The organism is Acidovorax sp. (genome assembly GCF_046294525.1).
Classification (GTDB): Bacteria; Pseudomonadota; Gammaproteobacteria; order Burkholderiales; family Burkholderiaceae_C; genus Acidovorax.
The window spans coordinates 55,605-112,124 of sequence record NZ_JBKBKQ010000004.1; the positions used below are offsets into that span (position 1 = coordinate 55,605).

The window sequence follows — 56,520 nt, forward strand, 5'->3', positions numbered from 1 at the left end:
CTTCCTGGATGCGCAGGCCCTCGGGGCTGTTCTCCAGCTCGGTGTAGCGCTTTTGCACCGTGCTGGTGTCGGCCGTGGTGGCGGCCACCACGTCCTTGAAGTAGTTCTGCAGGTCGTCCCCTTCGGACTGCACGATGGAGAACACGCGCGTGGAATTGACGGCAATGTTGCTGCGCCAGCGCAGGGCCAACTGCAGCCGCTCGACCTGCTCGGTGGCCAGCCGGTCCACCGTGGTACCCAGGTGCTGCACGCGCACCAGGCTCAGCGCCAAAACCACCACCAGGGCCAGCACGGCCACGCCCACGATGAGGCCGATCTGCTGGGCCACCGTGAGAACAGAGCCCCGCGGGCTGGGCGTCGGAGCAGGAAGCGTGGCGGGTGCAGGGACGGTCATGGAAGCTCCTTCACGTGGCTGCTGCAGCTCCCAACATGATCTGCCTGCATGGCCCGCTTGGCAACGGCCCTCGTAGCCGCACAAACCCTGATGGCGCGCCCCGATCAACAGCGCTTAGCCCATGCGGCCAAAACACCCGCCAGAACCCCGCCAAGGCCGCAGCCACGTGTCCTACAGGTGCAGGCCGCAGGTGCCTACACCCCCTGCGCAGGGTGCGCGCGATAGTTCATTCACAGGTCGCGCAGCAGGGTCTGCAGTCAAGAACTCCGATGCGCCAAGGCCTGATTCCTCAACCACCAAGGATCAAAGGACTCTTGCCATGAAAATTCGTCACATTCTTCTTGCGACCACCTGCACCGCAGCCCTTGCAATGGGTGGTTGCGCATCCAACCCCACCAACGCCCAGGTTGGGACCGGCGTGGGCGCCGTGGTTGGCGGCGCTGCCGGTAACGCCGTGTTTGGCGGCCCGGTCGGCACCATCGGTGGCGCAGCCGCTGGCGCGCTGATTGGTCATGAGATCGGGGAAGACCGCGATCAACGCCGCGGGTATCGCCGTTAATCCACGTTCATGAACCCGCCGACCCGGCGGTTATGGACGTCAAAAGAGCTGCCAGCGCTTATTGCACAAGCGCTGGCAGCTCTTTTTTTGATAGTGCGTCTTCGGTACGAGCGGCCTACGCTGCCCTGGCCTGGCGCCCGGCGCGCCATGCGCCAAAGATGGCAATAAGCCCCGGCACAAAGATCAGCGCCCAGATGATCTTGTCCAGATGCTCCCGCACAAACGGCAGGTTTCCAAAGAAGTAGCCGGCCGTGCAAATACCCAGCACCCACACCAGTGCGCCACCCACGTTGTACGCGGTGAACTTGGCTCGGTTCATCTCAGCCACCCCTGCAACAAAAGGGGCAAACGTGCGGATGAAGGGCATGAAGCGAGCGAGCACGATGGTGATGCCGCCGTACTTCTCATAGAAATTGTGGGCCTGGTCGAACGCACGGCGGTTGAACCAGCGGGAGTTCTCCCACTGGAACACCTTGGGACCAAAAAAGCGGCCGATCGAATAGTTGCACTGGTCCCCGAGAATGGCCGCCACGATGAGCAGCGTGCAGGCCAGCGGAAAACTCATCATGCCCGCGCCGCACAGCGCCCCCACGATGAACAGCAGCGAGTCGCCCGGCAGGAAGGGCATCACCACCACGCCCGTCTCCACAAACACGATCAGGAACAGCAGCGCGTACACCCACGCACCGTAGGTTTGCACAAACATTTCAAGGTACTTGTCGACATGCAGGATGAAGTCGATCAGAAAGGTCACAAGTTCCATGGGGAGGCCGGCGGGCAAGGCACCGGGCAGAGAAGAAAAACAGCGCGCATTATCCCCATCGGCCCTTGCCGCCCGCGCCGATACCCCTGCGCCCACCCCGCCCTAAAATGGCCCGGGTGAACGATGCCACCACCCTCCCCGCTGCGGCGCAGCCCGCACCTTCCACGCCCCCCCGCCGCCCCATCCGCGACCTTCCGGACGAGCTGATCAGCCAGATCGCCGCTGGCGAAGTGGTGGAGCGCCCCGCCTCGGTGGTGCGCGAGCTGGTGGACAACGCACTCGACGCCGGCGCCACACAAATCAACCTGCGCCTGTCGGCCGGCGGCGTGCGCCTGATCACCGTGGAAGACGACGGCGGCGGCATTCCGCAAGAAGAACTGCCCGTGGCCCTGCGCCGCCACGCCACCAGCAAGATCACCAGCCTGAACGACCTGGAAACCGTGGCCACCATGGGCTTTCGGGGCGAGGCGCTGGCGGCCATTGCCTCGGTGTCGGAGATGTCGCTGCTCTCGCGCCCCGCACACCAGGCCAGCGCCTTTCTGCTGGACGCGCGCAGCGGCGAACTGCGCCCTGCGGCGCGCAGCACCGGCACCACGGTGGAGGTGAAAGAGCTGTTCTTCTCCACCCCCGCCCGCCGCAAATTCTTGAAAACCGACGCCACCGAACTGGCCCACTGCATCGAATCGGTGCGCCGCCACGCGCTGGCGCGGCCCGACGTGGGCTTTGCCATCTGGCACGAAGGCAAGCTGGTGGAGCAGTGGCGCGCCACCTTCGTGCCCGGCCAAGGGGATGCACAGGATGCCCTGGCCCGCCGCCTGTCGGACGTGCTGGGCGAAGACTTCGTCACCCAGTCGGTTGCCGTGCAGCAACGCGTGGGCCCCGTCACCGTCACCGGCCGCGCGGGCCTGCCCGACGCAGCGCGCTCACGGCCCGACCACCAGTATTGCTACGTCAACGGCCGTTTTGTACGCGACAAGGTGCTCACCCACGCCGCGCGCAGCGCGTACGAAGACGTGCTGCACGGCCACAAGCAGCCCATTTACGCGCTGTATGTCGAGATCGACCCGGCCCGCGTGGACGTGAACGTGCACCCCACCAAGATCGAGGTGCGCTTTCGCGACAGCCGCGAAGTGCACCAGGCCGTGCGCCATGCCGTGGAGAACGCGCTGGCTGCACCGCGTGCTGCAGCGCTGGCAGCGGCTGCGCAGACCGCCACGTCGCCTGCCACGGGTGGTTTTGAGCAAAAACTGCCTCTAGCGCCCGTCTGGCAAGCGCAAGCAGCTATCAAATTTGAAGAACCCCAGCGTGGCCACCGCGTGCAGGACTTGCAGGCGCTGTGGGGCCCTCGTGGCGGTATCGGCAATACCAGCGGCGACGCTACGGTGGCTCCGGCCGCTTCCCCGGCAGCGCTCGGGGGCCTGTGGGCGCCCTCCGCGCAGCCTGGCCCGGCCAACGCCCAGAACCTGCAGCAGCCGCAAGCGTCCGATGCGTCCGATGCATTGGCCGCACCCGCCATCCCGGCGGCAGCGCAGGCCGCCTCCTCCTGGCCAACGGCCCGCGACGGCAGCGAAACCACCTGGCCTCTGGGCCGCGCCGTGGCACAGCTGCACGGCGTGTACATCCTGGCCGAAAACGCGCAGGGCATGGTCATCGTGGACATGCACGCCGCGCACGAACGCATCGTGTACGAACGCCTCAAGTCCCAGGTGGACAGCGGCGCGCGCATTGCCAGCCAGCCCCTGCTGATCCCCGCCACCTTCGCCGCCACCCCGCAGGAGGTCGCCATGGCCGAAGAATCCGCCGAGGTGCTGGCGATGCTGGGCATGGAAGTCGTACCCTTCTCCCCCAAAACCCTGGCCGTGCGTGCCGTGCCCACCACCCTGGCCCAGGGCGACCCGGTGGAACTGGCCCGCAGCGTGCTGGCCGAGCTAGCCCAGCACGACGCCACCACCGTGGTGCAGCGCGCCCGCAACGAAATTCTGGGCACGATGGCCTGCCACGGCGCCGTGCGCGCCAACCGCAAGCTCACGCTGGACGAGATGAATGCGCTGCTGCGGCAGATGGAAACGACGGACCGCAGCGACCAGTGCAACCACGGGCGGCCCACGTGGCGGCAGTTGTCGATGAGGGAGCTGGACGGGTTGTTTCTGCGGGGGCGGTAACAGGCACTCGGCAACTCACTGTCGCACTCCAGCCTATTGCCGCCTTTGGCTGGCATTAAGGTCCAAAGACGCCAACACGGGCAGAATCGGCCGCCCTACGATCTGGATGGCCCTGTCATGTTTGCACTCAACGCCCAATCCATCGCACAGACCACACCGACGGGCGAGGCCATTGCGCAGGCCGTCATGTCTGGCTGGGCGCTGGGCACCGTCAAACACTGCGTGCTGATGCGGCGCGGTTTCAACCAGGTGTACGAGCTGCACTTTGACAACGGCCGCCGCGCCATTGCCCGCCTGAGCGCCGAGAGGCCGCGTGGCGAACCCAACATTGCCTACGAAGCCGCCCTGCTTCTGCACCTACAGGCCCGGCGCATCCCCTTGGCAGCGCCGTTGTCCACCAAGGACGGGGCATTCAGCCTCTTTCTGGACCTGCCTGAAGGCCCGCGCGCGCTGATGCTGTTCGAGTTCCTGCCGGGCGATCCGCCCGGCGAATCGCTCGTGGACATCGAGGCCACCGGCCGGGGGCTGGCGCAGCTGCACACCGCCGCGCAGGACTACGCGGGCCCCGCCAGCCGCTACGCGCTCGAGGTACCCAACTTGCTGGACGCATCGCTGCAGCGGATGCTTGCTGCGCCCACGGTGGACGAACCGTTAGCCAGGGAGTTTTCTGCGCTGGCCCGCGATCTGCACGACCGCTTTGCCACATTGCCAGGGCTCACCCGCGTGCATTGCCACGGCGACTGCCATGGCAGCAACAACTTCATGACGGACGGGCCGGACGGGAGCCGCGTGGCTGCGTTCTTTGACTTTGACGACACCGGGCCGGGGCTGCTGGCCTACGAGCTGAGCGTGTACCTGTGGGTGCTGCTGCCACGCAGCCTGGAGATGCCCGCATCGGCTGCGGTGCTGGAGCGCTGGCGCCGCTACCTGGCCGGGTACACCACTGTGCGCGCTGTGCCGGAAGCAGACATGGCTGCCATTGCGCCATGCCTGGCATTGCGGCAGTTCTGGATCATGGGTGAATACGCGGGCCGCATTCCCGTCTGGGGCACACAGGCCATGCCCACACACTGGTTGCGCAAGCAGGCTCCGCTGATGCGGGCGTGGATCGACCTGCCCACGCGCGAGGGGCTGTCGGCCTAACCCGCCAGCCGCTCTGCCGATGCTCCAAATGCTGCCAGGGCGGCAGCGTGATGGCTTCGCTCAGTTGTCCCGCGCGGCCTTGGCCGTGTCGGGGAAGTCGCTGAACACGCCGTCCACACCCAGGTTGTAGAACAGCTTGTACTCGGCCTTGGGGTCGCCCTTGTAGTCTGACGCCAGCCGCTTGGCTTCACTGCGGAAGGTATAGGGGTGCACCATCAGGCCTTCGGCGTGGGCGTTTTTCACCACGTCGGTGGCGGGCATCATCACGCGGTCGCGCTCGTCGATGACGCCGTCGCCATTCAGGTCGTCGGGCTTGCCGTCGCGGTTGTTGTCCACCTGGCGTGACGGAATCAGGTAGGGCTTCCAGGGGCCGATGCCGTCGGCGTAGGTCTTCACTTCCTTGAGGCCCGCCGGGGTGAGCAGGCTGGCAAAGGTGCGGGCATCGCCGGCCACGGCAAAGTCGTACGGTTTGTCGTAGGGCGCCGTCAGGTCCATGCTGCCGTCGGGGTTCACGTCGTTGGCGTCCACCAGCTGCACCAGGCGGATCTGCGTCTTGGTGCGCAGGTACTTGAGGTTGGACACCTCGAACGACTGCACGATCACCGGCGAGGCCTTGGTGGTGTAACCGTACTGGGCCAGCACGGCCAGCAGGCGGTCTTCCAGCTTCAAGCCCAGGTTGACGTGGTAGGTGGGGTGCTTGGTTTCGGGGTACACGCCGACCGTGCGGCTGGCCTTGGCGCCTTCAGCCTTGGCCAGGTCCAGCACTTCCTGCAGCGTGGGAATCTGGTACTTGCCGTTGTGCGACTGGTCGCGGTCGGCCATGGGCTGGATGGCGCGCAGGGTCTTGATCTCGGCCAGGGTGAAGTCGGATGCGAACCAGCCTTCTTCTTCCACGCCATCGACGACTTTCTTGGTCTTTCGGTTGGCAAACTCGGCGCGCGTCGCCACGTCGGTGGTGCTGGTGATATTGGGCTCGTGGCGGGCGATGAGAGCGCCGTCCTTGGTCGCCACCAGGTCCGGTTCGATGAAGTCCGCGCCTTGCTCGATGGCGCGCTTGTAGCTCTCCAGCGTGTGCTCGGGCAGGTAGCCGCTGGCGCCTCGGTGACCGATGACCAGGGGCTTTTCGCCGTTGAGGGTGGGGTAGCGCGGGCCATCGTCGCCGCCACATGCCGCCAGAGTGGCTGCCACCGACAGGGCCACAGCGGCCCGCTTCGCACCAGAGATGTGCATGGTCTTCTCCTCAGGGTTGTTGTATGAAACCGCCGAACTGTGAGACTGCGGTGTGACAGCGCCATGACCACGGCGCCACCCGCCGCAACCGCAGCGCGACAGTGCCTGAGATTCGGAATCGATGCACCAAAAAAATGCAACCGGCCGCAACATTCCCCAGCGTTGTGCATAGCTATGGGCATGAACGTATAACTTTTGAACATAATCCCCCTCGGCGTGCTTGATCTGCGCCGCCCCCCGCCCTCTCCCAGTCCCCTCAGGCTCTTCGCTTGAGAGCCTTTTTTCCGAAAGCCTTTTGATCCATGAAACACGCGTCCGCAGGCAGCTTCCTCTCGCACGTCGCCCACCGCAACCCCGGCCAGCCTGAGTTTTTGCAGGCAGTGACCGAAGTGATCGACAGCCTGTGGCCCTTCATCGCCGAGCACCCCCGGTATGCCGAGCATGGCCTGCTGGAGCGCCTGGTGGAGCCCGAGCGCATCGTCATGTTCCGCGTGTCGTGGGTGGATGACCACGGCAGCGTGCAGGTCAACCGCGGCTACCGCATCCAGCACAGCATGGCCATCGGGCCGTACAAGGGTGGCATCCGCTTTCACCCGTCGGTCAACCTGTCGGTGCTGAAATTCCTGGCGTTCGAACAGACCTTCAAAAACGCGCTGACCACGCTGCCCATGGGCGGCGGCAAGGGCGGCAGCGACTTCGACCCCAAGGGCAGGAGCCCCGGCGAAGTCATGCGGTTTTGCCAGGCCTTCGTGTCGGAGTTGTTCCGCCACGTGGGCGCTGACACCGACGTGCCGGCCGGCGACATCGGCGTGGGCGGCCGCGAGGTGGGCTATATGGCGGGCATGATGAAAAAGCTCAGCAACCGCGCAGACTGCGTGTTCACCGGCAAGGGCCTGTCGTTTGGCGGCTCGCTGATTCGCCCCGAAGCCACGGGCTACGGCACCGTGTACTTTGCGCAGGAGATGCTCAAGTCCCGCGGCCGGTCGCTCGACGGGCTGCGCGTTTCCGTCTCGGGCTCGGGCAACGTGGCGCAGTACGCCGTCGAAAAGGCCATGCAGTTGGGCGCCAAGGTGGTCACGGTGTCCGATTCGAGCGGCACCATCGTGGACGAAGAAGGCTTCACCCCCGCCAAGCTGGCCGAGCTGATGGAAGTGAAGAACCACCTGTACGGCCGCGTCAGCGACTATGCAGAGCGCACCGGCGCCAAGTTCGAGGCCGGCAAGCGCCCCTGGCACATTCCAGTGGACGTGGCCCTGCCCTGCGCCACGCAGAACGAACTGGACGAGAACGACGCCGCGACCCTCATCCAGAACGGCGTGGTCTGTGTGGCCGAAGGCGCCAACATGCCATCGACCATCGAGGCGGCCAAGGCGTTTGAAGCGGCAGGCGTGCTGTACGCGCCCGGCAAAGCCAGCAACGCGGGCGGCGTGGCCACCTCGGGGCTGGAGATGAGCCAGAACGCCGCGCGCCTGTCCTGGCCACGCGAAGAGGTGGACGCACGCCTGCTGCAGATCATGCAAGGCATCCACGCTGCCTGCCTGCGCTACGGCAAGCGCGCGGACGGCACCGTGAGCTACGTGGACGGCGCCAACATTGCCGGCTTTGTGAAGGTGGCTGACGCCATGCTGGCGCAAGGCGTGGTGTAACAAGGCGGGGCACAAGACGGGGCCTCCCGGTCCAGGCACGAAGCCTGCTTTGTGTCAGAACTTTCTGACACAAAGCAGCTCAGTCATCACCATGAAGCGCACCCCCCTCCTGGTATCCCTGACCCTGGCCATCGCCGTCACCGCGGGGTGCGCCACCCTCGACGCCAAGCAGCGGGAATGGATCTTCCAGCCCAGCGACCGCAGCTGGGGCGGCGTGCAGTCCACCGCGGACATGCAGGACGTGTGGATCGATTTCCAGTCGCAAGCTTCCGGCAAGGCCGAGCGCCTGCACGGACTGTGGCTGGCGCATGAGCGCGCCGACGCCCCCCTGCTGCTGTACCTGCACGGCGCGCGCTGGAACGTGGCGGGCTCGGCCGGCCGCATCCGCCGCATGCAGGAGCTGGGCTTTTCGGTGCTGGCCATCGACTATCGCGGCTTCGGCCAGAGCAGCGCAGGCCTGCCGTCCGAAGCCACCGCCGCCGAAGACGCCCGCGCTGCCTGGGACTGGATGGCACGGCAGCAACCCGGCGCGCCGCGCTACATCTTTGGCCACTCGCTGGGCGGCGCCATCGCCATCGAACTGGCGCGCCAGGTGCCCGACGAGCACGGCACCATCGTAGAAGGTACCTTCACCAGCATCCCCGAGGTGGTCAGCACCTTCAAGTGGGGCTGGCTGCCCGTGTCGGGCCTCATCACCCAGCGTTTTGAATCGGTGCGCAAGGTGGCCGAGATCGGCTCACCCCTGCTGGTGGTGCACGGCAGCGAAGACAGCCTCATCCTGCCCAGCCTAGGCCGCAGGCTGTACGAGGCCGCCGCCGAGCCCAAGCAGTTTGTTTTGGTGGAGGGCGGATCGCACTACAACACAAACTCGGTGGGGCAACCGGCGTATCGTCAGGCGATGGCTTCGCTGTTCAAGTTGAGGTAAGCGACGGGCGCCGACAGGTCACAAGGCGGCGCAGAAACCACTCCTAGGCGCGTGGGTCGCCAGACTGCACGTCGCTTCCCTTTTTGGCCGACTCTGCCTGACGGTTAGCATCGCCGCGGTTCAGCATCCACCAAAAAAGAGGCGCTGTTAGTGCGACCAGCACCCCAAACCCCGCCACCGAATACCACAGGTCCTCGTAGTACGCAGCCGTTGGAATCCCGTCCTCGATAAGCACCTTGCTGCCAATCGTCAAGCCGTACGCCATCGGCTCCCATTGCCACCACAGATATACGGCGGCGAGCGCCGCATAGCACATCAGTACAGTTAGCCAGAATGGCCACCAACGTCCGCAGCCAGAGAGCATGTATACCGGCAATACCAAAAATAGCCAAAAAGGTATGCACACGCTCAGTGCCATCATGAGAACGGGCACGCCCACCATTCCAGCCCCGGCGAAAGCCAACACCACGACGATAGCGGTCGCCGCAAGAGAAAAATTAAACAACAATATTTTCACACCGCGCTCCTCGGCCAATTATTAGTTGGGAAGCACAACTGGTTCTCCCTCGCAGACAAGAGGGTCGATAGACCTAGTCAGCGCCATGGGCCCCGTCTGGTACGCTCAGACAGATATGTCTGCCCCTTCCGCCACCGCTGCGTCTGCGGCCGCACCCATCTCCATCAACCCCGGCTTGGCCATCCTGGTCCTCGCCCTGCTGCTGTCCATCCAACCCGTCACCACCGACCTGTACCTGCCCGCCCTGCCCGCGCTCACGCGCAGCCTGGGTGCGCCGCTGTCGGCGGCACAACTCACTCTCAGCGGGCTGCTGCTGGCGTTTGGCTGCTCGCAAATGGTGTGGGGCCCGCTGTCGGACCGCTTTGGCCGCCGCCCCGTGCTGCTGGCGGGCCTGGCCATCTACACCGTGGCCTCGGTGGGCAGCGCGCTGGCACCCAGCATGGCGCTGCTCATTGTGTGGCGCATCGCACAGGGCGCGGCTATGGGCGCGGTGGTGATGTGTGCGCGCGCCATCGTGCGCGACCTGTATACGCCGCTGGAAGGGGCGCGCGCCATGTCCAAGGCGCTCACCGGGCTGGGAATCGTGGCATGCATCTGCGCACCGTTGGGCGGGCTGCTGAGCGAGTGGCTGGGCTGGCGTGCCGCGCTGTCCGCCTTGACTGTGTATGCGGTCGTCACCCTGGCCCTGGTGGCCCTGCGCATGCCCGAGACACTGGCGCAACGCAACCCCCGGGCGCTGCAGCCGCGCGCGCTGGTCGGCACCTGGCTGCATGTGCTGAAGAGCCCCACCTTCTGGGCGTTTTCGCTGCAGACCACGGCAACCTATGGCGGGCTTTTCACCTTTCTGGCGGCGTCTTCGTTTGTCTACATCGACGTGCTGGGCCTCACGCGCACCCAGTATGGCTGGACCATGGCCTCAGCCTGCATTGCCTACCTGGGCGGCACGTTTTTGTGCCGCCGCCTGTTGGCCCGCTATGGGCTGAAACGTACGGTGATGGTTGCCGGGGGCCTGAGCGTGGCCGGCGGCACGCTGATGGCACTGGTGGCCTGGATGGGCTGGCACCACCCCTGGGCCTTGCTGCTGCCGTTTTACTTGTTCATGGTGGGCCATGGCATCCACCAGCCCTGCGGGCAAAGCGGGGCTGTGGGGCCGTTTCCGCAGGCGGCGGGCGTTGCGTCCGCCCTCAACGGTTTCATGATGATGCTGGCGGCCTTTACGGTTGGCGGCTGGCTGGGCCAGCGGCTCGATGGCACGGTGTGGCCGCTGGTCAACGGCATTTGGTTCTGGTCGGTGGTGCTGGCTGTCATCTCGTGGACGCTGGTGCAGAAGTTCGGAGCCGCCCGTGACCGTGCCTGAAACGGCTTTGCCCGCCATTGCCCTGGCCGGCCCCACGGCGTCAGGCAAGACCGCTGGCGCCCTGGCCCTGGCCGCTGTGCTGGGCAAACAGGGCCGGCCGGTCGAGATCATCAGCGTGGATTCGGCCCTGGTGTACAGAGGCATGGACATCGGCACCGCCAAGCCCGCGCCGGACGAGCGCGCTGCCGTGCCCCACCACCTCATCGACATCCGCGACCCGCTGCAGGCCTACAGCGCCGCCGAGTTTGTGCAGGATGCCACCCGGCTCATCACCGAGATCCGCGCACGCGGCGCCCTGCCGCTGCTGGTGGGCGGCACCATGCTGTACTTCAAGGCGCTGTTCGACGGCATCGACGACATGCCTGCGGCCGACCCCGAGGTGCGCGCAAAGATCGAGGCCCAGGCCGCCGAACAAGGGTGGCCCGCGCTGCACGCCGAGCTGGCGCGCGTCGATCCGGTCACGGCGGCCCGCCTGGCGCCTGGCGACAGCCAGCGCATCCAGCGCGCGCTGGAGGTGTGGCAGGTGTCCGGCCAGCCGCTGTCGAGCTTTCACACTACAAAAAAAGGAGCTGGCAGCGCTTTACCAACGGGCGCAAGCGCCTTTTTTTCCTTGGAACCCGACGACCGCGCCTGGCTGCACGACCGCATTGCCCAGCGTTTTGACGCCATGCTGGCCGGTGGCTTCATCGACGAGGTGCAGGCCCTGCGCGCACGCGGCGACCTGCACCCCGACCTGCCCTCCATGCGCTGCGTGGGCTACCGCCAGGTGTGGGACGAGCTGGACTTCATCGCCGCGCAAGCGCCCGGCCGCCCTATCAACATGGGCCTGCTGCGCGAACGCGGCATTGCCGCCACGCGCCAGCTGGCCAAGCGCCAGATCACCTGGCTGCGCAGCATGCCGCAGCGCCACGCCATCGCCTGCGACCACCCCCACGCCGTGGCCCAACTGGTGCAGGCCGTGCTGCAGCGGCTGGACCATCAGCAGCAGCGCACCCCGTCATGACCCCGCTGCGCGTGGATGGCCTGGGCAAACACTACGGCAGCACGCCGGTGTTTGCCAACGTGCACTTCAGCGTGGAGCCGGGTGAGTTTGTGGCCATCGTGGGCGACTCGGGCGTGGGCAAGTCCACCCTGCTCAACTGCCTGGCGGGGCTGGACACCTGGGACACCGGCAGCATCACCCACGGCGCCACCGACCTGGGCCAGCTGGACGACACCGCCCGTGCGCTGTGGAGGCGTGCGCATGTGGGTTTTGTGTTCCAGGCCTTCCACGTGCTGCCGCACCTGGACGTGGCGCAGAACCTGGCCCTGCCGCTGATGCTGCTAGGACAAAGCGAGCCCGAGCGCGTGCAGCACATGCTGACCGCCGTGGGCCTGCAGGGCCTGGGCGCACGGCTGCCGCAGCAACTCAGCGGCGGCCAACTGCAGCGCGTGGCCATTGCCCGCGCGCTGGTGCACCGCCCCGCCCTGCTGCTGGCCGACGAGCCCACCGGCAACCTCGACCCCACCACCGCCACCCGCGTGATGGACCTGCTGCTCGCGCAGACGCGCGAGCACGGCGCATCGCTGGTGCTGGTCACACATTCCGATGCCGCAGCGGCGCGGGCGGACCGGGTGCTGCGGCTCACGGCCAGCGGCATCGCTGCATAGACCCTGCCCACCCGGCAGCAACAGAGGCAGCCGCAGCGCGGGCTGGCTTATTCGATATTCAGCCGCTGGGCCGCCTTGTTCACCTTCTTGGGCAGGTTCAGCGTCAGCACGCCGTTGTCGTACTTGGCCTTGGCCTGGGCAGCGTCCACATCGGCGGGCAGCTGGAAGCTGCGGGCCACGGCGCCGTAGTAGCGCTCGCTGCGCAGCACCTTTTCGCCTTCGCGCTTTTCATCGTGCTGGCGCACCTCGGCGCGCAGGCTCACCACATTGCCTTCGAGCGAGACATGGATGTCCTCCTTGGACACCCCGGGCACTTCGGCCTGCACCGTGTAGCCGCCTTCGGTCTCCTTCACATCCACCTTGATCTGGCTGGGCGAAGGCAGGTTGTCGCCATGCAGCGGGCGCACGTAAAAGCCGGGGGCGATGTCCTTGAAGAAGTCGTCAAACAGACTGCCGCGGGTCACAAGAGAGTTCATGGTTTTGCTCCTGAAAAGGGGTTGAAACGGACAACTGAGCCTGCGCAGGAGGGCGGGCCCTGACTCCAAGATAGGCGCAGCTTTTCGACGCTTCAAGGGGTGCGAAACGCGAGGTTGATGTGCGTCAAAAACCTAGCCTCCCCATACCCGCGGCCACAATGCACCCCATGCTCGCTTTGCTTCGCACCTTCTCCTGGCAAGACCTGCGCCACCACCCCTGGCGCAGCGCCGCAGCAGTGGCAGCCGTGATGCTGGGCGTGGCACTGGCGTTTGCGGTGCATGTGATTAATGCTTCTGCGCTGGACGAGTTTTCGCAGGCCGTGCGCGCCGTCAACGGCCAGCCCGACCTGGAGCTGCGCGCCATGCAGGGCAGCCTGCCCGAGGCGCTGTACGAGCGCCTGGCCACCGACCCGCAGGTGGCCCGCGCCGGCCCGCTGTTGGAGCTGTCGGCCGTGGCGCAGGCAACGGATGCCGCTGCCGCACCCCCGCCCGCCCGCACCCCGCTGCGCGTGCTGGGCGCCGACGCGCTGCTGCTACCCCCCATGGCCCCCGCGCTCATGCCGCGCCCATGGGATGGGGCCGACCGCTACGCCCGGTTCGCGCCCGCCACCGTGTTCCTCAACACCGCCGCGCTGCAGGCGCTCGGCCTGCCCACCAGCGGCCCGCAGGCCGGCACCCCGCTGCCCACCGTGCTCCTGATCACCGGCCTGCAGCAGCGCGTGTCGGTGCAGGTGGCAGGCACCGTGGCCGCCGGTGGCGCGCCGCTGGCGGTGATGGACATTGGAGCCGCGCAAGACCTTTTTGGCCGCCAGGGCGTGCTCACGCGCATCGACCTGCAACTGCAGCCCGGCACCGACACCGCCGCCTGGCAGCGCACGCTGCGCGCCGAACCCGGCTGGCCCGCCAACGCCGTGTTTGCGCAGCCGGGCGATGCGGCCCAGCGCATCAGCAACCTCTCGCGCGCGTATCGCGTCAACCTCACGGTGCTGGCGCTGGTGGCGCTGTTCACCGGGGCCTTTTTGGTGTTCTCGGTGCTGGCGCTCAGCGTGGCGCAGCGCGGGCCGCAGTTTGCGCTGCTGGCCGTGCTGGGCGCCACGCCGCGCCAGCGCCTGCTGCTGGTGCTGGCCGAATCGGCCGCGCTGGGGCTGTTGGGCAGCGTGCTGGGCATCACCCTGGGCACCGCCCTGGCCGCCACCGCCTTGCAACTGCTGGGTGGCGACCTGGGCGGAGGCTACTTTGCAGGCGTGCAGCCCGCGCTGCAGTGGAGCGCCCCCGCCGCGCTGGTCTACGGCGCGCTGGGCGTGGCCGCCGCACTGGTGGGCGGCTGGTGGCCCGCCCGCGCCGCACAGCAGCTGCCCCCGGCGCAAACGCTGAAGGGCCTGGGCACCGCCGCCAGCCAGGCCGACCGGGGCACGCTGGGCCTGGTGCTGCTGGCGGGCGGCGCCCTGCTGGCACTGGCGCCCCCGGTGGGCGGCGTGCCGCTGGCGGCGTATGTGGCCATCGGCCTTTTGCTGGTGGGCGGCATTGCGCTGCTGCCCTGGGGCATGGCGCGGCTGCTGGCAGCCCTCCAGCCGCTGGCCGCGCGCCACACGCTGCCCCTGCTGGCGCTGGAGCGCGCACGCCGCATGCGCGGCAGCGCGGCCATTGCCGTGGGCGGCGTGGTCGCATCGCTCAGCCTGGCCGTGGCGCTGACGGTGATGGTGGCCAGCTTTCGCGGCTCAGTCACGCAGTGGCTGGACGCCGTGCTGCCGTCGCCGCTGTATGTGCGCTCGGCCCTCAGCACCAGCACCACCACGGGCACCGAGGCCGCGCTGCTGCCCGCCGGTTTTGCCGAAGCCGTGGCCCAGCTACCCGGCGTGGAACGCGTGCAGCCCCTGCGCGCCAGCCCCGTGCAGCTCTCGCCCACCCTGCCCGCCCTGGCGGTGCTGAGCCGCCCGCTGGGCGACAACCCCGCCCAAAGCCTGCCCCTGGTGGGCGAGCCCCTCAGCGTGCCTGCGGGCCGCGTGGCCGTCTACATCAGCGAGGCGGTGGTGGACCTGTATGGCGTGCGCCCCGGCATGGAATGGCCCGCACTTTCAGAGTCTTTTAGGCCGTTTGCGCTCGATGGACATGCCCAAGCAGCTATCTTTTACATAGCAGGCGTATGGCGCGACTACGCCCGCCAGTCCGGCGCCGTGGCCATGGATCGCGCCGCCTGGCTGCGCCTGACCGGCGACGCCCGCACCAGCGACCTGGCCCTGTGGCCCCGTGAGGGCGCCGACACCGCCGCGCTGCAGGCCGCCATCCGCAATTTGGCCACCACCCACGCAGGCCGCACGGCGGGCGCGGGCGACAACGGCGAAGCCCTGGTCGAATTCGCCTCCTCCGGCGCCATCCGCGACCGCTCGCTGCGCATCTTCGACCGCAGCTTTGCCGTCACCTACTGGCTGCAGGCCGTGGCCATCGCCATCGGCCTGTTCGGCGTGGCCGCCAGCTTCAGCGCCCAGGTGCTGGCCCGTCGCAAGGAGTTCGGCCTGCTCGCCCACCTGGGCCTCACCCGGCGGCAGATCCTGACCGTGGTGGCTGGCGAAGGCGCTGCGTGGACGGCCGTGGGCGCGGCGGCAGGCGTGCTGCTGGGGCTGGCCGTGTCGGTGGTGCTGGTGCACGTGGTCAACCCGCAGAGTTTTCACTGGACGATGGATCTGGCGGTGCCGGGGGGGAGGCTGCTCGCGTTGTGTGCTGCGGTTGTTGTGTCGGGCACGGTCACCGCGTGGCTGGCGGGGCGGGCGGCTGCGGGGAGGGATGCGGTGATGGCGGTGAAGGAGGATTGGTAGCGATGGTTCTGAGTCCAGCAACCGTGTAGGTCTGTAACATTCAATCAAATACCAACCCATACTTGATGCTGGGTGAACCATATTGCACGCTGTAGTTCTTCTGCTCTGCCCTCCATCCGATCTTGCAAAAAGACTTTAAGTGGGGTGACAGCAAAGCAACGCGACACATCATCCATAAAATTAATTCATTCAAATCATGTCCTACTCCATCCCGGCATATAGCAAGAACGCGTTTGACAAGGCCGGCAGAAGTTTGGCAGCGACAAAAAACTCAGAGGAATTTGACGAGTTGGCTTGGGAAATTTTGGGAAACTGGCGCGCCTCTCATGCATTTCCGTTGAATTCAATTACCGTCAGCTTAAAGGGCAAAGTGAGCCGCCTGGGTTTATCTGCTGTGGTTGTTCAGAGATTAAAGCGCTCTCGCTCCATACTCGCCAAGCTCTCGCGCGAATCGATGAGACTCACTCAAATGCAGGACATCGGTGGTTGCCGGGCTGTAGTTCCAACAATAGAAGACGTTTACAGGCTTCGTAGTAAATTTTATAAAAGTCGATCAAAACACGTACTGATATCCGAGGATGACTACATTGCAAGTCCGAAAAGCTCTGGATATCGTGGAGTGCATTTGGTATACAAGTTCCAAAGCTCCGCGAAACCTGAATACAGCAATCTTCTACTCGAAGTTCAGCTTCGCTCGCACGCGCAACACGCTTGGGCGACTGCAGTGGAGACAGTTGGGGCGGTCGTAGGTCAAGCACTGAAGTCCAGTCAAGGTGAGAGCATGTGGCTCTCTTATTTTCAAATAGCCTCATTGGCACTAGAGTACTCGGAAACACCTGCATTTGGCAGAAGTCCATTTATGTCTCGCGGTCAAGTCGCAAGAGAATTGGCTAACCTGGATAAAAGCCTAGAGGTGAACAAAAAGCTAACTGCCTACCGTGCAGCGCTTCGAGCAACCGAGCAACCGAAGGCGAAAAATGCTGGGTACTTCCTCTTGGTACTACTTCCAGATGAGCCGGGTTTACAGGTATTTTCATTCGCCAAAGACGAGGCGGATGCTGCTCAGAAGGAATATCAGCGATATGAAAGACTTCTCCCGTTCAAGTCTCGCCAAATGCCATTATTTCCAGAACTTGCCGACTATTCAGGAGCTCAAGTAGTTTTGGTTGGTGCAGAATCTTTTCGATCCATAAGAGAAGCTTATCCAAACTATTACCTCGACACCGAACAATTCATCTCGTTAGTCAATATTTTTATTAGAAAATATCGGCACTCCGCTTGAGGCACTTTTCAAAATCACCGATTTCTGTTCACTTGTCGCCATGGCAAGGACTAGAGAACGTCAGCTGACACTATTCACATCTCTCCCCCCCATGACCCTCCCCACCCCCTGGCTCCACGAAGCCATCGCCCGCATCGAAGCCGACTACCAGCGCAGTGCCGACACGCACCTGATCCCGCTGCGGCTGCCCGCCTTTGCCGCGCATGGCATTGACCTGTACCTCAAAGACGAATCCACCCACCCCACGGGCAGCCTGAAGCACCGGCTGGCGCGGTCGCTGTTTTTGTATGCGCTGTGCAATGGCTGGGTGCATGAGGGCTCGACCATCGTCGAATCGTCCAGCGGCTCCACGGCGGTGAGCGAGGCCTACTTTGCGCGGCTGCTGGGGCTGCCGTTTGTGGCGGTGATGCCGCGCAGCACCTCGCCCGAGAAGGTCGCGCAGATCGAGTTCCATGGCGGGCGTTGCCACTTTGTGGACAGCGCGGGCGCGGTGTATGACGCGGCCCGTGCGATTGCCGAGGAGACGGGCGGTCACTACATGGACCAGTTCACGTATGCCGAGCGCGCGACCGACTGGCGGGGTAACAACAACATTGCCGAGAGCATGTTCACGCAGATGGCGCGCGAGCCGCACCCTGTGCCGCGCTGGATTGTGGTGGGCGCGGGCACGGGCGGCACCAGTGCGACCATTGGCCGCTATGTGCGCTACCAGCGCCATGCCACGCAAGTGTGTGTGGCCGACCCGGCGGGGTCGGTGTTCAGCGCCTACCACCGCACGGGCGATGCGCAGCTGACCGCACCAGGATCGCGCATTGAAGGCATTGGCCGCCCCCGTGTGGAGCCCAGCTTTATCCGCACGCTGGTGGACCGTATGGTGGATGTGGCGGACTGCGAATCCATTGCCGCCATGCGCGCGCTGTCGCAGTTGCTGGGGCGGCGTGTGGGGCCGTCCACAGGCACCAACTTTGTGGCCATGCTCACGCTGGCCAGCGAGATGCGCGAGCAGGGCGAGCGCGGCTCCATCCTGTCGCTGCTGTGCGATGCGGGCGAGCGGTATCTGCCCACGTATTTCGACACCGACTGGGTGTACCGCACGTTTGGCGACTGCTCGGCCGCGCAGCACAAGGTGGACGCGTTGATGGGCTGAGCGCCCTGCCCCGTCCCGCAATTCCATTCCGAAACTCCATCCCGTACATCGATCCCCACACCATGCACAGCTCCACACGCCGCCAGTGGCTGATGGGGGCCAGCCTGCAGGCAGCCGGGCTGGGCGCGCTGCTCTGGCCAGGTGCGGCGCAGGCGCTGCCCGCGCGCACGCTGGCCTTTCCGCGCGACCACGGCAGCCACCCGGAGCTGCGCACCGAGTGGTGGTACATCACTGGCCATGTGCAGGCGCAGGGCCAGCCGTGGGGGTTTCAGCTCACGTTTTTCCGCTCACGGGTGGATGCTACGCAGGGCCTGCAATCGGCGTTTGCGGCCAAGCAGCTGCTGTTTGCGCATGCGGCCATCACCGACGTGAAAGGCCAGCGCCTGCGGCACGACCAGCGCATCGCGCGCGCAGGTTTTGGTGTGGCGCAGGCCAGCGAGGCGGACACGCGCATCCGGCTACAAGACTGGACGCTGGAGCGCAGTGATGTGCCGGGCAGCACCCCCGGTGGGGAGCCGCGCAGCCGCTACACCACGCGCATCACCGGCAGCGAGCTGGGGCTGGAGTTGCAGTTCGACAGCACGCAGCCGGTGCTGCTGCAGGGCCAGCAAGGCCTGTCACGCAAGGGGCCGGATGCGGCGCAGGCCAGCTACTACTACAGCCAGCCGCAGCTGGCCGTGAGCGGACACCTGACAGTGGCGGGCCGCCGCATGGCGGTGGAGCCGGGCACCGGCCGCGCGTGGATGGACCACGAGTGGAGCGAGGCGCTTATGCACGCCGAGGCGGTGGGATGGGACTGGATTGGCATGAACCTGGAAGACGGCAGCGCGCTGACGGCCTTCCGGCTGCGGCGGGCCGATGGGTCGGCGCTATGGGCGGGCGGGTCATTCCGCGCGCGGGGGCAGGCGGTGCAGGTGTTTGGGGCAGAGGACGTGGTCTTTGCGCCGGAGCGCTGGTGGACCAGCGCCGCCAGCAACGCACGCTACCCGGTGCAGTGGCGCGTGCAGACGCCCGTGGGCCGCTTTGCCGTGCACGCGCTGCTGGACGCGCAGGAGTTGGACAGCCAGGGCTCTACCGGCGCGATCTACTGGGAAGGCCTGAGCGAGCTGCGCGACGCCAGCGGCCAGGTCGTGGGCCGGGGCTACCTGGAGATGACGGGGTATGCGCGGGCGCTTCGGCTGGGGTGAGTGGTGTGGGGGCGCGTTGGCCCCACCGCCCGCATTGGCTCCGTTGCTTTCAATTTGATAGCTGGTATCGCTCAAAAACAAAGGGGTTCAGGCTATTTCGGCCTGAAACCCTTGTCCACCAAGCGCTAGCAGCTATCTTTCTGGAAGCATCTACGCGTTGAGCTTATCCGCGACTGGCTCGGCGCCTTGCCAGCCAGGCAATGATCTCGCCCATGATGCCGCGGCGGAAGGCCAGCACGCAGATCACGAAGATGAGACCCGTGACCATGGTGACGGATTCGCCCAGCGTCTTGAACCATTCCACACTGGTCAGCGCCGCCAGCATGTTGCCGAACTCGCCGATCTTGTTCTCCAGAAGCACCACCACGGCCGATCCGATGAGCGGGCCTGACAGCGTGCCCAAGCCGCCGACCAGCGTCATCAGAATGACCTGGCCCGAAGCGGTCCAGTGCACGTCAGACAGCGTGGCAAAGCCCAACACCACCGTCTTGAGGGAGCCTGCGAGGCCCGCAATGGCGGCCGAGATGACAAAGGCCAGCAGCTTGAAGTGCTGCACGTCGTAGCCCAGCGAGATGGCGCGGGGTTCGTTCTCCTTGATGCCCTTGAGCACCTGGCCGAACGGTGAGTGGATGGTGCGCACGATGAGCAGGAACGCCGCCACCACGATGACCAGCGCCACGTAGTACATGGTCAGGTCGTTCTTGAGGTCCAGCACGCCAAACAGCTTGCCGCGCGGCACGCCCTGCAAGCCGTCCTCACCGCCGGTGAAGGGCGCCTGCAGGCACACGAAGAACAGCATCTGCGCCAGCGCCAGCGTGATCATGGAGAAGTAGATGCCCTGGCGGCGGATGGCGAGCCAGCCGAACAGCAGGCCCAGCAGCGCGCCGCCGCCGGTGCCCAGCAGCATGCCCACCTCGGGCGTCAAGCCCCACACCTTGACGGCATGGCCCGTGACATAGGCCGCGCCGCCCAAAAACGCCGCGTGGCCGAATGACAGCAGGCCCGTGAAGCCCAGCAGCAGGTTGAAGGCCGAAGCAAACAGTGCAAAGCACATGAGCTTCATCACGAAGATGGGATAGGCGCCCAGGAAAGGCGCAACAACCAGGCCCAGCAGCAGCAGGCCGTATCCGATGGGGGCAATGTTCTTGAAGTTCATGCTGGCTGCCCCGGTTATTTCTCTTTGCCGAACAGGCCGGCGGGGCGGATGAGGAGAACGATGACCATGATGACGAACACCACGGTGGACGATGCTTCGGGGTAGAACACCTTGGTGAAGCCTTCGATGACGCCCAGGCCGAGCCCGGTGAGGATGGAACCCATGATGGAGCCCATGCCGCCAATCACGACCACGGCAAACACCACGATGATGAGGTTCTGGCCCATGAGGGGCGTGACCTGGTACACGGGTGCTGCGAGCACACCGGCAAAGGCGGCCAGCGCGGCGCCAAAGGCGTAGGTCAGCGTCACCATCACCGGCACGTTGATGCCGAAGGCCTCGACCAGGCGCGGGTTCTCAGTGCCGGCGCGCAGGTACGCGCCGAGCTTGGTTTTCTCGATCACATACCACGTGGCCAGGCACACGACGATGGAAGCCACCACGACCCAGGCGCGGTAGTTGGGCATGATCATGAAGCCCAGGTTGGTGGCGCCTTCCAGCAGCTCGGGCGTGTCGTAACCCAGGCCCGACACGCCGTAAATGGAGCGGAACACCCCTTCGATCAGCAGCGTGAGGCCCAGCGTGAGCAGCAGGCCGTACAGGTGGTCGAGCTTGTAGATCCAGCGCAGCAGCAGGCGCTCGATCAGCACCCCGAACAGCCCCACCACCAGCGGCGCCAGCACCAGCATCAACCAGTAGTTGATGCCGAAGTAGTTCATGGCCATCCAGGTGATCAGGGCGCCGGTCATGAACAGCGCGCCGTGCGCAAAGTTGATGACGTTGAGCAGGCCGAAGATCACGGCCAGCCCCAGGCTGAGGATTGCGTAGAACGATCCATTGACCAGCCCCAGAAGGAGCTGGCTCAACAGGCCGGGCAATGAGACACCAAAGATTTCCATGGGCAGGAGCAGCGGGTGCAGAGAGGGAACGGAGGGTTGGGGTCAGAGAGCGCGCGCGGGGTGTGCGTGCATGCGCCGTGCAGGGTTGCGGTACATGCCACCCGCCAGCCGGTGCGTGCAAGGCACACGCGGGCTGGCAGGCGAGCGGGCCGGGCGTCAGCCCGCGGCCCTCACGGGCGCGCCATCCATCACTTCCAGAGCGGGCATTTGCTCTCGGCCTTGGTGGTGAACACCTGGTCACCAGGCAGCTTCTTGATGAGCTTGTAGTAGTCCCAGGGCTTGGTCGACTCCGAAGGCTTCTTCACTTCCATCAGGTACATGTCGTGCACGTAGCGGCCGTCAGGACGCAGCTGGCCCGAGCCGAAGAAGTCGTTCATCTTCATGCCGCGCCATGTGGCCATCACCTTGTCGGCATCCACCGTCTTGGCGGCTTCTACGGCCTTGAGGTAGTTCATGGTGGCGGAGTAGTCGGCAGCCTGGATCTCGGTGGGCATGCGCTTGGTCTTCTCGAAGAACTTGGCTGCAAACTTGCGCGTGTCGTCGTTCAGGTCCCAGTACCAGCTGGTGGTGAACTGCAGGCCTTCGGTGTTGCGCAGGCCCAGGCTGTGCACGTCGGAGATGAAGATCAGCAGGCCGGCCAACTTCATGCTCTTGCCGATGCCAAACTCCTTGGCGGCCTTGATGGAGTTGATGGTGTCGCCGCCCGCATTGGCCAGGCCCAGGATCTGCGCCTTGGAGTTTTGGGCCTGCAGCAGGAAGGACGAGAAGTCGGACGCGTTGAGCGGGTGGCGCACGGCGCCCACCACGTTGCCGCCCTTGGCCTTGACGACCGCAGTGGTGTCGGCCTCCAGCGCATGGCCGAAGGCGTAGTCGGCCGTGAGGAAGTACCAGCTCTTGCCACCGGTGTCCACAATGGCCGAGCCCGTGCCCTTGGCCAGGGCCACGGTGTCGTAGGCATAGTGCACCGTGTAGGGCGTGCACTGGTCGTTGGTCAGGGCCGAGCTGGCGGCGCCGTTGTTGATATACACGCGCTTCTTCTCGGCAGCCACCTTGGCAGACGCGAGCGCGGTGCCCGAGTTGGTGCCGCCGAACAACATGGTCAGCCCCTGGGTGTCGATCCACTCGCGAGCCTTCGATGCGGCGATGTCGGCCTTGTTCTGGTGGTCGGCGGTGAGCAGCTCGATGGGCATGCCCAGCACCTTGCCGCCGAAGTCGTCAATCGCCATCTGAATGGCCACTGCGCCGTTTTTGCCTTCCACGTCGGCATACAGGCTCGACATGTCGGTGATGAAGCCGATCTTGACCTTGTCCTGCGCCTGCGCGGCCGAGGTGGCCAGGCCTGCGGCACCCAGCATCAATGCCAACACTTTGAGTTGTTTCTTCATGGTTTTGTCTCCTGGTGGTGTGGTGGAAGAAAGCGATGGGGAAATCAATGCGATGAACGGAGGCGTGTCTGGCGAGCGGCGTGCGACGCCATCACACGCCCAGCAGCTCGTTGAGCACGGGCATCTTGTCGTTCAGCTCGGCGGCGCCGAACTGCAGGGCGATACGGCCGTGCTCCATCACATAGAAGCGGTCCGCCAGCGGCGCGGCAAAGCGGAAGTTCTGCTCCACCATCACGATGGTGTAGCCCTTCTCGCGCAGCGTGGTGATCATGCGGGCCAGGGCCTGCACGATGACGGGAGCGAGGCCTTCGGATATCTCGTCCAGCAGCAACAACTTGGCGCCCGTGCGCAGGATGCGGGCCACGGCCAGCATCTGCTGCTCGCCGCCCGACAGGCGCGTGCCCTGGCTGTTCTTGCGCTCGGCCAGGTTGGGGAACATGGCGTAGATCTCTTGCACTGACATGCCAGGCGTGCCGGTCTTGAGGGCCGGAGGCAGCAGCAGGTTTTCTTCGCACGAAAGGCTCGCAAAAATGCCGCGCTCTTCAGGGCAGTAGCCCACGCCCAGGTGGGCGATGCGGTGCGTGGGCATGTTCACGGTTTCCACGCCGTCGATCTTGACGGAGCCTTTGCGCGCCCCTGTGAGGCCCATGATGGCGCGCATGGTGGTGGTGCGGCCGGCGCCATTGCGGCCGAGCAAGGTCACGACCTCGCCGGGCTGCACGACGATGTCCACGCCGTGCAGCACATGGGACTCGCCGTACCAGGCTTCGAGGCTCTTGATTTCGAGTGCGGGGGTGCTCATCTCAATGCGCCCCTTGGAGTTGACCATCTGTCGTGCCCATGTAGGCTTCCATCACTTGCGGGTTGTTCGAGACTTCGGCGTAAGGCCCTTCGGCCAGCACAGCGCCACGCTGCAGCACGGTGATGCAGTCGGCAATCGTGGAGACGACCTTCATGTTGTGCTCGACCATCAGGATGGTGCGGCCGGCCGACACCTTCTTGATGAGCTGGGTGACGCGGTCCACATCTTCATGGCCCATGCCCTGCGTGGGCTCGTCCAGCAGCATCAACTCGGGCTCCATGGCCAGCGTGGTGGCAATCTCCAGCGCGCGCTTGCGGCCATAGGGCAGGTTCACAGTCACTTCGTCGGCCAAGTCTTCCAGGCCCACTTCGGTCAGCAACTGCATGGCGCGATCATTCAGCTGATTGAGCGTGCGCTCGCTGCGCCAGAAGTGAAACGACGTGCCCAGCTTGCGCTGCAGGCCCAGGCGCACGTTCTCCAGCAGCGTGAGGTGCGGAAACACCGCCGAGATCTGAAACGAACGGATGACGCCGCGGCGCGCAATCTGCGCGGGCTGTTCGCGGGTGATGTCGTGCCCGTTGAAGCGGATCACACCCGAGGTGGGCGTGAGGAACTTGGTAAGCAGGTTGAAGCAGGTGGTCTTGCCCGCACCGTTGGGGCCGATCAGCGCATGGATGGAGCCGCGGCGCACGGCCAGGTTCACGTCGCTGACGGCGGTGAAGCCCTTGAACTCTTTGGTCAGGCTGTGGGTTTCGAGAATGACGTCGCTCATTGCGCCTTGGCCGCTCCGTGAAGAACTGAGGGAGGAAGGAGCCTTGCGTGCAAGGTCTCCGAGTGGTGTCGGGGTGTCGAATCGCTGTGCATGGTATGCCCCTCTACCGGCCGGTAGATACTGGTACTAATGCCTATGTATTACTTCCTAGGGTCTATCCGCAGGTAGGCTGGGCGCCGCACGGCAATCACGCTGCAAGCCGCGCCAGACCGTGGTTTCACGAGCTGCGCATGTCACTTGGGCGCGGCGTAGCCGCCATGCGCAGGCAAGCCTTCACTGACTTTTTGCTTACATATCGGCGTCGCCCGCGTGACTGCGCCGGTGTGCTGCTGCCGACGTGCACCCCCCTGGCCTCTGCCGCGCAACCGGCTGCGCGCCATCGGCACGGGCCCTACACTGACTGGATGGCATCCACCTCCACCGCGCCTCGTTCTTCGCCCACGTCTTCACCCTCCCCTGCACGCACCGCCGTTGGTGCTGCGGCCAGGGGTGCGCCCCGGTCCCTTTCGGGGCTGCTTCCGTTTCTGCGCCCTTACCGGGGGCGCATTGCGCTGGCGGCGGTGTTCCTGGTTCTGGCGGCGCTGGTCACGCTGGCGTTTCCGCTGGCGCTGCGCGGTTTGATCGACGGCGGGCTGGTGGGCGGCAGCGCGGCCGACAAAGGCGCACACGCCATGGCCTTGCGCGGTCATTTCGAGATGCTGTTTGCCGTGGCGGTAGCACTGGGGGTGTTCTCGGCCGCGCGCTTCTACATGGTAAGTTGGCTGGGAGAGCGTGTGACGGCCGACCTGCGCGATGCCGTATACAGCCATGTATTGCGGCAAAGCCCGCAGTTCTTTGAAACCACGCAGACCGGCGAGGTGCTGTCGCGCCTGACCACGGACACTACGCTGGTGCAGACGGTGGTGGGCTCGTCGCTGTCAATGGGCCTGCGCAATGCCGTGATGGGCATTGGCGCGCTGGCCATGCTGGTGTGGACCAACCCATACGTCATGTCCATCGTTCTGGCGGCCGTGGTGCTGGTGGTGCTGCCCACCATGTGGATCGGCCGGCGGGTGCGGCGGCTGTCGCGCGACAGCCAGGACCGCGTGGCCGATTCAAGCGCCATCGCAGCCGAGGTGCTGAACGCCGTGCCGGTGGTGCAAAGCTACACGGCCGAGCCGCGAGAGTCCCTGCGTTTTCGCCAGGCCACCGAGAACGCGTTCCAGACCGCGGTCAACCGCTCGCGGGCCCGCGCGGTGCTGGTGGCCTTCATCATCATCGCCAATGCGGCGCTTCTGCTGTGGGGCCTGTACCGTGGCACGCAGGCCGTGCTGGCCGGCCACATGAGCGCGGGACACCTGGGGCAGACGGTGGTGTACATCATCCTGCTGGCAGGCGCCGTGGCCGTGCTGGGCGAGGTGTATGGCGATCTGCTGCGCGCAGCAGGCGCCACCGAGCGGCTGATGGAGTTGCTGGCCAGCCGCTCGCCCGTGGCCGATCCTGCCGCGCCGCGCCCACTGCCTACCACCGACAAGGGGTTGGAGGTGTCATTTGAGCAGGTGCACTTCCACTACCCCTCGCGTCCTGACCAACCTGCGCTGCACGACTTCTCGCTGCACCTGGTGCCCGGCGAAACCGTGGCGCTGGTGGGCGCGAGCGGTGCGGGCAAGACCACCGTATTCCAACTGCTGCAGCGCTTCTACGACGTGGACAACGCGGCAGACGGCACACCGCGCGGGCAGATCCGGCTGAACGGAGTGGACATCCGCGACCTGCGGCTTGACGACCTGCGCGCCCACATCGGCACCGTGCCGCAAGATGCTGTGATCTTCTCGGCAACCGCCATGGAGAACATACGCTACGGCAGCCCCGGTGCGACCGACGAAGCCGTCATGGCGGCCACCCGCGCGGCATTTGCGCACGATTTCATCACCGCCCTGCCCGAGGGCTACAACACGTTTTTGGGAGAACGCGGCGTGCGCCTGTCGGGCGGGCAGCGCCAGCGCATCGCCATCGCACGCGCCATGCTCAAGAACCCGCCCCTGCTGCTGCTGGACGAGGCCACCAGCGCGCTGGACGCCGAGAGCGAGCGCATGGTGCAGGCCGCACTGGACACCGCCATGCAGCGCCACACCGGCCGCCGCACCACGCTGGTCATTGCCCACCGCCTAGCCACGGTGCAAAACGCGGACCGCATCGTGGTGCTGGAGCACGGCAGGATCGTGGAGCAAGGCACCCATGCGGGGCTGCTGGCCCAGGGCGGTGTGTATGCGCGCCTGGCGGCGCTGCAGTTCACGGTGTAGAGCGCACTGGTCGGCGGGACGTGGTGAATGTGCGTGCCGTTGGGGCTGCGAGTCTGGCAGCAGACGCAATGCCTTCGGCCTAGACTATTCAAAAATCATAGCTGCCAGCGCTTTCTGGATAAGCGCTAGAGGTCAAAACACTGAAACTTTTCGATGGATGGGGTGGCTAAAAGCCTCATCAGGCCCCGGAGCTGGCCAGGAGATGTCCGCCTCACGGCCTGCTACTGCAGCGTTTCCTTGGCTGCCGCTGGCAGCGGCAGGGGCAGCACGGCAATCCCCTCTTCCAGCAGCTCCATGGCTTCATCCGGGGTGGCCTGCCCGCGGATGGCGCGCTCCTGCACCTCGCCGTAGTGCATGCGCCGCGCCTCCTCCGCAAACTGCGCGCCCACGTCTTCGGTGTGGGCCACCACCTTGCGCGCCAACTCCAGCCACGCGGCCTGCAAGGCGGGGGGCAGCGCGGCGGGTGCGGCAAGGGTCTGGGGAGCGGCAGCGCCCATCGCAGCGGGCTCGCTGGCAGCGCGGGGCTGCACGGGCTCCCGCGCACCCAGGTTCAGCCGGGGGGCGCTAAGGCGCTTTTCAATCTGGTCGTCGGCACACAGCGGGCACTGCACCAGGCCGCGCCGTCGCTGGTCCTGAAAGTCGTCTTCCGACGCGAACCAGCCCTCAAAGACGTGGGCCTGCCGGCATTGGAGGTCGAGCACCTTCATGGCAATGAACGAACGAATGCAGTGGCTGGGTGGCTACGGCGTGTGATGACGGCGTCCGGTATCAGCCGTGGCGGCGCAACAGGTAGCGGTACACAAATCCCGGAAACGCGAGTGTGAGGAACAGCGTACCGGTGATGGCATAGAACTCCCAGCCCTGCGGCGCAATCTGCCCCGCGCGGCGCTCCAGCAGCAGGGCCAGCCCGCCAACCAGGAAATACATGACCACCAACTCAGCCAGCCGCCCCACGAGCGGCTTGCGCCCACCGGCCACCGGGCCCACCACGGCCCAGCGGTGGTTCACAAACGGCAGGTTGGCGGCAATGAATGCCGCCACGATGACCAGCCAGACGGAAGCGGTAAGTGACACAGGCTACAGACGAAACGGGCGGCTACAAGCTGCAACGAGAAATCGTGGCGCTGCGGCGGCGCGGTTCCCGATGCAATCGTCGCTCGTACATCAGGTCGCCAGCGCGCGCACGACGGCGTCGGCACACAGCGTCATCAAGCCACCCGGCAGCAGGCCCAGGCCCAGCACCAGGGCGCCGTTCACGGTCAGCACCACGCGCACGTCCACGGGGGCAGACACGGTAGTGGCCGTGAGCGGAGCGTCGAAGTACATCACCTTCACCACGCGCAGATAGTAGAACGCGCCGATCAGCGACATGATCACAGCGAACACCGCAAGTGCGATGTACAGGCTTTGGCCCGAGGCCACCAGCGCCTGCAGCACCGACAGCTTGGCATAGAAACCCACCAGCGGCGGAATACCGGCCATGGAGAAAAGGCAGACCGCCATGACAGCGGCATACAGCGGGCTGCGCTGGTTCAGACCGGCAAAGTCCGAAATCTCTTCGCTCTCGAAACCCTCGCGTGCCAGCAGCAGGATCACGCCAAAGGCCGCCAGCGTGGTCAGCACATAGGTCACCACGTAGAACATCGAGGCGCTGTAGGCGTTCTCGACCGCGGTCGCGTCCACATTGCCGTTGACCACACCCGACATCAGGCCCAGCAGCACAAAGCCCATTTGCGAGATGGTGGAGTACGCCAGCATGCGCTTGAGGTTGGTCTGTGCGATGGCGGCGAGGTTACCCACCAGCAGCGAACCAATGGCCAGCACGGCCAGCATCTGCTGCCAGTCGATCGCCAGCGGCAGCAGTCCGTCCACCAGCAGGCGAATGGTGATGGCAAAGGCAGCGAGCTTGGGCGCACCGCCGATCATCAGCGTGACCGCCGTTGGAGCACCCTGGTACACGTCAGGAATCCACATGTGGAACGGCACCACGCCCAGCTTGAAAGCAAGCCCCGCCACCACAAACACCAGGCCGAACACCAGCACTTGGTGCTTGATCTGGCCGGAGTTGACAGCCTTGAACACCTGGCCGATGTCGAGAGAACCCGTGGCGCCGTACACCATGGACAGGCCATACAGCAGAAAGCCGCTGGCCATCGCGCCCAGCACAAAGTACTTCATCGCGGCCTCGGTGGCCGTGGCGTTGTCGCGGCGCAGAGCCACGAGGGCGTAGCTCGACAGGGTCAGCAGCTCCAGGCCCAGGTAGATCACGAGGAAGTTGTTGCCCGAGATCATGATGAACATGCCCAGCAGCGCAAACATCGACAGCGTGAACATTTCGCCACCGCGCAGCATGTCGCGGTCTGCCGCATAGGGACGGCTGTAGACCAGCGTGACCATCATCGCCACAGTGGCAAAACACTTGAGCCAGTTGCCCATGGCGTCGCTCACGACCATGTTGCCAAAGCCGTAGAAGGTGTTGCCGCTGCTGGCGTACATGCCCTGCAGCGCGGCCACCACGGCCAGGGTCAGCATCGTCAGCACGTAGGTGCCGGTGCGGCGCGCGCTGTGCACGCCCAGATCGACCAGCGCGATCACGCAGGCCATGACGAGCAGCACGATCTCGGGGTAGATCGCTAGCCAGCTGATGTTGTCAATCATCTTCTTGAATCTCTCAGTTCAGTCTGGTCGGGTCGTGTCAATTCAGCTTGGACAACGCGACGTGCTTGAGCAGCTCTGCCACCGAAGCGTCCATCACATCTGTGAACGGACGTGGATACAGACCCATGGCCAGCACGGCAATGGCCAACACGGCCAAGACCAGGAATTCACGGCTGTCGATATCGGTCAGACCCTTGACGTTGTCGTTGGCCACAGGCCCCAGGTACACGCGCTTGAACATCCACAGCGTGTAGGCAGCGCCAAAGATCAGCGCGGTGGCCGACGCCAGGCCGATCCAGAAGTTGGCCTTGACGGCGCCCAGGATCACCATCCACTCGCCCACAAAACCTGCAGTGCCCGGCAGGCCGCAGTTGGCCATGGCAAACAGCAGCGCAAAGGCGGTGAAGTTGGGCATGGTGTTGACCACGCCGCCATAGGCTGCGATCTCGCGGGAGTGCACGCGGTCGTACAGCACGCCGATGGACAGGAACATGGCACCCGAGACGAAACCGTGGGCAATCATTTGCACCAAGCCGCCTGCAACGCCCAGGTCGTTGAAGATGAAGAAGCCCAGCGTGACGAAGCCCATGTGCGCCACGGACGAATAAGCCACCAGCTTCTTCATGTCCTTCTGCACCATGGCCACCAGGCCCACGTAGATCACGGCGATGAGCGACAGAGCGATCATGAGCCAGGCCCATTCACGCGAGGCATCGGGAGCGATGGGCATTGAAAAGCGCAGGAAGCCGTAGGCGCCGAGCTTGAGCATGATCGCCGCCAGCACGGCGGAGCCGCCAGTGGGCGCTTCCACGTGCACGTCGGGCAGCCAGGTGTGCACCGGCCACATCGGCACCTTTACGGCAAAGGCGGCGAAGAATGCGAAGAACAAGGCGGTCTGCGCGGTGCGGCTCAGGGGCAACTGGTGCCAGGTGGCAATGTCGAAGCTGCCGCCGGACTGGTTGTACAGGTAGATCAGCGCGATCAGCATCAACAGCGAGCCGAGCAGCGTGTACAGGAAGAACTTGAACGCCGCGTAAATCTTGTTGGGCCCGCCCCAGATACCGATGATGAGGTACATCGGGATCAACGTGGCTTCAAAGAACACGTAGAACAGGATGCCATCGAGCGCGCTGAACACGCCGATCATCAGTCCCGACAGGATCAGGAACGCGCCCATGTACTGGTTCACGCGCTCGGTAATGGATTCCCACGACGCGATCACCACGATCACGGTAATGAACGCCGTGAGCGGTACGAACCAGAACGAAATGCCGTCCACACCCAGGTGGTAGTGCACGTTGAAGCGCTCGATCCACGCCGCCTTTTCGACGAACTGCATGGCGGCCGTGCCGGTTTGGAAACCGTCGTACAGCGGCAAGGTAACCAGGAAGCCGATCAGTGCGCCCACCAGCGCCAGCCATCGCACGGCACGGGCATGCTCGTCCCGCCCCACGGCGAGCAGCAGTGCGCCAAAGGCAATCGGCACCCAGATTGCAAGACTCAACAGACCCATTTTGTTGTTTTCCTTATTTGATGAGCTGCATGAAGACGTCGCCCCAGACAAACCAGGTCATCAGCGCGAACACACCCAGAATCATGACCAGCGCATAGTGGAAGATGAAACCGGACTGGATCCAGCGCACAACGCCGGACACTCCACGCACGACCTTCCAGGAGCCGTTCACCAGCCCGCCGTCGATGATGGCCTGGTCGCCGCCCTTCCACAGGCCCACACCCAGCGCACGCGCGCCGCGCGCCAGAATGTTCTCGTTGATCCAGTCGAGGTAGTACTTGTTTTCCAGCAGCGTGTAGATGGGCTGCACGCGCGTCTTGATCGCCGCAGGCAACGCGGGATTCACCATGTACATGTAGTACGAAGCCGCCACACCAGCCAGCGCCAGCCAGAACGGCGCGGTCTGCAGACCATGCACCGCCATGCCAACGGGGCCATGGAAGATCTCGGCCAGCTTGGCCATGGCGGGATGCTTGGCCGCGTCCACAAAGATCACGTCCTTGAAGAAGTCGCCGAACAGCATGGGCTGGATGAACATGAAGCCCACCACCACCGAGGGAATGGCCAGCAGCACCAGCGGCACCGTCACCACCCAGGGAGACTCATGCGGCTTGGCATCGTGCCCGTGGTGGTCGTCATGGCCGTGGTGGTCATCATGATGGTGTGCATCGGGGTTCTGGTCGTAGCGCTCCTTGCCGTGGAAGACCAGGAAATACATGCGGAACGAGTAGAACGCCGTGATGAACACGCCTGCCAGCACGGCAAAGTGCGCGAAACCCGCCGCGGGCAGCTGGCTGAAGTGCACGGCTTCGATGATGCTGTCCTTGGAATAGAAGCCCGAGAACAGCGGTGTGCCGATCAGCGCCAGCGAGCCCAGCAGCGAGGTGATCCAGGTGATGGGCATGTACTTGCGCACGCCACCCATCCACCGGATGTCCTGGTTGTGGTGCATGCCCATGATGACGGAGCCTGCGCCCAGGAACAGCAGCGCCTTGAAGAACGCGTGGGTCATGAGGTGGAACACAGCCACCGAATACGCCGAAGCGCCCAGCGCCACAGTCATGTAACCCAGTTGCGACAAGGTGGAATATGCCACCACACGCTTGATATCGTTCTGAATGATGCCGAGGAAACCCATGAACAGCGCGGTGATGGCGCCGATGACGAGGATGAAATTCAGTGCCGTGTCAGACAGCTCGAACAGGGGCGACATGCGCGCGACCATGAAGATACCGGCCGTCACCATCGTGGCCGCGTGGATCAGCGCCGAGATGGGAGTCGGGCCTTCCATCGAATCGGGCAGCCACACGTGCAGTGGAAACTGCGCGGACTTGCCCATGGCGCCGATGAACAGGCAGATGCAGATCACGGTGATCAGCATCCAGTCGGTGCCTGGGAAGGCCAGCCCACCCAGCTCGCCCGACTTGGCAAACACTTCGCCGTAGTTGAGCGTGCCGGCATAGGCGGCAATCAGGCCAATGCCCAGAATGAAGCCAAAGTCGCCCACGCGGTTGACCAGGAACGCCTTCATGTTGGCGAAGATGGCGGAAGGCTTATTGAACCAGAAGCCGATCAGCAAGTAAGACACCAGGCCCACGGCCTCCCAGCCGAAGAACAGCTGGAGCAGGTTGTTGCTCATGACCAGCATGAGCATGGAGAACGTGAACAGCGAGATGTAGGCAAAGAAGCGGTTGTAGCCTTCGTCTTCTTCCATGTAGCCGATGGTGTAGATGTGCACCATGAGTGACACAAAGGTGACCACCACCATCATCATGGCTGTGAGGCTATCCACCAGGAAGCCGACCTCCATCTTGAGCCCGCCCACCACCATCCAGGTGTAGAGGGTCTCGTTGAAACGGGCACCATCCAGCGCCACGCTCTTGAGCGTCATGGCCGACAGCACAAAGGCCACCAGCACGCCGAGGATGGTCAGGGTATGGGACAGGCGTCGGCCGATCCAGTTGCCGCCGAAGGTCGTACCAAAGATGCCGGCCAGCAGAGCGCCCGCCAGCGGGGCCAGAGGCACGGCCAGGAGCGTTGAAGCAGAGAGGGTTTGACTCATTCTTGAGAACCTTGCGAATACCGGTGAGCCATCAACCCTTGAGGGTGTTGAGGTCTTCCGCGTTGATGCTGGACTTGTTGCGGAACAGCAGCACCAGGATGGCCAGGCCGATGGCCGATTCGGCAGCCGCCACGGTCAGGATGAAGAACACGAACACCTGGCCGTGCATGTCACCCAGGTAGTGGGAGAAGGCCACGAAGTTCATGTTGACCGCCAGCAGCATCAGCTCGATGGCCATGAGCAGCACGATCAGGTTCTTGCGGTTCAGGAAGATGCCGATCACCGCCAGCGCGAACAGCATCGCGCCCAACGAGAGAAAGTGGCCCAAAGTCAGCGTCATGCTTTTTTCTCCTCGGCAGCAGCTTCGGCAGGCGCCTCGGCCACGGCCTTCTGGGTTGCGGCCACCTTCACCACTTCCAGGCGATCGCTGGCGCGCACCCGAATTTGCTCAGAAGGATTGATGGCCTTGCTGTCCTTGCGCTCGCGCAGCGTGAGCGCAATCGCGGCAATCATGGCTACCAGAAGGATCACGGCAGCAATTTCCACCGGGTAGAGGTACTCGGTGTAGAGCAACTTGCCCAGTGCCTTGGTATTGGAGTACGAGATCACCTGGCCAGCAGCATCCACCGCGGTGGCAAGGGCCTTGGGCTCGTCCATGCCGCGGAAGCCCCCCATCAGCACAGCAGCCATTTCAAGGGCAATGAGCGCGCCCACCGTGGCGGCCAGGGGAAAGTGCTTCCAGAAACCCTTGCGCACGGAGTCGATGTGGATGTCCAGCATCATCACCACGAAAAGGAACAGAACCATCACCGCGCCCAGATAGACCAACACCAGTGCGATGGCCAGGAACTCGGCTTTGAGCAGCAACCACACGGCGGAGGCCTGCGAGAACGCGAGGATGAGGTACAGCACCGCATGCACGGGGTTACGGGCGGTGATGACCCGGAAGGCTGCGAACAGCAGCACAACCGAGAAAAGGTAGAAGAAACCGGTCTTGGCGTCCATGAATCGGGTCTTTATAGAAAGTCTGGCAATAAGGCCGCGTCAGCACCGCTCAGCGGTACTTGGCGTCTGCCGCCTTGGCTGCCGCGATTTCACCTTCGTACCGGTCCCCCACGGCCAGGAGCATGTCCTTCGTGAAATACAGATCGCCACGTTTCTCGCCGTGGTACTCAAAGATGTGGGTTTCCACGATCGAGTCCACCGGGCAGCTTTCTTCACAGAAGCCGCAGAAGATGCATTTGGTCAGGTCGATGTCGTAGCGTGTGGTGCGGCGCGAGCCGTCGGCTCGCACATCCGACTCGATGGTGATGGCCATGGCCGGGCACACGGCCTCACACAGCTTGCAGGCAATGCAGCGCTCTTCACCGTTGTCGTAGCGGCGCAAGGCATGCAGACCGCGGAAACGCGGCGACAAAGGCGTCTTCTCTTCAGGAAACTGCACGGTCACCTTGCGGCGAAACGCGTAGCGGCCCGTGAGGGCCATGCCCTTGACCAGCTCCACGAGCATGAAGCTCTTGAGGAAGTCTTTGATAGAGAAAGGTGCAGCAGCAACAGTAGCAGTCATACGTGTTGTCCCCGCTTATTTCCAGATATTCCAAGGCGAGAGCAACCACCCGCCCACAAACAGCAAATACACCAGCGTGACCGGGATGAAGATCTTCCAGCCCAGACGCATGATTTGGTCATATCGGAACCGGGGGAACGTCGCCCGGATCCAGATGAACATGGACACCACCAGGAAAGTCTTGATGCCCAACCAGATCCAACCTGGGATCCAGTTGAAGAACGCGCTGTCGATGGGTGACAGCCAGCCCCCCAGGAACATGAGCGCCGCCAGAATGGACACCAGCCACATGCTGGCGTATTCGGCCAAGAAGAAGATGGCAAAGCCCATGCCGGAGTACTCGACCATGTGGCCGGCCACGATTTCGGCTTCGCCTTCCACCACGTCGAAGGGATGGCGGTTGGTTTCGGCCACGCCGGAGATCAGGTACACCAGGAAGATGGGAAGCAGCGGCAGCCAGTTCCAGGACAGGAAGGTCAGGCCCTTGTCGGCAGCCATGCCACGCCCCTGCCCCATCACTATTTCGGTCAGGTTCATGCTGCCCGACACCATGATCACCACCAGGAAGCAGAAGCCCATGGCGATTTCGTAACTCACCATCTGTGCGGACGCGCGCAGTGCACCCAGGAAGGCGTACTTGGAGTTCGACGCCCAGCCAGCGATGATCACGCCGTACACCTCGATGGAGGTGATCGCCATCACCAGCAACAGGCCGGCATTGATGTTGGCCAGTGCCACATCGGGCCCAAACGGAATCGCCACCCACGCGGCCAGCGCCGGCATGATGGCCATGACGGGGCCGAGCACGAACAAACCCTTGCTGGCGGCTGTCGGCTGGATGATTTCCTTGGTCAGCAGCTTGAGCGCGTCGGCGATGGGCTGCAGCAAGCCCATGGGGCCGACGCGGTTCGGACCGTGACGCACCTGCATGAAGCCCAGCAGCTTGCGCTCCCACAGCGTGAGGTACGCCACTGCGCCCATCAGGGGAGCCAGAATGCAGACGATCTTGATCAGGATCCAGAGCACCGGCCAGACGATGCCGGTCCACCAGCCAAAGGAAAGCAGGTTGAGGCCCGCGTTGTAGATCGCGTCGATCATGCGGCCACTCCTTCACGAGCCAAACGCGCGTCGGCTGTCAGTTGCAGCGACGTGGCACGGCGCACCAGGCCGTCCAGTTGATAAATGCTGGCCACCACTGGCTCACCCGCTGGGCGCGTTGTGCCATCAGCCGCAGGAGCTTGTGCCACGGCATTGGACAGCTGGTCCGCAGGCAGGTGCGTGAGGCTGCCTGCGGGTGCGTTGGTAGCGCGGGCCAGGACGTCCTGCGAGGTCTCAAAGTCAAAACCCGGCACGCCGAGCACATTGGCCAGCACGCGCAGCACCTTCCAGGCGGGACGGGTGTCGCCCAGCGGACGCACCACGGCATGGAAACTTTGCAGTCGGCCTTCGGCGTTGACGAAGCTGCCGGAGGTTTCGGTGAACGGCGCGATGGGCAACAGCACATCACTGATGTCCATATTGGCCTTGAACGGGCTCATGGTCACGACCATCTGGGCCTGGCCGATGGCGGCAGCCGCCTGGGCACCATTGGCAGCGTCAAAGACGGGTTCGGTGTTCAGCAGTAGCACGGCCTTGAGGCCACCGGCCAGCATCTGGCCAGCATTCAAGCCATTGCCCACCGGGCGTGCGCCAGCGAACTGGGCGCCCACGGTGTTGGCGGCTTCGGTGAGGTACCCGACCGTGGCGCCGGTCTGCTCGCCGATCCAGTTGGCCAAGGCCAGCAGTTGTGTGGCTTGCGCATGGTGTGCAGCGGCATTGCCCAGCAGCACGGCCTTGCGTTCGCCGCCCAGCAGCGAGCGGGCGATGGCGAGCGCAGCTTCATTGGCTTCGCCGGCATTTGCGGGTGCGGCCACGCCCTTTTCCTGTGCCACGGCGGCTGCAATGCTGCCCAGGGTCTGCACCCAGTGGCCAGCGCCTTGCAGCAGCGAGTGCTGAACAGGCATGGCCCAGTCGGCCAAGGCCGAATCGACCACGCTGACTTGGCAGCCATGGCGCGCCGCTTGGCGGATGCGCTGGGCGAACAACGGATGGTCCTTGCGCAGATTGGAACCCACGACCAGCACGCGCTGCAGCGTGGACAGCGAGGCGATGGACGTGCCCAGCCAGCGGGCGCCTTCGTAGGTGGCGAATTCGGCGTTGCGCAGGCGGTAGTCGATGCTGTCGCTGCCCAGGCCGCGCACCAGCGCGGAAGCCAGGTACAGCTCTTCGAGCGTGCTGTGCGGACTGACCAAGGCGCCGACGCTGTTGGCCCCGTGGTCGTTCTTGATGTTCTTGAGACCGTTGGCAACGTATTCCAGCGCAGTCTGCCAGTCGACTTCCTTCCAGACACCGCCCTGCTTGAGCATGGGCTGGGTCAGGCGCTGGTCGCTGTTGAGCGATTCGTACGAGAAGCGGTCGCGGTCCGCGATCCAGCATTCGTTCACGGCTTCGTTCTCGAACGGAACGACCCGCATGACCTTGTGGTTCTTGACCTGGACGATGAGGTTGGCGCCGGTGGAGTCGTGCGGGCTGACCGAGCGGCGGCGGGACAGTTCCCAGGTGCGGGCGCTGTATCGGAAAGGCTTGCTCGTGAGCGCGCCCACGGGGCAGATGTCGATCATATTGCCCGACAGCTCGGAGTCCACGGTATCGCCCACCACGGTGGTGATCTCGGAATGCTCGCCGCGGTGGATCATGCCCAGTTCCATCACGCCGGCCACTTCCTGGCCGAAGCGCACGCAGCGGGTGCAATGGATGCAGCGGCTCATCTCTTCCATGGAGATCAGCGGGCCCACGTCCTTGTGGAAGACCACGCGCTTTTCTTCTTCGTAGCGCGAGGAAGAGCCGCCGTAGCCCACGGCCAGGTCCTGCAACTGGCACTCACCGCCCTGGTCGCAGATAGGGCAATCCAGCGGGTGGTTGATGAGCAGGAATTCCATGACCGACTGCTGGGCCTTGATGGCCTTGTCGCTCTTGGTGCGCACGATCATGCCCTGCGTCACCGGAGTGGCGCACGCAGGCATGGGCTTGGGAGCCTTCTCCACGTCCACCAGGCACATGCGGCAGTTGGCGGCGATGGAGAGCTTCTTGTGATAACAGAAATGGGGGATGTAGGTGCCGGCCTTCTCGGCTGCATGCATCACCATGCAGCCTTCGGCGACTTCTACTTTCTGCCCGTCGAGTTCGATTTCAACCATATGCGTTTCTCGCGATCAGGCGGAGGCGGAAGCCTGAGGGGACTTCTCGTTGCGGATCAGTGCTTCGAATTCCGGACGGAAGTGCTTGATCATGGCGCGCACCGGCATGGCCGCTGCGTCACCCAGCGCGCAGATGGTGCGGCCCTGGATGTTGTCTGCCACCGAGTTCAGCAGGTCCAAGTCGCCATCGCGCCCTTGGCCGTGCTGGATCCGGTCGATCACACGCCACATCCAGCCCGTGCCCTCGCGGCAGGGAGTGCACTGGCCGCAGGACTCGTGCGAGTAGAAATAGGACAGACGCAGCAGGCTTTCGACCATGCTGCGGGAGTCGTCCATCACGATAACGGCGCCCGAGCCCAGCATGGAGCCGGCCTTGGCGATGGAGTCGTAATCCATCGTGCATTCCATGATGATCGACGCAGGCAGTACCGGTGCGGACGAACCACCGGGGATCACTGCCTTGAGTTGGCGACCCTTGCGAACGCCACCGGCCAGTTCAAGCAGCTTGGCAAACGGGGTACCCAGCGGTACTTCGTAGTTGCCAGGCTTCTCCACGTCACCGGAGACTGAGAAAATCTTGGTGCCGCCGTTGTTGGGTTTACCGCATTCCAGGTAGGCCTGCCCACCGTTGCGGATGATCCACGGCACGGCAGCGAATGTCTCCGTGTTGTTGATGGTGGTGGGCTTGCCGTAGAGGCCGAAGCTCGCGGGAAATGGCGGCTTGAAGCGCGGCTGGCCCTTCTTGCCTTCCAGCGACTCAAGGAGCGCGGTTTCTTCACCACAGATGTAAGCGCCGAAGCCGTGCGCTGCATGCAGCTGAAAGCTGAAGTTGCTGCCCAGGATCTTGTCACCCAGGTAGCCCGCCGCGCGTGCTTCTTCGAGGGCCTCTTCGAAGCGTTCGTAGGTCTGGAAGATTTCGCCGTGGATGTAGTTGTAGCCCACGGAGATGCCCATCGCGTAAGCCGCGATGATCATGCCTTCGATGACGATGTGGGGGTTGAACTGCAGGATGTCACGGTCCTTGCATGTGCCCGGCTCGCCTTCATCGGAGTTACACACCAAGTACTTCTGACCAGGGAACGAGCGGGGCATGAAGCTCCACTTAAGACCGGTGGGGAAGCCCGCTCCGCCGCGGCCACGCAGGCCCGATTCCTTGACGGTGGCGATGACCTGGTCCTGCGTCAGCGGCTCGCCGCCGTCGGTGCCCAGGATCTTGCGCAGTGCGGCATAGCCGCCGCGCGCTTCGTAGCCCTTGATGCTCCAATTTGTACCATCCAGGCCCGCATAGATCTGCGGGTTGATGTGGCGGTCGTGGAAGCAGGTCTGGACGCCGGTAGCCTGGAACTGCGAGAGGATTTGTGCGGCGGTGGTCATGCTTGCCCTTCTGCAGCGCGCAGGCCGTCCACCAACTGGTCGAGCTTGTCGTTGTCCATGAAGCTGCACATGGTGCGGTCGTTGACCAGCATCACGGGTGCATCGGCGCAAGCGCCCAAACATTCGCACTGCTGCAGCGTGAACAGGCCGTCGGCCGTGGTCTCGCCCATGGCCACGCCAAGCTTCTTCTCCAGGTGATGCAGTGCCTTCTGGCCGTCGCGCAACTGGCAAGGCAGGTTGGTGCAGACGTTGAGCTTGTACTTGCCCGTCGGCTGCTGGTTGTACATGTTGTAGAACGTGGTGACTTCATGCACCGCGATCTGGGCCATGCCCAGGTAGTCGGCAATCACGGCCTCGCTCTCAGCGCTGACCCAACCCTGCTCCTGCTGCACGATGGACAAGCAGGCCATCACGGCGGACTGCGCCTGCTCGGGCGGGTACTTGGCCACTTCGCGAGCGAAGCGCGCCAGTGTGGCCTCGGTGATCTTGGTGTTGGTGATGCTGCTGCTCATCGGTCGATCTCTCCGAAGACGATATCCATGGTGCCGATGATGGCCACGGCGTCGGCGATCATGTGGCCGCGGGCCATTTCATCGAGCGTGGCCAGGTGCGCAAAACCCGGCGCGCGGATCTTCAGGCGGTAAGGCTTGTTGGCGCCATCGCTCACGAGGTAAATGCCGAACTCGCCCTTCGGGTGCTCGACCGCCGCATAGGCTTCGCCTTCGGGAACATGGAAACCCTCGGTGAAGAGCTTGAAGTGGTGGATCAGCTCTTCCATGTTGGACTTCATGGACTCGCGCGCGGGCGCCGCCACCTTGTGGTTATCGGTGATGACAGGACCCGGATTGGCGCGCAGCCAGTCCACGCACTGCTTGATGATGCGGTTGGACTCGCGCATTTCCTGCACGCGCACCAGGTAGCGGTCATAGCAGTCGCCGGTCTTGCCCACGGGGATGTCGAAGTCCACGCGGTCGTACACGTCGTAGGGCTGCGTCTTGCGCAGATCCCACGCAATGCCAGAGCCACGGATCATGGGGCCGGTCATGCCCAGATTGAGCGCACGCTCGGGTGGCACCACACCGATGCCCACGGTGCGCTGCTTCCAGATGCGGTTGTCGGTCAACAGCGTTTCGTACTCGTCCACGCAGCCAGGGAAACGCCTCGTGAAGTCGTCGATGAAGTCCAGCAGCGAGCCCTGGCGGTTCTGGTTCAGCGCTTCCAATGCCTTGGCGTTCTTGATCTTGCTGACCTTGTACTGCGGCATGCTGTCCGGCAGGTCGCGGTACACGCCACCGGGACGGAAGTACGCCGCGTGCATGCGCGCGCCGGAGACGGCCTCGTACATATCGAACAGGTCTTCGCGCTCACGGAAGGTGTAGATCAGGATGGTGGAGCTGCCACAGTCGTTGCCATGCGAGCCCAGCCACATCAGGTGGTTGAGCAGGCGGGTGATCTCGGCAAACATCACACGGATGTACTGCGCGCGCAGAGGCACTTCCAGGCCCAGGAGCTTTTCGATGGCCAGGCAGTAGGCGTGCTCGTTGGACATCATGGACACGTAGTCCAAGCGGTCCATGTAGGGCAGTGACTGGATGTAGGTCTTGTGCTCGGCCAGCTTTTCGGTGGCGCGGTGCAGCAGACCGATGTGTGGGTCGGCACGCTGCACGACCTCACCGTCCAGCTCCAGCACCAAGCGCAGCACGCCGTGTGCTGCCGGGTGCTGCGGCCCAAAGTTCAGTGAATAGTTCTTGATTTCAGCCATGGTGAGTCACATGGGGCGCACAGCGCCTCAGTGCAGGCCTCCGTACTTGTCTTCGCGGATGATGCGCGGAGTGATCTCGCGCGGTTCGATCGACACGGGCTCATAGACCACGCGGCGTTGTTCCGTGTCGTAGCGCATCTCAACGTGACCGGACAGCGGAAAATCCTTCCGGAAGGGGTGGCCGATGAAACCGTAGTCGGTCAGGATGCGGCGCAGGTCGTTGTGGCCGTCGAACACGATGCCAAACAGGTCGAACGCCTCACGCTCGTACCAGTTGGCCGAGTTCCACAGGTCGGACACCGAGGCAACGACGGGAAAGTCGTCGTCCGTGCAGAACACCTTCACGCGCAAGCGCTGGTTCAGGCTCACGGAAAGCAGGTGCGACACCACGCAGTAGCGCGGCCCCTCGTTCACTTCGTCGGCATATGCAGAGTAGTCGACTCCACAGAGGTCGACGAGCTGCTCGAACTGACAGCCCGGCGTGTCGCGCAGCAGGCGCATGGCGGCCAGGTAATCTGCCGCAGAGATCACCACGGTGACCTCGTCCAGTGCGACATGAATCTTGCGAACCTTATCGCCGAGCACCGCAGCGACGGTGTCTTTGATCTTTTCAGGATGGATGGCTACAGACGTCATCACCCCTCCTCAGACGCGCGCAATGGTGTTGGTGCGGCGGATCTTCTGCTGCAGCTGGATGATGCCGTAGATCAGCGCTTCCGCCGTGGGAGGGCAGCCAGGCACATACACATCCACGGGCACAATGCGGTCGCAACCACGCACCACGGAATAGCTGTAGTGGTAGTAACCACCGCCGTTGGCACACGAACCCATGGACAGCACCCAGCGGGGCTCGGACATCTGGTCGTACACCTTGCGCAAGGCCGGAGCCATCTTGTTGCACAAGGTACCCGCCACGATCATCAGATCAGACTGGCGGGGGCTTGCACGAAACACCTCGGCGCCAAAGCGGCCGATGTCGTAACGGGCAGCGGCCGCGTGCATCATTTCGACCGCGCAGCAGGCCAGACCGAACGTCATGGGCCACAGCGAGCCTGTTTTGGCCCAGTTCACCACGGAGTCGTAGCTCGTGGTGATGAAGCCTTCCTTCATCACGCCTTCAATCATTGCATCAGTCCTTGTTGGAGCCCGCGCTCATTCCCAGTCGAGGGCGCCCTTTTTCCACTCGTAGGCAAAGCCCACGACGAGGATGGCCAGGAAAATCACCACAGCCACAAAACCGGCCATGCCTACTTCGTGCAGCGTGACAGCCCACGGGAAGAGGAAGGCGATTTCGAGGTCAAACAGAATGAAGAGGATGGCGACGAGGTAGTAGCGCACATCGAACTTCATGCGCGCATCTTCGAAGGCTTCGAAGCCGCACTCGTAGGGGGAATTTTTTGCGTCATCCGGACGGTTGGGGCCCAGGACATAACCCAGAACCAGGGGGACAACGCCGACGGCGATGCCAACCAAGATGAACAAAAGGACGGGGAGGTACTGATCGAGGTTCATCTTGAGGATGTGCTCACCGCTGTGGCCCTGCCCAACATGAACCGCAGCGGGTCATGTGGGGGAGCCTTTGTTTTGGTGCCGTCGGCGAGACTCGAACTCGCACAGCTTTCGCCACTACCCCCTCAAGATAGCGTGTCTACCAATTTCACCACGACGGCTGGTTGTTGCATCTGGATGGCATGAGGAACCTTGCGGTTTTGGCTTTCCAGACAATCCCGGATTCTACCCCGGAAAAACCCTGTAACAGCTTACGCTGCGCAATTTTGCGCAGATTATTTGGTCGGGATCTGCGCTGCGCCCGATGCAGGCACAGCAGGTGATACGGCAGCATCCGACGCTGCACCCGCAGCAGGCACCGCAGCAGTCGGAGCCTCCAGCACACTGCCAGTGCTAGCGGGGCGCGAGTTGCCAAAATACGCCAGCGTCAGCGTGGCCGCAAAGAACACAAAGGCCAGCACAGCAGTGGTGCGCGAGAGGAAGTTGGCGCTGCCACTGGCACCGAACAAGCTACCCGAACTGCCACTGCCGAAGGCCGCACCCATGTCGGCACCCTTGCCATGCTGGATGAGGATCAGGCCAATCATCCCGAGGGCCGTCAACATCTGCACAGCCAAGACCACATTCACGATCGCATTCATTCTCTGTTCACTCCTGATTGTCTAACTGGTTGGGAAGCGGCCTCAACCGGCCGCCGCAATGATCTGTAAAAAGTCGGGCGCCTTGAGCGACGCACCGCCCACAAGCCCACCATCAATATCTGGCTGCGCCAGCAGCTGCGCTGCATTGGCCGCGTTCATGCTGCCACCGTAGAGCAAGCGGATGCGGTCAGCATGCTCACTGGCCGCAGCCAGCTGGGCGCGCAACACCGCATGCACGGCTTGGGCTTGCTCGGGGGTCGCCGTGCGCCCGGTGCCGATCGCCCACACAGGCTCATACGCCACCACCACTTCGCTGATGCAATGGCCGTTGACGTGGATAACTGCGGCCAACTGGCGCTTGACAACCGCCTCCGTCTGACCTGCCTCACGCTCTTGCAGGGTCTCGCCCACGCACACGATGGGCGTGACACCCGCAGCCAGCGCGCGTTGGGTTTTTTCCGCAACGACGGCGTCGGATTCGCCGTGGTACTGACGCCGCTCAGAGTGGCCTACCAGCACATAGCGCACACCAAAATCCTTCAGCATGGCCGCCGAGATTTCTCCGGTGTAGGCACCAGCATCGTGCTGAGACACATCCTGCGCAGCCACCGCCACCCCCGAGTCGGCAGTGAGCGCCTGAATCTGCGCAAGGTACGGCGAAGGCACGGCCACTGCGACATCGCAAGCCGGTTCGCCCACACCCGCCACAAGGGCTTTTACCAAGGCTTCGTTGGCAGCCAGGCTGCCATTCATCTTCCAGTTGCCTGCGATGAGTTTTTTCTTGCTGCTGCTCATTGTCGGGTCACCAGGTCAAAACAATCTTGCCGATATGTTGGTTGGATTCCATCAGGGCGTGGGCCTTGGACGCATCTGCGGCCGCAAACGTGCTGTGGATGACCGGGCGGACCGTGCCCGCCGCCAGCAAGGGCCACACACGATCACGCAGCGACCGCGCAATGGCGCCCTTGAACGACACAGGCCGTGGCCGCAGTGTGGAGCCTGTGATGGTGAGCCGACGCCGCAACACCAAACCGGCGTTGAACTCGCTCTTTACCCCCCCCTGCACGGCGATGATGACGATGCGACCATCTTCGGCCACACATTCCACCTCGCGGGCGACGTAGTCACCCGCGACCATGTCCAGCACCACGTCGACGCCCCGTCCTTCGGTGATGCGCTTGGCCTCGGCCACAAAATCTTGCGACTTGTAGTTGATGGCGTGGTGCGCCCCTAGTCGCACACATGCGGCGCACTTCTCGTCGCTACCCGCAGTAGCGATCACGGTGGCGCCAAACGCGCGCGCCAACTGTATGGCCGTCACGCCAATCCCGCTGGTGCCGCCTTGCACCAGCAAGGTTTCGCCGCTCTGCAGACACCCGCGGTCAAACACGTTACTCCACACCGTGAAGAACGTTTCAGGCAGAGAAGCAGCTTCGATGTCACTGAACCCGGCTGGCACCGGGAGGCATTGCTCAACGGGCGCCACACACCACTGTGCATACCCCCCGCCCGCAACCAGAGCGCAGACGCGATCACCCAACTGAATGCCAGCACGCGCCAGGACCTCGGCATCACCCGATTCCACGACACCGGCCACCTCCAGCCCAGGCAAGTCGGAGGTACCCGGCGGCGGCGCGTAGTGCCCCAGCCGCTGCAGCACGTCAGGCCTGTTGATGCCGCTTGCGGCGACACGGATCAGCAACTCACCCGCGGCCGGCTGCGGCTTAGCGCGGTCCGCCAATGCCAGCACATCGGGCCCGCCAAAGGACGTGATGGCGACGGCTTGCATGGTTTGGTTCATGGGTTTGAATTTGAATGATTTTGGCCTCTAGCGCTTTATTTTCAAGCGCTAGAAGCTACAAAATCAATAGCAACTATAAACTTGAAGCGGGTCAGCCCGTCAACTGCTCGGCAGAGCCATCGGCACCCGAGGACTGCTGCTGTTGCTGCTGTTGCTCTGCCGAAGGACGGCCACCTTCCCGGCCGCCATCGCGACCCTGGTCACGGCGGGGTTCGCGGTCACCGCGCTCTGCAGGCGCAGGACGGTCGCTGCCGCCGGCGGGGCGATCTGCCAACACCTTCATCGACAGCTTGATGCGACCCTTTTCGTCGGTTTCCATGACCTTGACCTTCACGATCTGGCCTTCGGTCAGATAGTCAGACACCTTCTCGACGCGCTCGTGGGCGATCTGGCTGATGTGCAACAGACCATCCTTGCCGGGAAGCAGGTTGATCAAGGCGCCGAAGTCCAGGATCTTGGTCACCGGGCCTTCGTAGATCTTGCCGATCTCGACTTCTGCGGTGATCTGCTCGATGCGGCGTTTGGCTTCATCGGCTTTGGCTGCATCGGTGGCGGCGATGGTGATGGTGCCGTCTTCCTCAATGTTGATCTGGCAGCCGGTTTCTTCGGTCAGCGCGCGGATCACCGCGCCGCCCTTGCCGATCACGTCACGGATCTTCTCGGGGTTGATCTTCATGGTGTACAGCTTGGGTGCGAAGTTCGACACTTCGTTCTTGGCTTCGCCCATGGCCTCTTGCATCTTGCCCAGGATGTGCATGCGCGCTTCCTTGGCCTGGGCCAGTGCCACCTGCATGATTTCTTTGGTGATGCCCTGGATCTTGATGTCCATCTGCAGGGCCGTGATACCGCCCGTGGTACCCGCCACCTTGAAGTCCATGTCGCCCAGGTGATCTTCGTCACCCAGTATGTCGGTCAGCACGGCGAAACGGTTGGCATCCTTGATCAGGCCCATGGCAATACCGGCCACGTGCGCCTTCATGGGCACGCCGGCATCCATCAGCGAGAGGCAGCCGCCACACACCGAGGCCATCGACGAGGAGCCGTTGGATTCGGTGATTTCCGACACCACACGCATGGTGTAGGGGAATTCTTCCTTCGTCGGCAGCACAGCCACCAGAGCACGCTTGGCCAGACGGCCGTGGCCGATTTCGCGGCGTTTGGTCGAGCCCATGCGGCCCACTTCGCCGGTGGCGAAGGGAGGCATGTTGTAGTGCATCATGAAGCGGTCTTCGTACTCGCCGGCCAGCGCGTCGATGCGCTGTGCATCACGCTCGGTGCCCAGCGTGGTCACAACCAGCGCCTGGGTTTCGCCACGCGTGAACAGGGCTGAGCCGTGGGTGCGGGGCAGCACGCTGTTGCGGATTTCGATGGGGCGCACGGTGCGCGTGTCGCGGCCATCAATGCGGGGTTCGCCAGCCAGAATCTGGCTGCGCACGATGCTGGCTTCGATGTCAAACAGCATGCCTTCGACCTTGACGGAGTCGAACTCCACGCCGTCGGCCTTGAGGGATTCCATCACAGAGGCGTACGCTTCGCGGCAGGCTTGTGTACGGCTTTGCTTGTTGCGGATCTGGTAGGCGGCGCGCAGCTTGTCTTCTGCAACGGACTTCACCTTGGCGATCAAGGCTTCATCCTTGGCGGGAGCCTCCCACTGCCACATAGGCTTGCCCGCATCACGCACCAGTTCGTGAATGGCGTTGATCGCCACATTGCCCTGCTCGTGGCCAAACACGACGGCGCCGAGCATGATTTCTTCGGAGAGTTGCTGCGCCTCCGACTCGACCATCAGCACTGCAGACTCGGTGCCCGCAACCACCAGGTCCATCTGCGAGTTCTTGCGCGCCGTCTGACCGGGATTGAGAACGTATTCGCCGTTGATGTACCCCACGCGCGCAGCGCCGATGGGACCATTAAACGGAATGCCCGAAACAGCCAACGCAGCGCTGGTGGCGATCATGGCGGCGATGTCAGCATCCACTTCAGGATTCAGCGACACGGTGTGGATCACCACATGCACTTCGTTGAAAAAGCCTTCAGGGAAGAGCGGACGAATCGGGCGGTCGATCAGGCGGCTGGTCAACGTTTCGTGCTCACTGGGCTTGGCTTCGCGCTTGAAGAAGCTGCCGGGAATCTTGCCTGCCGCATAAGTCTTCTCGATGTAATCCACCGTCAGCGGGAAGAAATCCTGGCCTGGCTTGGCCGACTTGGACGCCACCACCGTAGCCAGCACGACGGTGTCATCGATGTTGACCAGCACAGCGCCGGTCGCCTGGCGGGCGATCTCGCCTGTCTCCATGACAACGGTCTTGTCACCCCATTGGAAAGACTTGGTGGCCTTGTTAAAAATGCTCATGTTCAGCTCCTTATTTGATAGCTGGTAGCGCCCTACCAGATAAGCTTGGAGAGCAATTCAGAACACGATGCCATTCCAATGCTGCGCTTGGCGCTATCAAACTTGCAGCATTGGAATGACACAGCTTCGCTCTGTTTTGCGGCTCCGAAGCAAAAAACGCCTGAGCTAGCGGACTAACCCAGGCGTTTTTGCGTGCGTTTGCAATTACTTGCGCAGACCCAGCTTGGCGATCAGCGCGGTGTAACGGTCGGCGTCCTTGGCCTTCAGGTAGTCGAGCAGCTTGCGACGACGGCTCACCATACGCAGCAGGCCACGACGACCATGGTGATCCTTGGCATGCGTCTTGAAGTGAGGCGTGAGTTCGTTGATGCGGGCGGTCAGCAGTGCCACTTGCACTTCTGGGCTGCCAGTGTCATTGGCAGCACGGGCGTTGGCCTTTACGACTTCGGCCTTGATGGAGGAGGCGATCATTAATTTTCCTTGAATGACCCACGCGCAACGCGTCGCGGGATAAGTTTCACTTGCGCAAGCTGCTGGAATGGATGCTTGCGTGCGTATTGCAAAGCGCAAAACGTTCGTATTATAACCCCATAAGGCCATTTGCAGACTTCTACACGGACGCAAGTCGCACCCACATTCTTACTCTAGACGACCAGAAGGTCATTCACCCGCTTTTTGCAACGGCAAGATAACTGACGGTCCGTGACTACCTCCCTGGCCCACCGAACCCACCCGGACCTACCACACGGCACATCGCGGAGCACTTTTCCATACCGCAACGCAGAGATGCCGACACAAACCATCCAAAAAGAGATTCCATGCAATCGACTCCAAGCTCCAATGCAAACATCGGGAGCGAGACTCCGACATTTCCCGACACGCACCTGTTAAAGGTTTTCGCCGTTTCAGCACTGGGCCTATGTCTCCTCGCAGGCTCCGATTTAGCTGTAGCCGCAGGAGCCAACAACGCCAACACGAAGAGAACAACAGCCACACCCCAATCCGACGTCAGAAAAAAAACTGTGAACAAGGTCACTTACCAACGCAGTTCATCAGAAGAGACTCCCGCACAACGCGACCGGCGAATGCACCGGGAGTGCAAAGGCATGCACAACGCCGGAGCCTGCCGCGGCTACACGCGGTGAGTTGATTTTTCAAGCGCTACCACAGCATTGCCCAGGGCTTGGAATCGACAGTGCGAAGCGCCTCCGCGTTTCGGCATCGCTACCAGATCGAATCGCCCCGATTTGAACTGCACACAGAAGTTGGACAAACTTCAAGGGGTTTCCCATGAAGAATTACAAATCGAAGTTACCGTTTGCCGTGCTCCAAAGCTTCTTGGCTGGCGAAGGCGGCGCGAAGCTCTTGTGAATCGCTCCGGTTTCTGCGGAGGCTGTTTGGTTTAAGTCAGCCCACTTCCGCAGTGGCCTGACTGGCGAGTTGCCGGTAGTAGTTTGCCTCAGCCTCAGCTGGCGGGATGTACCCGATGGGTTCGAGCAGGCGATGGTGGTTGAACCACGATACCCATTCGAGCGTGGCGAACTCGACTGCTTCCTTGGTTTTCCATGGCGCCCGGCGGTGAATCAGTTCGGCCTTATACAGGCCGTTGATGGTTTCGGCCAGGGCGTTGTCGTAGCTGTCGCCCTTGCTGCCCACCGAAGGCTCGATGCCCGCTTCCGCCAGTCGCTCGGTGTAGCGAATGCTGACGTATTGCGAGCCTCTATCGGAGTGACAAACCAAACTGCCATCGCGCTCAGGCTGACGGGCATAGAGGGCTTGCTCCAGGGCGTCGAGAACAAAGTCCGTGCGCATTGAACTGCTCACCCGCCACCCAACGATGCGCCTGGCAAACACGTCGATGACGAAGGCTACGTACAGCCAGCCTTGCCAAGTCGAAACGTAAGTGAAGTCACTCACCCACAACTGGTTCGGCCTCTCGGCCCGGAACTGCCGGTTGACCCGGTCCAATGGACATGGTGCTTGGCCATCACTGACGGTGGTTCGTACGGCCTTGCCGCGCATCACACCACGCAGTCCCATGCTACGCATCAGACGCTCGACAGTACAGCGAGCTACGGTCACGCCTTCGCGCGCCAGTTGCCGCCACACCTTGTCGGCGCCGTAGACCTGCATGTTGGCCTGCCAGACGCGTTGAATCTGCGGCATCAGCAACTCGTCGCGTTTGGCACGGGCGCAGCGCTTGTGGGGCTGGCGCAGCAGCGCGGCATGACGTCGATACGCCGACGGGGCAACCTGCAGAACCTTGCAGAGCGGCTCGACCCCGAAAGCATTGCGATGCTGGTCGATGAAGGTCCTCAAGACTTCAGGCGGCGGTCGAGCTCCGCCTGGGCGAAAAACGCGCTGGCCAGCTTCAATATCTCGTTGGCCCGGCACAGTTCCTTGACCTCGCGCTCCAACTCCTTGACCCGCTGTGCTTCGGCTGTGGTGACACCTTCGCGCTTGCCTGCATCAACTTCGGTGCGCTTGACCCATTCGTTCAACGTCTGTGGCACGCAACCAATCTTGGGGGCAATGGACTCGATGGCGGCCCACAGGGATGGGTACTCCCCGCGCTGCTCCTGCACCATCCTCACTGCGCGCTCACGCACCTCGGGTGAGAACTTGTTCGTCTTCTTCATGGCTCAATCCTTTCAGAGTGTTGAGCCTCCTCAAAAAACCAGGGCGATTCAGAGAAATCCAGTTTTTAGAGGAAAGTCATACCTAGCCAACCGAAACCGCGCCGTTTGTCGACAGGAAAACGCCACCCATCTCCCGACTTGCCAAGAGAGCTATGTACGAATCTAGGATGAATGTATGAATCACCATAGAACTGACCAACAGCCTCAAACGGCGGCTTCTGCGCGACAATTTTGTGCTTGCCAAGATGGGTTCACGATGATTGAACTCATGGTAGTCGTTGCCATTGTGGCGGTATTGGCATCCCTCGCTGCTCCAAGTTTTCGCGACATGGTCGAGGGTTACCGCGTGCGCCAAGCCGTAGAGGAGATGACCAGCACTATCTACTTTGCCAGGTCAGAAGCTATCAAACGCGGGGGTAACGTTTCTGTCAGGCGCAACTGCACCACTGGCGACAACGACGACTGGGATTGCGGGTGGATAGTGTTCACAGACGCAGACAACAGTGGCACGTTGAATGGCGCGGATGTCATCCTTCAAACCTTCCCTGTACTAAACAACATGAATGTTGTGAACATTGGCGGCGGTGCGTTCTTCAGGGTGAATCGATGGGGTCAACCTAACAGCTTGGGCGCAGCCAGTTTCGCAATCAACCCCAAACCCGCAGGAGTATCTTCTCGACATGCATCCGCCCTTTGCATGTCGTCCGGAGGCCGAGTGCGCGTGGAAAAGAACACCGCCACTTGCGCCTAACGGAAACCTTCTTTGCCAATTTGAGGACCATCAGCATGTTTTCATCACAAGCACCTCTACGCCAGCGCGGCTTCAGCCTGATTGAGTCGCTTGTTGCTATCGTCGTTATGGCCCTCGGGATTCTGGGCATCTTGGGTGTTCAGATGCGAACGCTCGCGGACACGCAGACGGGAGTACGGCGCGCGCAGGCCATTCGACTGATCGAAGATCTCAGCGAACGTATCAAGCTCAACCCCAATGGCCTCGGTGCGACTGTCGTCAACAACCTGACTACGGGCCTGGGCCCAGTTAGTGGCGCCATTCCTAACTGTTCTGCAGGCTGCACCGCAGAAGATTTCGCTCGCGCTGAGTTGTCACGCTGGAAGACGACGGTGCAGAACACACTTCCGCTGGGCGACGCAGTTGTTTTTACGGTGGCTGATGAGACTGATGCGAACAATCGGCGACAACTGGGCGTCATGATTAGTTGGCGCGAAAACGAGCGGAACGCGGACTTGGCACCGGTTTTCACTCCCGACAGCACGGGCGCTGCGGGGGTCACATGTCCAGCTAATCGAATTTGTCACCTGCAATATATCCAACTGACTGCCCGTTGCGCTACCTACAACCTCTCTGGAGCTGCCACACCGCTGGTTTTTTGCCCACTCGCTCGCGGCGAGTTCACGTGAGCTGGAAGAACTTTAGTGGCCGTTCACCCAGCTCACCCCCTCCGCACCAGTCTCCCATCGCAAATTAATATGACACGCATACGCCCTACCCTTATGGCCGGCACGGTGCCCCTCATCGTGAGCACTCGCAAACACCGTGGAGCCACACTGATCGAGCTGCTGGTCGGAATCACGATTGGTTTGATGACAATCGCAGTAGCGGTAGGCGCCTTGATGGTGTCCCGTGGCGTTTCCGGTACTGTCAGTGACGCCAGCCAGATACAGCAACAGGCGGCATACGCTTTCCGGGTCATCGGACAGCAGTTGCGTCAAGCAGGGTCCATCCGGCTCGACTTGGCGTCGAACAAGGATGACAGCCAGCCAATCGACCCTGCAGATGTCGTGGCGTTTGAAACAACGTTTGACACCCTTACGCAAACTGTCAGCGGCCTCGATAGTCCTGGCGCAGGTGAATTCAAGCTCTCTGTGGGCTACCAAAACTACACGGAACCCAGCTTTAATTCGGCGCTCCCTGTTTCATTTTTTCGGGATTGTTTGGGTGCACAGCCATCAGCAACAATTGTCCGAAGTCAGTTCGTATTAACTGCCAATGAACTACGTTGTGCAGGAAGTGACAATGTTTCGCAGGCCGTTATCCGTAACGTGAGTGGGTTCACAGTCAACTACCTGATTCAGACGAGCGCACTGACCGGAATGCCGCAAATTCGATCAGTCAATGCTGCAACTGCAGCAGCGGACTGGTCACAAGTGTTCGGGGTCGAGGTGTGCCTGGATCTTATGAGCGATGAACGCGTAGATGTTCCCGCAGGAAGCACTTACATCAATTGCAATGGAAACGCGACAGCTTTTGGCGGGCGTCTGCACATGGTGTTTCGCAACGTGTACCAGCTACGCAGCCAAGGACTGGCAGGATGACCATGTACGATCAAGCCCCCCCTTCAATTCAACCCATGGCCTCGCCGCGAGTACGGCAGCGCGGTATCTCTCTATTTGTCGTGATTGTCATCGTGTTGCTGTCCACACTGCTATCGCTGTGGGCAGCACGGACCTCATTGTTCAATGAACTCATTGTTGGCAACGATGCCGATTACCAGCGAGCATTTGAGGCAGCACAAGCGCTGATGCAGGACGCGGAACTCGACATCCGCAGGGTCAAACCCGACGGCAGTGCTTGCACACCCGTTGCAGCGAAGCCCAGTATTTGTCGCGAGCCAGACGCTACAACTCTCGTCTGGTATCCAGAAGAAGACCAAGACCTCGCCACGCTGTTTGCCACGCTTGATGCGCAACCAACGAAGTGCCTCAGCGGGATGTGCCTCAAACGCACAGGCAACCAAGACTTTTGGACCGACACCACCACGCTCAACGCAATGATTGCCAATAACGTAGGCGCGAGATACGGGCAGTTTACAGGCGCTGAGGTCGGGGTGGTGGGCAGCAAAGCCAGCCATAGCATTCTCAAAAACACCACGGCAGGACAAGGTGGCTGGTATTGGGTGGAGGTAATGCCGTACGACGCCACTGCGGGCAATACGGGACTCATCACCAATGGCAGTACCAATCTTGCGTTGAACCTTAAGCCGAATGTGGCCTTTCGCATCACAGCCATCGCCAGAGGCTTGCGTCCCGGGACGCAGGTTGTTCTGCAATCTACCTTTGTTCGCCAAAAACTCAAGAATTGATGGAGTCCGACATGAAGTCATCCCTGGTTTTCAAGCGCACCTTGCTTAGCGTGCTGAGCTCATCAATTGCACTTCCCCATTTCGCTGCTGCCGCACCCCTGAACCTTGTGCAGTACCCAGCGGGTACAGCCAGCAAACAGCCCACCCCCAATGTGATCATTTCGGTAGACAACTCCGGCAGTATGGGTAGCGCGGGGATGACCGCACTGAAAAATGCGTTAAAAGATACTTTTGACCCATCAAATCTCCCCGACGGTTCGCTCCGGCTTGCTTATCAAGCCATGTGGGGTTGCAACACACTTCCAGGCACAGACAGCTCGTGCACAAAAGGTGGCGTGTCATGGAACACCATGCGCGAGCTGAAAGGCTCGACCTCCACAGCAGAGAACAGCCACCGCGGACAGTTTTTTCGCTGGATTGACACCTTGGGCGCAGGCGGAAACACCCCCACCCACACGATGATGTGGAGCGCCGGCGAATACATGAAGACTACCGGTGTTAACAGCCCTTGGAATGAAACTCCTGGTACTGCGGACGCGAATCCCTTGACCTGCCGACGCTCTTACCACATCGCGATGACAGACGGCGGATGGAACAATTATTCGCCGCCGGCGAATCCTTATCTGTCAAGCATGACTGCCATGACGATCAAGAACGACGATGGCACCGACCGCGTGCTCCCCGATGGTACGAACTATTCGGTAGCGTCTGACGAAACACGTATCTACCGGGATGACTGGGGCGGAGGCACTACCAGCAGAACTGTAAGCGGCACCACCTACAACTTTACCTTTCCGACGCTTTCGGACATGGCATTTCATTACTGGGCAACGGACTTACAGCCCGGTATCGCAAATGGTCTTTCGCCATTGGTCAAAAAGTCAGGCAGCGAGACGTTTGCCGACGGAGGAACGTCGCGCACGATTTCAGAATATTGGAATCCCAAGAACAACCCGGCAACGTGGCAGCACCTGACGACTTACACGATTGGCTATAACAACGCAGCAACTTGGCCAAACATCACTACAAACCCCATGTTTAACACTGCTGGGGGGATGTACGGAGGCGACTTTTCCCGGGCCATTGTTGGCACCCGTACCTGGCGCGACCCAATAACGACCAATGAGTCGGGCCGCCAAGAGGAGTTGTGGCACATGGCCATAAACAGCCGTGGGAAGTTCTACCCCGCTCAAACGTCGCAAGACCTCAAAAATGCGTTTCTTGAAATCGTTGGTGGCATCGTAGCCGACAACACAGCGCCCGTGACCAGCTTTGCAGGAACCTCTACCACCAATACCAGGTCGGATTTTGGTGTGTTTAAGTCAGGGTATCAAGCAGACGGGTGGACGGGGTACGTGCGCTCTGACATTGTGGCCAAAGGTACGGGTATTGAATCCGCCAACCCTGCATGGGGAACCAAGGCTGGACAGCCTGCGCCCAAAGATCGGGTGACCACTGCCGACAAGCTTGATGCGCTGACAGATGTCGCCGGGCGCGTCATCATCACTACCAACGACACCACTAACCTGGGCGCCCCTTTCGAGTGGGATGCCGGTGTGCTTAAACTAAGCGCGATCCAAAAAACCCTCTTGGACGCTGACGGTAGGGGCGAGGACCGCGTGAATTTCCTTCGGGGCGACCGCACCAAAGAAGGCAGCACAGTTGCCCAGCCATTTCGAGTTCGCCTGTCTCGCCAAGGTGATATCGTGAACTCCAATGTCTGGTTCACGGGGAGCCCGGTGAGCAATTTCAGTTTTAAGGGTTATCAGACCTTTGCTCGCGCAAATAAGGCCCGCAACCCAATGATTTACGTGGGTGGTAATGACGGCATGCTGCACGGATTCTCCGCCCTGTCTGGTGACGAGAAGCTGGCGTACGTACCTAAAGGCGTCTACCCCAACCTGACCGAATTATCCAAACCTGGCTACTCTCATCTGTACTACGTGGATGGTTCGCCCTTCACCGGAGACGTTGATGTGGGCGACACAGTCACACCCGACTGGCGCACGATGCTTGTGGGAACCTTGGGTGCTGGCGGCAAAGGGTACTTCGTTCTCGATGTCAGCAAGCCCGGTACAACCGACAGCTCAATTGCATCCAATTTCAGCACCGCCAATGCTGCGTCCTTGGTGGTAATGGACAAGACCATGCATAAATCAGAGGTTGTCCTGCCAGCCTCAGATGAGGCAGACATCGGACATATCTTTGCACCTCCCGTGGTGGAAGATACCAACCCGTTTAAGACGTCACAGATTGCGAAGCTCAACAACGGGCGCTGGGCGGTAGTGATGGGCAATGGCTACAACAGCACCAACGAACGACCGGTTTTGCTGATTCAGTACCTTGACGGTGACAAGAGTTTGAAAAAGATCGTTGCATCCACGACGGGCGACAACGTTGTACAAAATGGGTTGTCTTCGCCACGACTTGTGGATATCAATGGCGACGGCAGTCCCGATGTGGTCTATGCTGGCGATCTCAAGGGCAACTTGTGGAAATTTGACATCTCGTCAGCCACGCCGGCGAGTTGGAATGTGGCTTTCAGCGGACAGCCGCTTTACCAAGCCATTTATACAAGCGGGGGCTCCAGCACTCGCCAACCTATCACAGCAGCTCCGACCGTTAAAGCCAATGACCGCGGTGCTGGGGGAATGATGGTCGCCTTCGGAACCGGGCGGAACATCACCGAGGGTGACCGTACGGATCAGTCGAAACAAAGCGTGTACTCGATCTTGGACAACACAAAGTACAAGATCACTGCAGGCAAGGTCGTTGTTGACACAGCTGCCGCAACACCAACCGTCGTGAGTGGCACAACGGATCTGGTTCAGCAAACGATGGTGGGGAGTGCAATTGACGGTAGTGGTTCTAGCTCCGGCCGGAAGTTCTGGAAGATGAGCCAGAACCCTGTGCCTTACACCGGTGCTGGCGCGAAGAAAGGCTGGTACGTGCACCTGCCTGAGACAGGTGAGCGCGTGCTGAAGACCATCAACTTCTACGATGCCAGCAATAACCTGGAAGTGCTAACGCAAATTCCTGCCTCAGGGGGTAATGCCATCGAAGAGACCTGCACCCCCTCGCCCCAGGAAGAGCGGCAGTTCCGCACATTCCTGAACATCATGGATGGTCGCCGGCCCAGTGTGCAGGTGATGGACTCCAACGGCGATGGCCTGTTCAATGCTCTGGACCAGCAAGTGTCACGGATGCAGACCTCCAAGGGCGCACAAAGCCCAGTCATCGGCAAGGATCTGATCAAAGTCCGTGGTGCAGATGGGTCGCTGGACACGTTTGCCCGACTGCCTGAACAACCGCTGCGTCCAAGCTGGCGTCAGATGCAGTAACTGAGCGACCTTATATGATGATCTCCATGAAATCACCCATATTGCAAAAAGCCCGGCAACACGGGTTCACGCTGATCGAAGTCATGATTGTCGTGGCCATCGTAGGTATCTTGGCCGCCATTGCCATACCTAGCTATCGGGAATATGTGGCCCGAGGCCATCGCGCAGAGGCTCGTGCCGGCTTGCTGGCGGCTGCACAGTGGCTTGAGCGCGCAGCCACGGCGACTGGCACCTACCCGCTCACGGCAGCCTTCCCGGCCTCTCTGACGACAGTGCCTACCAATGGATACACAATCGCGCTAGCCTCTGCCAACGGCCGCACCTACACCCTTACGGCCACCCGTGCGGGCGTTCAGGCCAATGACCGATGTGGCAACTACACATTGACCGAGACCGGTGTGCGCGGGAATGTACCG

General features: G+C 62.7%; 51 protein-coding genes, 1 tRNA gene and 1 other annotated feature (2 of these 53 running past the window's edge). Of the genes, 19 read left to right on the forward strand and 33 right to left on the reverse strand.

The annotated features are described in order from the left end of the window. Positions 1–394, reverse strand: the 5' portion of a protein-coding gene (locus ACK4HJ_RS06235) for a methyl-accepting chemotaxis protein (RefSeq protein WP_409828819.1). Its footprint begins 1,199 nt before the window's first position; the window shows 394 of its 1,593 coding nt (coding positions 1–394); the start codon lies at positions 392–394; the stop codon falls past the left edge of the window. Between the two features lie 319 nt (positions 395–713). On the opposite strand from ACK4HJ_RS06235, the gene ACK4HJ_RS06240 reads away from it, so the two are divergent. Continuing rightward, complete coding sequence (locus ACK4HJ_RS06240) at positions 714–953, forward strand: glycine zipper 2TM domain-containing protein (protein WP_409828820.1); 240 nt, start codon at positions 714–716, stop codon at positions 951–953. A 115-nt stretch (positions 954–1,068) separates the two neighbouring features. On the opposite strand, the gene ACK4HJ_RS06245 is transcribed toward ACK4HJ_RS06240, so the two are convergent. Beyond that, positions 1,069–1,716 (reverse strand): DedA family protein, encoded by a 648-nt coding sequence (locus ACK4HJ_RS06245; RefSeq protein WP_409828822.1) that lies wholly within the window; start codon positions 1,714–1,716, stop codon positions 1,069–1,071. Between the two features lie 116 nt (positions 1,717–1,832). Between ACK4HJ_RS06245 and mutL the strand changes: the two genes are divergently transcribed. Further along, a complete protein-coding gene (mutL, locus tag ACK4HJ_RS06250) occupies positions 1,833–3,878 on the forward strand; it encodes a DNA mismatch repair endonuclease MutL (protein WP_409828824.1) in 2,046 nt (681 codons plus the stop codon). Positions 3,879–3,995: 117 nt separating this feature from the next. After that, positions 3,996–5,021 (forward strand): phosphotransferase enzyme family protein, encoded by a 1,026-nt coding sequence (locus ACK4HJ_RS06255; protein WP_409828826.1) that lies wholly within the window; start codon positions 3,996–3,998, stop codon positions 5,019–5,021. A gap of 60 nt (positions 5,022–5,081) precedes the next feature. Here the strand turns inward: ACK4HJ_RS06255 and ACK4HJ_RS06260 are convergent, their stop codons facing one another. Further along, positions 5,082–6,251, reverse strand: a complete 1,170-nt coding sequence (locus ACK4HJ_RS06260) for a glycerophosphodiester phosphodiesterase (RefSeq protein WP_409828828.1) — start codon at positions 6,249–6,251, stop codon at positions 5,082–5,084. Between the two features lie 302 nt (positions 6,252–6,553). Between ACK4HJ_RS06260 and gdhA the strand changes: the two genes are divergently transcribed. Together gdhA and ACK4HJ_RS06270 are read left to right on the forward strand one after the other, a co-directional pair. Further along, positions 6,554–7,897, forward strand: a complete 1,344-nt coding sequence (gdhA, locus tag ACK4HJ_RS06265) for an NADP-specific glutamate dehydrogenase (protein ID WP_409828831.1) — start codon at positions 6,554–6,556, stop codon at positions 7,895–7,897. A 91-nt stretch (positions 7,898–7,988) separates the two neighbouring features. After that, a complete protein-coding gene (locus ACK4HJ_RS06270; protein ID WP_409828833.1) occupies positions 7,989–8,822 on the forward strand; it encodes an alpha/beta hydrolase in 834 nt (277 codons plus the stop codon). Positions 8,823–8,865: 43 nt separating this feature from the next. On the opposite strand, the gene ACK4HJ_RS06275 is transcribed toward ACK4HJ_RS06270, so the two are convergent. Next, entirely contained in the window at positions 8,866–9,339 is a 474-nt protein-coding gene (locus ACK4HJ_RS06275) for a hypothetical protein (RefSeq protein ID WP_409828836.1), read from the reverse strand. A gap of 115 nt (positions 9,340–9,454) precedes the next feature. On the opposite strand from ACK4HJ_RS06275, the gene ACK4HJ_RS06280 reads away from it, so the two are divergent. From ACK4HJ_RS06280 to ACK4HJ_RS06290, 3 genes are read left to right on the forward strand one after another with little or no spacing between them, the layout of a single operon-like run. After that, positions 9,455–10,696, forward strand: a complete 1,242-nt coding sequence (locus tag ACK4HJ_RS06280; RefSeq protein ID WP_409828838.1) for a multidrug effflux MFS transporter — start codon at positions 9,455–9,457, stop codon at positions 10,694–10,696. Further along, entirely contained in the window at positions 10,683–11,699 is a 1,017-nt protein-coding gene (gene miaA, locus ACK4HJ_RS06285; protein WP_409828841.1) for a tRNA (adenosine(37)-N6)-dimethylallyltransferase MiaA, read from the forward strand. Before ACK4HJ_RS06280 ends, miaA begins: the two co-directional genes overlap by 14 nt. Continuing rightward, on the forward strand, positions 11,696–12,346 hold the full coding sequence (locus ACK4HJ_RS06290; protein ID WP_409828844.1) for an ABC transporter ATP-binding protein: 651 nt from the start codon (positions 11,696–11,698) through the stop codon (positions 12,344–12,346). The genes miaA and ACK4HJ_RS06290 overlap by 4 nt, the downstream gene beginning before the upstream one ends. A 47-nt stretch (positions 12,347–12,393) precedes the next feature. Here ACK4HJ_RS06290 and ACK4HJ_RS06295 read toward each other — a convergent pair whose 3' ends face one another. Next, positions 12,394–12,822: an Hsp20/alpha crystallin family protein gene (locus tag ACK4HJ_RS06295; protein WP_409828847.1), complete on the reverse strand. Its 429-nt coding sequence runs from the start codon at positions 12,820–12,822 to the stop codon at positions 12,394–12,396. A 158-nt stretch (positions 12,823–12,980) separates the two neighbouring features. Here ACK4HJ_RS06295 and ACK4HJ_RS06300 point away from each other — a divergent pair, with 158 nt between their 5' ends. From ACK4HJ_RS06300 to ACK4HJ_RS06315, 4 genes are all read left to right on the forward strand, one after another. Beyond that, positions 12,981–15,635: an FtsX-like permease family protein gene (locus tag ACK4HJ_RS06300; RefSeq protein WP_409828849.1), complete on the forward strand. Its 2,655-nt coding sequence runs from the start codon at positions 12,981–12,983 to the stop codon at positions 15,633–15,635. Between the two features lie 196 nt (positions 15,636–15,831). After that, entirely contained in the window at positions 15,832–16,917 is a 1,086-nt protein-coding gene (locus tag ACK4HJ_RS06305; RefSeq protein ID WP_252657862.1) for a RelA/SpoT domain-containing protein, read from the forward strand. 91 nt (positions 16,918–17,008) lie between these two features. Beyond that, a complete protein-coding gene (locus ACK4HJ_RS06310; protein WP_409828853.1) occupies positions 17,009–18,064 on the forward strand; it encodes a PLP-dependent cysteine synthase family protein in 1,056 nt (351 codons plus the stop codon). A gap of 62 nt (positions 18,065–18,126) precedes the next feature. After that, entirely contained in the window at positions 18,127–19,251 is a 1,125-nt protein-coding gene (locus ACK4HJ_RS06315; protein WP_409828855.1) for a lipocalin-like domain-containing protein, read from the forward strand. 163 nt (positions 19,252–19,414) lie between these two features. Here the strand turns inward: ACK4HJ_RS06315 and ACK4HJ_RS06320 are convergent, their stop codons facing one another. The 5 genes from ACK4HJ_RS06320 to ACK4HJ_RS06340 all read right to left on the reverse strand — a co-directional run bounded on the left by ACK4HJ_RS06320 (position 19,415) and on the right by ACK4HJ_RS06340 (position 24,265). Beyond that, positions 19,415–20,407 (reverse strand): branched-chain amino acid ABC transporter permease, encoded by a 993-nt coding sequence (locus tag ACK4HJ_RS06320; protein WP_409828858.1) that lies wholly within the window; start codon positions 20,405–20,407, stop codon positions 19,415–19,417. A gap of 14 nt (positions 20,408–20,421) precedes the next feature. Beyond that, a complete protein-coding gene (locus ACK4HJ_RS06325) occupies positions 20,422–21,306 on the reverse strand; it encodes a branched-chain amino acid ABC transporter permease (RefSeq protein ID WP_409828861.1) in 885 nt (294 codons plus the stop codon). 188 nt (positions 21,307–21,494) lie between these two features. Continuing rightward, entirely contained in the window at positions 21,495–22,691 is a 1,197-nt protein-coding gene (locus ACK4HJ_RS06330; protein WP_409828864.1) for an ABC transporter substrate-binding protein, read from the reverse strand. Between the two features lie 91 nt (positions 22,692–22,782). Then, entirely contained in the window at positions 22,783–23,493 is a 711-nt protein-coding gene (locus ACK4HJ_RS06335) for an ABC transporter ATP-binding protein (RefSeq protein ID WP_409828867.1), read from the reverse strand. Position 23,494: 1 nt separating this feature from the next. Continuing rightward, positions 23,495–24,265, reverse strand: coding sequence for an ABC transporter ATP-binding protein (locus tag ACK4HJ_RS06340; protein ID WP_409828870.1), 771 nt, complete (start codon positions 24,263–24,265; stop codon positions 23,495–23,497). Positions 24,266–24,669: 404 nt separating this feature from the next. On the opposite strand from ACK4HJ_RS06340, the gene ACK4HJ_RS06345 reads away from it, so the two are divergent. Then, positions 24,670–26,547 (forward strand): ABC transporter transmembrane domain-containing protein, encoded by a 1,878-nt coding sequence (locus ACK4HJ_RS06345; RefSeq protein WP_409828873.1) that lies wholly within the window; start codon positions 24,670–24,672, stop codon positions 26,545–26,547. Positions 26,548–26,768: 221 nt separating this feature from the next. Here the strand turns inward: ACK4HJ_RS06345 and ACK4HJ_RS06350 are convergent, their stop codons facing one another. The 23 genes from ACK4HJ_RS06350 to ACK4HJ_RS06460 all read right to left on the reverse strand — a co-directional run bounded on the left by ACK4HJ_RS06350 (position 26,769) and on the right by ACK4HJ_RS06460 (position 49,662). Beyond that, positions 26,769–27,254, reverse strand: coding sequence for a DUF1178 family protein (locus ACK4HJ_RS06350; RefSeq protein WP_409828876.1), 486 nt, complete (start codon positions 27,252–27,254; stop codon positions 26,769–26,771). 61 nt (positions 27,255–27,315) lie between these two features. Next, the gene (locus ACK4HJ_RS06355) at positions 27,316–27,621 is read right to left on the reverse strand and encodes a DUF2818 family protein (RefSeq protein ID WP_409828879.1); all 306 of its coding nucleotides are present in this window, start codon (positions 27,619–27,621) and stop codon (positions 27,316–27,318) included. A gap of 90 nt (positions 27,622–27,711) precedes the next feature. Continuing rightward, positions 27,712–29,205, reverse strand: a complete 1,494-nt coding sequence (gene nuoN / locus ACK4HJ_RS06360; protein ID WP_409828882.1) for an NADH-quinone oxidoreductase subunit NuoN — start codon at positions 29,203–29,205, stop codon at positions 27,712–27,714. Positions 29,206–29,242: 37 nt separating this feature from the next. Further along, positions 29,243–30,718 carry an NADH-quinone oxidoreductase subunit M gene (locus tag ACK4HJ_RS06365; protein WP_409828885.1) on the reverse strand — a complete coding sequence of 492 codons (1,476 nt, stop codon included), beginning with the start codon at positions 30,716–30,718 and terminating at the stop codon, positions 29,243–29,245. Positions 30,719–30,731: 13 nt separating this feature from the next. Next, on the reverse strand, positions 30,732–32,780 hold the full coding sequence (gene nuoL, locus ACK4HJ_RS06370) for an NADH-quinone oxidoreductase subunit L (protein ID WP_409828888.1): 2,049 nt from the start codon (positions 32,778–32,780) through the stop codon (positions 30,732–30,734). A 31-nt stretch (positions 32,781–32,811) separates the two neighbouring features. Next, complete coding sequence (gene nuoK / locus ACK4HJ_RS06375) at positions 32,812–33,120, reverse strand: NADH-quinone oxidoreductase subunit NuoK (RefSeq protein WP_005793248.1); 309 nt, start codon at positions 33,118–33,120, stop codon at positions 32,812–32,814. Further along, a complete protein-coding gene (locus tag ACK4HJ_RS06380) occupies positions 33,117–33,785 on the reverse strand; it encodes an NADH-quinone oxidoreductase subunit J (protein WP_409828892.1) in 669 nt (222 codons plus the stop codon). Before ACK4HJ_RS06380 ends, nuoK begins: the two co-directional genes overlap by 4 nt. A gap of 49 nt (positions 33,786–33,834) precedes the next feature. After that, complete coding sequence (nuoI, locus tag ACK4HJ_RS06385; RefSeq protein WP_409828895.1) at positions 33,835–34,347, reverse strand: NADH-quinone oxidoreductase subunit NuoI; 513 nt, start codon at positions 34,345–34,347, stop codon at positions 33,835–33,837. 15 nt (positions 34,348–34,362) lie between these two features. After that, positions 34,363–35,445, reverse strand: coding sequence for an NADH-quinone oxidoreductase subunit NuoH (gene nuoH, locus ACK4HJ_RS06390; protein WP_409828898.1), 1,083 nt, complete (start codon positions 35,443–35,445; stop codon positions 34,363–34,365). Further along, positions 35,442–37,583, reverse strand: a complete 2,142-nt coding sequence (nuoG, locus tag ACK4HJ_RS06395) for an NADH-quinone oxidoreductase subunit NuoG (protein WP_409828901.1) — start codon at positions 37,581–37,583, stop codon at positions 35,442–35,444. Before nuoG ends, nuoH begins: the two co-directional genes overlap by 4 nt. A gap of 15 nt (positions 37,584–37,598) precedes the next feature. After that, positions 37,599–38,957 (reverse strand): NADH-quinone oxidoreductase subunit NuoF, encoded by a 1,359-nt coding sequence (nuoF, locus tag ACK4HJ_RS06400; RefSeq protein WP_409828903.1) that lies wholly within the window; start codon positions 38,955–38,957, stop codon positions 37,599–37,601. Further along, the gene (gene nuoE, locus ACK4HJ_RS06405) at positions 38,954–39,469 is read right to left on the reverse strand and encodes an NADH-quinone oxidoreductase subunit NuoE (protein ID WP_409828907.1); all 516 of its coding nucleotides are present in this window, start codon (positions 39,467–39,469) and stop codon (positions 38,954–38,956) included. The genes nuoF and nuoE overlap by 4 nt, the downstream gene beginning before the upstream one ends. Further along, complete coding sequence (locus tag ACK4HJ_RS06410; protein WP_409828910.1) at positions 39,466–40,719, reverse strand: NADH-quinone oxidoreductase subunit D; 1,254 nt, start codon at positions 40,717–40,719, stop codon at positions 39,466–39,468. The genes nuoE and ACK4HJ_RS06410 overlap by 4 nt, the downstream gene beginning before the upstream one ends. 27 nt (positions 40,720–40,746) lie before the next feature. Then, a complete protein-coding gene (locus ACK4HJ_RS06415; RefSeq protein ID WP_409828913.1) occupies positions 40,747–41,355 on the reverse strand; it encodes an NADH-quinone oxidoreductase subunit C in 609 nt (202 codons plus the stop codon). A gap of 9 nt (positions 41,356–41,364) precedes the next feature. Continuing rightward, a complete protein-coding gene (locus ACK4HJ_RS06420; RefSeq protein WP_007849129.1) occupies positions 41,365–41,844 on the reverse strand; it encodes a NuoB/complex I 20 kDa subunit family protein in 480 nt (159 codons plus the stop codon). Between the two features lie 27 nt (positions 41,845–41,871). Next, positions 41,872–42,231 (reverse strand): NADH-quinone oxidoreductase subunit A, encoded by a 360-nt coding sequence (locus ACK4HJ_RS06425; RefSeq protein WP_409828916.1) that lies wholly within the window; start codon positions 42,229–42,231, stop codon positions 41,872–41,874. Between the two features lie 73 nt (positions 42,232–42,304). Beyond that, a tRNA-Leu gene (locus ACK4HJ_RS06430) sits at positions 42,305–42,389 on the reverse strand. A gap of 114 nt (positions 42,390–42,503) precedes the next feature. After that, positions 42,504–42,869, reverse strand: coding sequence for a preprotein translocase subunit SecG (gene secG / locus ACK4HJ_RS06435; protein WP_409828919.1), 366 nt, complete (start codon positions 42,867–42,869; stop codon positions 42,504–42,506). A 42-nt stretch (positions 42,870–42,911) separates the two neighbouring features. Continuing rightward, positions 42,912–43,664: a triose-phosphate isomerase gene (tpiA, locus tag ACK4HJ_RS06440; protein WP_409828921.1), complete on the reverse strand. Its 753-nt coding sequence runs from the start codon at positions 43,662–43,664 to the stop codon at positions 42,912–42,914. Between the two features lie 7 nt (positions 43,665–43,671). Further along, the gene (locus ACK4HJ_RS06445) at positions 43,672–44,658 is read right to left on the reverse strand and encodes an NAD(P)H-quinone oxidoreductase (RefSeq protein ID WP_409829263.1); all 987 of its coding nucleotides are present in this window, start codon (positions 44,656–44,658) and stop codon (positions 43,672–43,674) included. A 103-nt stretch (positions 44,659–44,761) separates the two neighbouring features. After that, positions 44,762–47,023, reverse strand: coding sequence for a polyribonucleotide nucleotidyltransferase (gene pnp, locus ACK4HJ_RS06450; RefSeq protein WP_409828923.1), 2,262 nt, complete (start codon positions 47,021–47,023; stop codon positions 44,762–44,764). Positions 47,024–47,227: 204 nt separating this feature from the next. After that, the gene (rpsO, locus tag ACK4HJ_RS06455; RefSeq protein ID WP_005793232.1) at positions 47,228–47,494 is read right to left on the reverse strand and encodes a 30S ribosomal protein S15; all 267 of its coding nucleotides are present in this window, start codon (positions 47,492–47,494) and stop codon (positions 47,228–47,230) included. Between the two features lie 936 nt (positions 47,495–48,430). Then, positions 48,431–49,662 (reverse strand): IS3 family transposase gene (locus tag ACK4HJ_RS06460; RefSeq protein ID WP_409828926.1). Its coding sequence is split into 2 segments (ribosomal slippage): positions 48,431–49,374 and positions 49,374–49,662, totalling 1,233 coding nucleotides; the frame shifts between segments, so codons are not numbered across the junction. Then, positions 49,268–49,384 (reverse strand) — a sequence feature (AL1L pseudoknot). (Overlaps the previous gene by 117 nt.) Before the next feature lie 175 nt (positions 49,663–49,837). Between ACK4HJ_RS06460 and ACK4HJ_RS06465 the strand changes: the two genes are divergently transcribed. The 6 genes from ACK4HJ_RS06465 to ACK4HJ_RS06490 all read left to right on the forward strand — a co-directional run. After that, a complete protein-coding gene (locus ACK4HJ_RS06465) occupies positions 49,838–50,413 on the forward strand; it encodes a GspH/FimT family pseudopilin (RefSeq protein ID WP_409828928.1) in 576 nt (191 codons plus the stop codon). Positions 50,414–50,448: 35 nt separating this feature from the next. Next, a complete protein-coding gene (pilV, locus tag ACK4HJ_RS06470; RefSeq protein WP_409828931.1) occupies positions 50,449–51,081 on the forward strand; it encodes a type IV pilus modification protein PilV in 633 nt (210 codons plus the stop codon). A 93-nt stretch (positions 51,082–51,174) separates the two neighbouring features. Continuing rightward, entirely contained in the window at positions 51,175–51,996 is an 822-nt protein-coding gene (locus ACK4HJ_RS06475) for a PilW family protein (RefSeq protein WP_409828934.1), read from the forward strand. Between the two features lie 2 nt (positions 51,997–51,998). After that, a complete protein-coding gene (locus ACK4HJ_RS06480) occupies positions 51,999–52,763 on the forward strand; it encodes a PilX N-terminal domain-containing pilus assembly protein (RefSeq protein ID WP_409829265.1) in 765 nt (254 codons plus the stop codon). Positions 52,764–52,774: 11 nt separating this feature from the next. After that, entirely contained in the window at positions 52,775–56,104 is a 3,330-nt protein-coding gene (locus tag ACK4HJ_RS06485; protein ID WP_409828937.1) for a pilus assembly protein, read from the forward strand. A 26-nt stretch (positions 56,105–56,130) separates the two neighbouring features. Further along, positions 56,131–56,520, forward strand: the 5' portion of a protein-coding gene (locus tag ACK4HJ_RS06490; protein ID WP_409828939.1) for a type IV pilin protein. 48 nt of this gene lie beyond the right edge of the window; 390 of the gene's 438 nt are visible here — the first part of the coding sequence; the start codon lies at positions 56,131–56,133; the stop codon falls past the right edge of the window.

Excerpts from the sequence above, each read along its gene's own strand:
- ACK4HJ_RS06240 (WP_409828820.1), top strand. The coding sequence starts at position 714 with ATGAAAATTCGTCACATTCTTCTTGCGACCACCTGCACCGCAGCCCTT.
- ACK4HJ_RS06245 (WP_409828822.1), bottom strand. The coding sequence starts at position 1,716 with ATGGAACTTGTGACCTTTCTGATCGACTTCATCCTGCATGTCGACAAG.
- ACK4HJ_RS06255 (WP_409828826.1), top strand. The coding sequence starts at position 3,996 with ATGTTTGCACTCAACGCCCAATCCATCGCACAGACCACACCGACGGGC.
- ACK4HJ_RS06260 (WP_409828828.1), bottom strand. The coding sequence starts at position 6,251 with ATGCACATCTCTGGTGCGAAGCGGGCCGCTGTGGCCCTGTCGGTGGCA.
- gdhA (WP_409828831.1), top strand. The coding sequence starts at position 6,554 with ATGAAACACGCGTCCGCAGGCAGCTTCCTCTCGCACGTCGCCCACCGC.
- ACK4HJ_RS06270 (WP_409828833.1), top strand. The coding sequence starts at position 7,989 with ATGAAGCGCACCCCCCTCCTGGTATCCCTGACCCTGGCCATCGCCGTC.
- ACK4HJ_RS06280 (WP_409828838.1), top strand. The coding sequence starts at position 9,455 with ATGTCTGCCCCTTCCGCCACCGCTGCGTCTGCGGCCGCACCCATCTCC.
- ACK4HJ_RS06290 (WP_409828844.1), top strand. The coding sequence starts at position 11,696 with ATGACCCCGCTGCGCGTGGATGGCCTGGGCAAACACTACGGCAGCACG.
- ACK4HJ_RS06295 (WP_409828847.1), bottom strand. The coding sequence starts at position 12,822 with ATGAACTCTCTTGTGACCCGCGGCAGTCTGTTTGACGACTTCTTCAAG.
- ACK4HJ_RS06300 (WP_409828849.1), top strand. The coding sequence starts at position 12,981 with ATGCACCCCATGCTCGCTTTGCTTCGCACCTTCTCCTGGCAAGACCTG.
- ACK4HJ_RS06305 (WP_252657862.1), top strand. The coding sequence starts at position 15,832 with ATGTCCTACTCCATCCCGGCATATAGCAAGAACGCGTTTGACAAGGCC.
- ACK4HJ_RS06310 (WP_409828853.1), top strand. The coding sequence starts at position 17,009 with ATGACCCTCCCCACCCCCTGGCTCCACGAAGCCATCGCCCGCATCGAA.
- ACK4HJ_RS06315 (WP_409828855.1), top strand. The coding sequence starts at position 18,127 with ATGCACAGCTCCACACGCCGCCAGTGGCTGATGGGGGCCAGCCTGCAG.
- ACK4HJ_RS06320 (WP_409828858.1), bottom strand. The coding sequence starts at position 20,407 with ATGAACTTCAAGAACATTGCCCCCATCGGATACGGCCTGCTGCTGCTG.
- ACK4HJ_RS06325 (WP_409828861.1), bottom strand. The coding sequence starts at position 21,306 with ATGGAAATCTTTGGTGTCTCATTGCCCGGCCTGTTGAGCCAGCTCCTT.
- ACK4HJ_RS06330 (WP_409828864.1), bottom strand. The coding sequence starts at position 22,691 with ATGAAGAAACAACTCAAAGTGTTGGCATTGATGCTGGGTGCCGCAGGC.
- ACK4HJ_RS06335 (WP_409828867.1), bottom strand. The coding sequence starts at position 23,493 with ATGAGCACCCCCGCACTCGAAATCAAGAGCCTCGAAGCCTGGTACGGC.
- ACK4HJ_RS06340 (WP_409828870.1), bottom strand. The coding sequence starts at position 24,265 with ATGAGCGACGTCATTCTCGAAACCCACAGCCTGACCAAAGAGTTCAAG.
- ACK4HJ_RS06345 (WP_409828873.1), top strand. The coding sequence starts at position 24,670 with ATGGCATCCACCTCCACCGCGCCTCGTTCTTCGCCCACGTCTTCACCC.
- ACK4HJ_RS06350 (WP_409828876.1), bottom strand. The coding sequence starts at position 27,254 with ATGAAGGTGCTCGACCTCCAATGCCGGCAGGCCCACGTCTTTGAGGGC.
- nuoN (WP_409828882.1), bottom strand. The coding sequence starts at position 29,205 with ATGATTGACAACATCAGCTGGCTAGCGATCTACCCCGAGATCGTGCTG.
- ACK4HJ_RS06365 (WP_409828885.1), bottom strand. The coding sequence starts at position 30,718 with ATGGGTCTGTTGAGTCTTGCAATCTGGGTGCCGATTGCCTTTGGCGCA.
- nuoL (WP_409828888.1), bottom strand. The coding sequence starts at position 32,780 with ATGAGTCAAACCCTCTCTGCTTCAACGCTCCTGGCCGTGCCTCTGGCC.
- nuoK (WP_005793248.1), bottom strand. The coding sequence starts at position 33,120 with ATGACGCTGACTTTGGGCCACTTTCTCTCGTTGGGCGCGATGCTGTTC.
- ACK4HJ_RS06380 (WP_409828892.1), bottom strand. The coding sequence starts at position 33,785 with ATGGACGCCAAGACCGGTTTCTTCTACCTTTTCTCGGTTGTGCTGCTG.
- nuoI (WP_409828895.1), bottom strand. The coding sequence starts at position 34,347 with ATGACTGCTACTGTTGCTGCTGCACCTTTCTCTATCAAAGACTTCCTC.
- nuoH (WP_409828898.1), bottom strand. The coding sequence starts at position 35,445 with ATGATCGACGCGATCTACAACGCGGGCCTCAACCTGCTTTCCTTTGGC.
- nuoG (WP_409828901.1), bottom strand. The coding sequence starts at position 37,583 with ATGGTTGAAATCGAACTCGACGGGCAGAAAGTAGAAGTCGCCGAAGGC.
- nuoF (WP_409828903.1), bottom strand. The coding sequence starts at position 38,957 with ATGACCACCGCCGCACAAATCCTCTCGCAGTTCCAGGCTACCGGCGTC.
- nuoE (WP_409828907.1), bottom strand. The coding sequence starts at position 39,469 with ATGAGCAGCAGCATCACCAACACCAAGATCACCGAGGCCACACTGGCG.
- ACK4HJ_RS06410 (WP_409828910.1), bottom strand. The coding sequence starts at position 40,719 with ATGGCTGAAATCAAGAACTATTCACTGAACTTTGGGCCGCAGCACCCG.
- ACK4HJ_RS06415 (WP_409828913.1), bottom strand. The coding sequence starts at position 41,355 with ATGACGTCTGTAGCCATCCATCCTGAAAAGATCAAAGACACCGTCGCT.
- ACK4HJ_RS06420 (WP_007849129.1), bottom strand. The coding sequence starts at position 41,844 with ATGATTGAAGGCGTGATGAAGGAAGGCTTCATCACCACGAGCTACGAC.
- ACK4HJ_RS06425 (WP_409828916.1), bottom strand. The coding sequence starts at position 42,231 with ATGAACCTCGATCAGTACCTCCCCGTCCTTTTGTTCATCTTGGTTGGC.
- secG (WP_409828919.1), bottom strand. The coding sequence starts at position 42,869 with ATGAATGCGATCGTGAATGTGGTCTTGGCTGTGCAGATGTTGACGGCC.
- tpiA (WP_409828921.1), bottom strand. The coding sequence starts at position 43,664 with ATGAGCAGCAGCAAGAAAAAACTCATCGCAGGCAACTGGAAGATGAAT.
- ACK4HJ_RS06445 (WP_409829263.1), bottom strand. The coding sequence starts at position 44,658 with ATGCAAGCCGTCGCCATCACGTCCTTTGGCGGGCCCGATGTGCTGGCA.
- pnp (WP_409828923.1), bottom strand. The coding sequence starts at position 47,023 with ATGAGCATTTTTAACAAGGCCACCAAGTCTTTCCAATGGGGTGACAAG.
- rpsO (WP_005793232.1), bottom strand. The coding sequence starts at position 47,494 with ATGATCGCCTCCTCCATCAAGGCCGAAGTCGTAAAGGCCAACGCCCGT.
- ACK4HJ_RS06465 (WP_409828928.1), top strand. The coding sequence starts at position 49,838 with ATGAATCACCATAGAACTGACCAACAGCCTCAAACGGCGGCTTCTGCG.
- pilV (WP_409828931.1), top strand. The coding sequence starts at position 50,449 with ATGTTTTCATCACAAGCACCTCTACGCCAGCGCGGCTTCAGCCTGATT.
- ACK4HJ_RS06475 (WP_409828934.1), top strand. The coding sequence starts at position 51,175 with ATGGCCGGCACGGTGCCCCTCATCGTGAGCACTCGCAAACACCGTGGA.
- ACK4HJ_RS06480 (WP_409829265.1), top strand. The coding sequence starts at position 51,999 with ATGTACGATCAAGCCCCCCCTTCAATTCAACCCATGGCCTCGCCGCGA.
- ACK4HJ_RS06485 (WP_409828937.1), top strand. The coding sequence starts at position 52,775 with ATGAAGTCATCCCTGGTTTTCAAGCGCACCTTGCTTAGCGTGCTGAGC.